A 56,381-nucleotide genomic window follows, 5' to 3' on the forward strand; every position below is an offset into this window, starting at 1 on the left:
ACCGCGCGAGACCCCCGCCAAGCTCCCAAGCCGTCAGCAGACGGCGTCAAACCATGGGTAGCGGGCATTCGGCAACAGGCTCTAAACCAGAGTGCTTTGTCCACCGGTGTCATCGGCGGCGGTCTCCCCGTCGTGCCGGCCCATCGGCTCATCGGTCCCGGGCCCGCCGATCGCGGCGGCCCGCCGGCTGCGATGATGGCCGGATCACCCGCGATGGTGTTTGATCGCGCTTGCCGCTGCCGCCCGGATCCGGGCGTTCCTCAAGACTGGCGCAATGGTGCAACCGGCGACGCGTTTGCCTTCAGGAAGGCTGCATAGCCTTGCGGGGTCAGTGTTCCGGCAGCCAGGGTCATCACGGCGTTGGCCGCATCTTCCTGACGTGCGGTGAAGGTGATGCCGTTCAGTTCAAGGAAAAGCACGCCCAGCAAGAACCCGGTGCGCTTGTTGCCATCGATGAAGGGGTGGTTCTGGACGATGCCTGCCGTATAGAGCGCCGCAAGCTGCACAATATCTGTCGCGTTTCCATAGGCGGCATATTGCCGTGGCCGCGCGAGTGCGGATCTCAGGAGCCCTTCATCCCGGACACCGGGTGCACCTCCATGGAGCACGAGCAACCTTCCGTGCAGGATCAATACCTCCTGTTCTTCTATCCAGACCGGCTCCATCATTTTGCGAGAATATGCAGGGTGTCACGGTAGCGGTGCATGATGTCTTCTGCCTTGGCCATCTTTTTCTCGAACGCAGGATCATAGGGCACAAGATGATAGCCGCCGTCTGGTGCTTCAGTCAGATAGAGAGGTGCGCCCTCCTGCGTGTTCAGGCGCGCGATAACCTCTTTGGGCAGCACGACTCCAAGGGAGTTGCCAAATTTGCGGACCTTCAATTCGACCATGAGAGCCTCCTGTATGTTATAATAAATGTAATAACACCTTCAGCTTCAGGCAAGCGTCCGCAGGATGTCCATCGGGGAGACGGCAGATGACGACCACCGGCGATCCCTTCGATCTGGCCCGCTTCAAGGCTGCGCAGGCCGGGGTCTTCGACGAGGCGCTGGCGGAGTTGCGCTGCGGGCGCAAGCGCCGGCACTGGATGTGGTTCATCTTCCCGCAGTTGCGGGTGCTGGGCCGATCGCCGACCGCTCGGCAATATGGGTTGAGCGGGCTGGGCGAGGCGCGCGCCTATCTGGCCGATCCGGTGCTGGGCCCGCGTCTGGTGGCGGCAACCCAGGCGGTGCTGGCGGCGGATGCGCCCTCGCTCCATGCCATCTTCGGCAGCCCCGATGATCTGAAGTTCCGGTCCTGCATGACGCTGTTCGCCCATGCCGGTGCAGTTGTCCATGCCGGCGGCCGGCCGGTGTTCCGGCATGCGCTGGATCGCTGGTGCGGCGGCGCGATGGACCCGTTGACCCTGGACGCGATCGGCGAGGGATGATCCTCTCCGACCGCTGTGCGGGAGAGCGGGGCCGCAGGTCAGGCGGTGCGGATGCCGGCAAGGAAGCGGTCGACCTGGGTGGTCAGCGCCTCAGCCTGGCGCGACAGGCCTTCCGACGCCTTAAGTAACTCGGTCGAGGCACTGCCGGTCTTTGCGGCCGCCTGACTGACACCGCCGATTTCCGACGACACCGCGCCGGTGCCGGCGGATGCCTGGCTGATGTTGCGGGTGATTTCCGACAGGGCGGCGTTCTGTTCCTCGACCGCGGCGGCGATGGCGGCGGCGATGTCGTTGACCTCGCGGATCGAGCGGGCAATCGCCTCGATGGCGTCGACCGCCTCGCGGGTGGTGGTCTGGATATCGCCGATCTGGCCGGCGATCTCGCCGGTGGCATGGGCGGTCTGGTCGGCGAGCGACTTCACCTCGCCGGCCACCACCGCAAAGCCGCGCCCGGCATCGCCGGCGCGGGCGGCCTCGATGGTGGCGTTCAGCGCCAGAAGATTGGTCTGGGCGGCGATGGTGGAAATCAGCTTCACGACATCACCGATGCGATCGGCCTTCTGCAGCAGTCCATCGACGATGACATTGGTGCCGTCGGCCTGATCGGCGGCCCGGCGCGCCTTGGTGGCGCTTTCGTCGATCCGCTGGCCGATCTCGGCGCTGGAGGCCGCGAGCTGGTTGGTCGCGGCGGCGACGGTCTCGACATTGCCGGTCGCCTGATCGGCGGCCTGGACCACCACACCCGCCCGGCGTTCGGTATCGGTCGCCGTGGTGCTGAGCGTCTGGGCGGAGGCGCGAACCTCGGTGGCCGATCTGGCAAGGCCGTTGATGACGCCGCGGACCTGGTCTTCGAATGTCTGGGCCAGCGCCGCCATGTCGCGGCGCTTCGCGGCCTGGGCCTCGCGCTCCGCCGCGGCCTGTGCCGTCCGGAAGCCTGCCGCGTCCACCGCATTGGCCTTGAACACCTCGACCGCGCCGGTGATGGCGCCGATCTCGTCGCGGCTGGCCACGGCCGGCACGGTGACGGTCAGGTCGCCCTGGCTCAACGCCAGAACCGCACGGGTCAGGCGCCGGAGCGGCCGCAGAGCGGCCATGCACCACGCCCCGAAGATCAGCCCCAGAAGCACGGCCAGAGCGCCCGCGGTCAGCATCAGCGACTGAAAGCCACGTGCGGCATCGCCGGCGCGCTGGCCCTCGACCTGGTTCTTGGTTTCCTGAAGATCGATGAACTGGTTGATCCGGGTCAGCCACTCGACGAAGCCGGGGCGGGCCTGTTCGATCAGCAACTGGCGGGCGGTGTCGACATCGCCGCCGCGTCGCGTGGCGATGATCCTGGTCGCCACCGGCATGACCCGGGCCTCGACCGCCTTGATCGCCGCCAGCATCTGCCGGTCTTCGGGCGTGACGCCGGTGCTGGTGGCGATCATCTGGTCCAGCTTGCGCGCCGCATCGGCATAAAAGGTTTCGAGTCGGCGGATGTCCTGTTCAACGGCACGCAGCGCCGTATCATCAGTCAGCAGCACCAGATCGCGGACGGCAATCGCCCGGTCATGGACGCTGCCACGAAAATCGATGGCGTGGCGTTGCTTGACGCTGTTCTGGGTGTTGATCCGGTTCAGCGTCTCGTCGATCGCATTGACCTGGACGATACTGAAGGCGGTCAGTGCCATCAGCAGAACAAGAACCGCACAAAAGCCCAGGATCAATCGGACGCGCAGGCTGGTGGCGGCAAAAACAGTCATGGGTGCCTTCTTCGGGTCATGCGGAGCGCGATGGAAAATACCAAGATCCGGAGCAAATCGCTGTTGACCATGGATTGTCAATCGCAACCTTGGTGCGACATGAAATAGCGGCCGCTTGCCCAGGGATGGAATAGAACAGGGTTAAGGAATCAATAATAAGCCCGGCTATAACTTGAGCGGAGATATATTCCGCATGGCGGATGTGCGTTCCACAAATTTGACCATCGCACCACCCGCCCTCTATCGTCTTCGGCGATGAAGCCGGTCCGTGGCGATGAAGTCGGGGGCAGGCCGCCCCCCTCCGCCTGCGGGCGACGCGGCCGGTCATCGGCGTCATCGACCACAGGATCGCCCCCGGCCTGGACCGGGCCGGATTGTCACCCCCGCTTGAGGACACGCCCGCATGGTCGCCCAAACCCCCGGCCTCGACCCCGAGACCCTGGACCAGCTGATCGGCACGGTGCGCCGTTTCGTGCGCGAGCGGCTGGTGCCGCTGGAACAGCAGGTCGCCGATGACGATGAGATCCCGCCGTCGGTTGTGGCCGAGATGCGGGAGCTGGGCCTGTTCGGGCTGTCGATTCCTGAGGATTTCGGCGGGTTGGGCCTCGCCATGTCGGAAGAGGTGCGGGTGGCCTTCGAACTGGGCTGGACCTCACCGGCCTTCCGGTCGCTGATCGGCACCAATAATGGCATCGGTGCCCAGGGGATCGTGATGGATGGCACGCCCGAACAGAAGGCGCAGTGGCTGCCGAAGCTGGCGGCGGGCGAGGTGATCGGCTCGTTCTGCCTGACCGAGCCCGAGGCCGGATCGGATGCGGGCAGCCTGCGCACCTCGGCGCGCCGCGACGGCGACAGCTATGTGCTGAACGGCACCAAGCGCTTCATCACCAATGCGCCGGAAGCCGGCATCTTCACGGTCATGGCGCGTACCAATCCTGAGATCCGTGGCGCCGGTGGGATTTCGGCGTTCATCGTCGAGCGGGGCACGCCGGGGCTGACGGTGGCGAAGACCGATCGCAAGATGGGCCAGCGCGGCGCCCATACCGCCGATGTCATCCTTGAAGACTGCCGCGTGCCGGCGGATGCGATCATCGGCGGGGTCGAGGGGGTTGGCTTCAAGACCGCGATGAAGGTGCTGGACCGCGGCCGGCTGCACATATCGGCCGTCTGCGTGGGGGTGGCCGAGCGGCTGATCCATGATGCGCTGGCCTATGCCATCGACCGCCGCCAGTTCGGTCAGCCGATCGCGGAATTCCAGCTCATCCAGGCGATGCTTGCCGACAGCCGCACCGAGGCCTATGCCGCGCGCTGCATGGTGGAGGACGCCGCACGCAGGCGCGATGCCGGCGAGGATGTGAACATGCTGGCATCCTGCGCCAAGCTGTTCGCATCGGAAATGGTCGGCCGGGTGGCGGACCGGGCGGTGCAGATCCTGGGTGGTGCCGGCTATATCGCCGATTATGGCGTCGAGCGGTTCTATCGCGATGTCCGGCTGTTCCGGCTGTATGAGGGCACCAGCCAGATCCAGCAGATCGTGATCGCCCGCAATATGATCCGGGAGGCGAAGGCGTGATGTCGACCACCGTCACGACGCCCCCACAGCCGCCGGCCTTCCAGGATCATGTCGGCGATATCACCCGCTATCGGCGTTTGCATGAGGTGATGGCGGCGGCGGCGGCGGCCCATCCCGACAAGCCCGCGATCGTGCATGATGACGGGCGTATCAGCTTCAGCGCCATGATGACCGGCAGCGCCGAGTTGGCGAAGCACTTCGATGCCTGGGGCATCCGCCCCGGCGACCGGCTGCTGATCGTGTGCGAGAACGCCCCGGCGCTGATCGGGGCGTTGCTGGCGGCCAGCCGGCGCGATGTCTGGGCGATCCCGCTGAACGCGAGGCTGACGGCGGCGGAAGTGGACCGGATTGCCGACCATGCCGGCGCCCGCCGCATCCTGTACACCACGGCGGTCTCGGCCGAGGCGCGGGCCCATGCCGATCGTGCCGGCGCCACCCCGGTTGATCTGGGCGTGTTCGGCATGGTGATGCTGTCGCCGCTGGCAGAGACTGTGACGCCCGAGCCGGTGGAGGACGACCCGGCGGCGCAGGTGGCGGCGCTGGTCTATACCACCGGCACCACCGGCGCGCCCAAGGGGGTGATGATCACCCATGCCAATCTGCTGCGGGTGGCCGAAACCTCGGGCCGGGGCCGGCACATCACCGCCGATGACGTGGTTTATGCGGTGCTGCCGATGTCGCATATCTTCGGCCTGTCGTCGGTGATGACCGGCTCGCTGATGCGGGCAGCCACCCTGCGTCTGGCGCCGCGTTTCGACACCGATGCCGTGTTCGCGGCCCTGGCCGATGAAGGCGTCACCATGTTTCAGGGCGTGCCGGCGATGTATCAGCGGATGCTGGCGGTGCTGAAATCGCGCGGCATCGACAGCATTGCCCGGCCACGGCTGCGCTATTGCTCGGCCGGCGGATCGCCGCTGGATCCTGCCGTGAAGGCGGCCGCCGAACGCCTGATGGGCACGGCCCTGCATAACGGCTATGGCCTGACCGAGACCACATCGGCCGTATCGCAGACCACGCCCCATGAACCGGCCACCGACGACACCGTCGGCCGGGCGCTGCCGGGCATGGCGGTGAAGGTGGTCGACGATCAGGACCGCGACCTGCCCGACGGCGCGGTCGGCCGGCTGTGGGTGCGCAGCGTGGGCGTGATGAAGGGCTATTACCGCGCCCCTGACCTGACCGCCGAGGTGATGCGGCCGGGCGGCTGGTTCGACACCGGCGATCTGGCGCGGATCGAGCGCGGGTTGATCTATATCGCCGGCCGGTCGAAGGAGCTGATCATCCGATCGGGGTTCAACGTCTATCCGCCCGAGGTCGAAGGCGTGTTGAATGCCCATCCGGATGTGGCGCAATCGGCCGTGGTCGGGCGCAGCGTGCCCGGCAATGAAGAAGTGGTGGCTTTCGTGCAGCCGGTGCCCGGCCGCCGGCTGACGGTGCCGGATCTGACGGCCTGGGTGACGGACCGGCTGGCGCCCTATAAGCGTCCGGCCGAGTTCGTGATCCTGGACATGCTGCCGGCCACGGCCACAGGCAAGGTGCTGAAGGCGCAGTTGAAGATGCAGGCTGTCCGGCATTGATGGTGGGGTTGATGGTGACCATCAACCCTGTACCATCAACCCTGTACCATCAACCCCTGGCCATCAACCCCGATGCCGCCGTGCCTCGATGGCGCGGCGGCGTTCCAGCCACAGACAGGCGGCGACGATCAGGGCCGCGCCGGCCAGCGAGGTCACCTGTGGCGTCACCCGCCAGACCAGCCAGTCATAGGCAAGCGCCCAGGCGAAGGCGGTGTATTCCAGCGGTGCCACGCGGTGGACCTCCACCCGCGACAGAGCCCAGGAAATCAGCCCGATTCCGGCAACGCTGAGCCCTGAGACCAGCAGATAGCCGCCGGTCTGAACGGGCGAGAGCGGCGACCAGTCGATCAGGGCGAAGGGCAGGGCCACCAGCCCCGCCACCAGATTGGCGCTGAGGGACAATGCCCCAAGCCCTTCCGACGGTGCCAGGGTGCGGGTGGTGACCACCATGCCGGCATAGCCGATCGTGCCGATGGCGGCGGAGAGATAGCCCAGCGCCGGGCCGTCAAGCCCCTGGACCATCAACCCCGGCGCCGCCACCACCAGCACCCCGGCGAAGCCCGCCGCCAGGGCGATGCCGGTGCCGCGCCCCGGCCGCTCGCCCATCAGCCCCCAGGCCAGCAGTACCGCCGCGATCGGCGCCGTGAACAGGATCGCATAGGCTTCCGCCAGCGGCAGCAGGGTGAAGGCGTGGAAGAAGCCGAAGCCGGCGATGGCCAGCAAGACCCCGCGCAACAGGTGGATCGCGGGCCGGCGCACCCGCCATACGGCAGCCTGCGGCCTGACCAGCCACCAGACCGCGATCCAGGGCAGGGACGCCAGCGATTTCATCAGCACCATCTGGCCGACGCCATGGCTGCCGCTCAGCAGCTTCATCACCACGTCCATCGACGACAGCATCGCCACCGCCAGCAGCATCGCCGCGACGGCGCGTTGATCGCGCACTGTTCCGGTGGGGCCGTCGGCAGCGGCGGTCATGACTGCCCTGCCGGAGAGAGCGGCAGGTCATACCGGTATTCCACCGACCGGCTGATATCGTCGAGCGCGCGGGTGCCGGGCGCCCGGATGAAGTCCCGCGCCTCATAGAAGGCATGGGCCTGGGTGAAGCGGGTATCCGTCCACAGCGTCAGGTGGGCGGCGCCGGCCGCGCGGGCCGTGGCGATAATCCGGTCGATCATGGCGGCGGCATGCCCCATACGCCGCGCGTCAGGCGACACATAGAGCTTGTGCACCTCGAAGGTCAGCGGTGGTTCGGCGGCGGCCGGCATGGTCGCGGCCATCGCCAGGATGCTGGCCGGGGTGGCTGGTCCGGCGGTATCGACGGCCACCCAGGCATTGCCGCCTCTGGCCGTGACATGAGAGGCATAGGCGCGAAGTTCGGGCAGTTCGCCGTCGACATCCAGGATGCAGCCCGGATAGGCCTGCCAGCAGCGATCGATCAGATCGATCAGCGCCGGGGCATCGGCGTCGATCAACGGCCGGATGAGGCTCGCGTTGCCATGGCGGGCAGGCGCCGGAGGGTCGGGCCGGGTGGTGGTATGGGGCCGGGGGGCGGTATCGGGCATGGGAGCGGGGTCCGGGCAGGTCTGGCGGGGCACGCTGTCAGCCTCGCCGATCCGCCGCCGCCGGTCCATCCAGGATTTCTGGGGGTAAGACGCAGCCGGGCCGGGGGGGCTGATGTGCATCGAAACCGCCGCGCTACTGTCATCCGCGCGTCACCGCCCGTGTGATAGAGCGGACACATGGATGGGGCGTGGAGGTCGACATGGCTGGACGGGGCATAATCAAATCGCTGCGGGTGCGGATTCTGGTTCTGGGCGGCGGGATCCTGATCGCCGGCTTCGGCATCGCGGCCGGCTATGTGCTGCGCACAGAAGAGGCCGCGGCGGAGCGCAGCGCCGGGCGTATCCTGGCCGAGACCGCCGCCCGGCAGGCGGCGGTGATTGCGGGCGAGATCGGCCGGGCGGTCGCCCTGGCCGAGACCATGGCCGCCGGCCAGACCGGGATGGTCGCCGCCGACATCACCGATCGCACGGCCCTGGCCGCGGCCCTGCATGGCGTGATCGCCGCGGAAGCCGGCGTCGTCGGCGGCGGCCTGGGCTGGCAGCCGGGCCTGCCCGATGGCCGCGATGCCGAATTCCGGGGCACCCCGCTTGGCGATGCCGATGGCCGGTTCGTGCCCTATATGTCGCGCACCGTCGAAGGCGGGGTCGCGGTCGAACCGCTGATCATGGACGAGGCCGCCGATGCCTGGTACGGCGCGCCGATGCGGGCCGGGCGCAGCCTTGTGACCGAGCCCTATCTCTATCCGGTGGCCGGGCGCACGGTGCTGATGACCACCGCCGCGGCGCCGGTGTTCAAGGATGGCCGGGCGGTGGGCGTGGCCACGATCGATCTGGGCCTGGACGACCTTCAGGCGCGGATCGGCGCGGCGCGGCCCTTCGGTGCCGGGCAGGTGACGCTTCTGTCTGCCGATGGCCTCTGGGTGGTGCATCCCGATGACGCGCGCCGGGGCAGCCCGGCCACGGAACCCGCGCTTCGCGAGATCTTGAAGGCCGCGAGCGACGGGCCGGTCGAGCGCCGGCTGGATGGTGCGGCGGTCGCCGGGCCCGCCGGGCCAGTGATGGTTCGGGCACTGCCCGTTGATCTGGGTGAGCATGATCAGGGTAGGGGGGCCGCGCGTTGGACGGTGCTGGTGACCGTGCCCGAGGCCGCCGTGTTCGCCGAGGCCCGGGTGGTGGAGCAACGGCTTCTGATCGGCCTGATGGCGATCGTGGCCGCGGCCGGGCTGGCGCTGTTCTGGATGGGCCATGCGGTGGCACGGCCGATCCGGGGCCTGACCGGGGTGATGGGCCGGCTGGCCGATGGCGACCGGCGGGTCGAGGTTCCGGCGACCGCGCGCGGCGACGAGATTGGTGCCATGGCCCGGGCCGTGGTGGTGTTCCGCGACGGGCTGGCGCGGGCCGACGAGATGGATGCCGAGGCAGAGCGTCGCCATGCGCAGCACGAGGCGGAGCTGGCCGCCGAGCGCCAGCGCATCGCCGATGCCTTCGAACGCGATACCGGCCGGATGCTGCGGGATCTGGTGGCCGCGGCCGGCCGCATGCGCGATACCTCGGGCGAGATGGGCCAGATGTCGGCCAGTTCGATCGATGGCGCCCGGGCGGTGGACCGCGAATCCCGCGCCGCCGCCGCCAATGTCCAGACCGTGTCGGCGGCAGCCGAGCAACTGACGGCCTCGATCGGCGAGATCGGCATCCAGGTTGGCCGGGCGCGCGGTGCCGCCGACCGGGCGGTGGATGAAGCCGCCACCGCCGATGGTCAGGCGAAGCGGCTGGCCGAGACCGGGCGGGTGATCGGTCAGGTGGTGTCGCTGATCGGCGATATTGCCGGCCAGACCAATCTTCTGGCCCTGAACGCCACCATCGAGGCGGCGCGCGCCGGCGAGGCCGGCAAGGGCTTTGCGGTGGTTGCCTCTGAGGTGAAGGCGCTGGCCGACCAGACCGCGCGGGCGACCGCGAATATCTCTGGCCAGTTGGGGGAGATCGAGGGGGCTGCCGCCGATATGGGGTCGGCCATCGACCGGGTGACCGTCAGCATCCGCGAAATGCACGAGATCGCCCTGACCATCGCCTCGGCGATCGAGCAGCAGAGTGCTGCCACCGCCGAGATCGCCCGTAATGTCCAGGAGGCAGCCACCGCGACAGACCGGGTCTCGGAGCGGGCGAGCGAGGTCGGTCGCGCCGCCGACCGCACCGGCGATGCCGCCGATGCGGTGCTGGGCGGCACGGATGACCTGACCAGCACCATCGACCAGCTCGACCGGGTGGTGCAGGACGTCCTGGCCGGAATCCGCGCCCGCTGACCGGAGGCGGGATCAAAACTGTTGACGGGCAAGCCCGCCATCCCGCAGGCTTGCCCGGTTCGTTTCATCGCGCGACATCCGGTCGATGCGCGCCATCAGGGAGAAGGAGGGCCGTCATGATCATCGATATCCGCACCGCCTTCCGCGCCCGGATGCCGTCTCGCCCCGATCTGACCGCCCGCGTATCGGTATCGGTATCGGTATCGATTGCCCGAATTTGCCGCCCGGTCTCTGCGGAGGCCGGGACCGGCGCGCCCGTTTTGCGCCGGCAAAGTCTGACAGGCACCGCCTGACCATCCGGTTTCCCGGCCGCGGCTGATCGCCGCAGTCGCGCCGCCCGGATGGGGCGGCACGATCCGGAAGACCGATGATGACCGATACCGTCGATACTGCCCTCGATACCACTCTCGACAATCATGCCGCCAGCCATGGCACCGATCATGGCGCGGCCGCGCCGGTGCTGCTGCCCGAAACCGCGTTTTCCGCCCGCCGTGATCCCGCGACCGAGACCATGCTGGCGGCCGACTGGCAGACCGGGGCGCTGCATCGCCGGGTGCATGATGCCTGCGCCGGCCGCCCACGCTGGGTGTTGCATGACGGGCCGCCCTATGCCAATGGCGACATCCATATGGGCCATGCGGTCGACAAGCTGTTCAAGGACATGCTTGTCCGCGCCCGGCGGATGGCCGGCTATGATGCGGTGCTGGTGCCGGGCTGGGACTGCCATGGCCTGCCGATCGAATGGGCGGTGGAAGAGGAGATGCGTGGCCAGGGTCGCCAGCGCCGCGACATCGACCCGGCGACGTTCCGTGCCGCCTGCCGCGCCCGCGCCGAACACTGGGTGGCGCGCCAGGCGGATGGCTTCCGCCGCCTGGGGGGTGCTGGCCGACTGGGATCATCCCTATCTGACGATGAGCGCCGAGGCCGAGGCGGCGACGGTGGCCGAGCTGCACCGGCTGCTGGCCGATGGCCGGGTGTTCCGGGCAAGGCGCCCGGTGCTGTGGTCGGTGCCTGAGGCAACCGCGCTGGCCGATGCCGAGGTGGTGTACAAGCAGGCCGCATACCGGTCGCTGACCTTCCGGATGGCGGTGGAGGCCCATGACGGCTGCCCCGAACTGGCGGGCGCCGACCTGCTGGTCTGGACCACGACCCCCTGGACCCTGCCTGCCAATCGGGCCGTGGCCGCGGCGGCCGATGCCGATTACCACCTGCTGCCGCTGTCCGACGGCTCGCGGGTGCTGATCGCGGCGGCGGTTGCAGATGCGGTGGTGGCGCAGACCGGGCTTGCGGCCGGCGCGCCGCTGATGACACTGACCGGTGCGGCCCTGGCCGGCGCGGTGCTGCGCCACCCGCTGGCGGCGCTGGGCTATGGCCCGACCGTGCCGCTGCTGACCGCCGGCTTCGTCGAGACCACCACCGGCACCGGATTCGTGCATGTGGCGCCGGGGCTGGGGCCGGATGATCACCGGCTGGGCCTGGCCCATGACCTGCCCGTGGACGTGATCATGGAGGCCGACGGGCGCTATTGCGCCGGGTTGCCGGGCTTCGGCGGCGCGGTGGTGATCGACGAGCGGGGCCTGCCGGGCGATGCCGATGACCGGGTGATCCGGGCCCTGGCCGATCTGGGCCGGGTGGCGCATCTGGGCCAGGACGTGCACGACGCCGCCCATAGCTGGCGGTCGGGCGCGCCGCTGGTCTGGCGGGCGACCGACCAGTGGTATCTGTCGATCGACGACGATCTGCGTGCCCGTGCCCGCGCGGCCCTGGAGCGGGTCGCCTTCCTGCCGCCTGAGGCCCGCAACCGGATGCTGGCGATGCTGGATGGCCGCCCCGACTGGTGCATCAGCCGCCAGCGTGCCTGGGGCGCGCCGATCGCCCTGTTCGTGCACCGCCGGACCGGCGCGGTTCTGGATGACCCGGCGGTGCTGGCCCGCAGCCGCGATCTGATCGCGGCGGGCGGCGCCGATGCATGGTTCTCGGGTGATCCGGCCGAGGTGCTGGGCGCGGATCTGCCGAAGGGAGGCCATGATCCCGCCGACTGGCTGCGGGTGGATGACGTGCTGGATGTGTGGTTCGAAAGCGGCTGCACCCATGGCTGGGTGGTCGAGGGCCGTTTCGGGCTGGGCACCATCGCCGATCTGTGCTCGGAAGGCTCCGACCAGCATCGCGGCTGGTTTCAGTCGTCGCTGATCGAGGCGGTGGCCACGCGCGGCCACGCGCCGTTCCGTGCCCTGCGCACCCATGGCTTCGTGCTGGACGATGCCGGGCGCAAGATGTCGAAATCGGCCGGCAACGGCGTGTCGCCGCTGGATGCGGCCGATGCCTGGGGCGCCGATGTGCTGCGGCTGTGGGTGGCCGCATCGGATACCGCGCGCGATGTGCGCTTCGCCCCTGAAACCATGCGGCTGCATGCCGAAACCCTGCGCCGCATCCGCAACACCCTGCGCTGGATGCTGGGCAATCTGGCAGCCGCCCCGGCAGGGCTTGTGCCGCCGGCGGACCGGCTGGAACGGCCTGAGAGGCTGCTGTTGTCGCGGCTGGCCGAAATCGACGGGGCCTTGCGCGACGATCTGGACGCGACCGATCCGGCGGCGATGCTGGACCGGCTGGTGCGGTTCTGCACCGACGACCTCTCGGCCGGCTGGTTCGCGGTGCGCAAGGACGTGTTGTATTGCGACGCCGCGACCAGCCCGCGCCGGCGGGCGGTGGCGGCGGTGCTGGCGCGGGTGTTCAACCATCTGGTCGCCTGGATCGCGCCGATCCTGCCCTTTGCCGCCGAGGAGGCATGGCGTGCCCGCTGGGGGGATGGCGCCGGCAGCGTCCATGAACGGATGTGGCCGGCTGTGGACCCGCTGTGGCTCGACCCAGGCTCGATCCTGGCCAATCGTCATCTCGACGGCTTGCGCGCCACCGTCAGGGCCGCGGCGGAACCAGCCCGCCGTGCCGGGCTGATCGGCCGGCTGGACCATGCGGCGCTGACCCTGCAGCTGCCCGGGGCGATGGCGGCCGATCTGACCACGGACGAGCTGCGGCTGTTGCTGGGGGTGGCGACCCTGACCGTGCGCCGCGACGCGGGGGAGGGGCAGCCGCGGGTGGTGGGTCTGGAGCGGTCGGCCCGCCCGGTCTGCCAACGCTGTCGTCAGCCGGTGGCGGTTCTGGTGGCGCCGCGCGATCTGTGCCCGCGCTGCGATGCCGTCCGCTGACCCGGCAAGGCCGGGGGCGCGGCTGGACCCCGCCCCCTCGGCCGCTTAAGCTTGGGCCATGTCCGAGCGCCTGATCGATCCGCTGCCCGATGAGCCCGACCCCGCCGGCGCCCGCCACGACCTGTCGGGGCTGGAGGTGGCGCGTGCGCGCACCATCGCGCGCCTGCCGCTGAACGCTTTGCGGGCATTCTCGGCGGCGGCACGCACCGGCGGCATGGCGGCGGCGGCGAACGAGCTTGGCCTGACGCCCGGCGCCGTCAGCCAGCAGGTGAAGACCCTGGAAGACCGGCTGGGCCTGAAACTGTTCGACCGGTCGGCCCGCGCCGTGCGGCTGACCCCCGTCGGCGCCGATCTGGCCGAGGCGGCACAACAGGCGCTGGACCGGCTGGCCCATGCCTATGAACGCGCGCTGGCGCGAACGGCACCCGACGTGCTGACCGTGGGTGTGCCGCCGAGCTTCGCCAGCCTGTGGCTGGCACCAAGGATCGGCGGCTTTCTGAAGGCGCGGCCGGATGTGGCGGTGCGGCTGGATTCCCAGCGTCACCACGTCGATCTGGCGCGGGGCGAGGCCGATATCGCGCTCCGCTGGGGGCGCGGTGTCTGGCGTGGGCTGGTGGCGGCGCCGGCGATGGCGGCGCGGCTGCATGCCCGTCCCGATCTGGCGCCGGCCGATCTTCTGGATGAAATCCGGCTGCATTTCGCCGAGCTGGATGACTGGGGCTGCTGGCTGCGCGCGGCCGGTGTGCCCATGACCTGTGTGCCCATGACCTGCGTGGCGGCGGCGGCCATGGATGCCCGCCCGGTGGCCGGGCCGGTGTTCAGTGAAAGCACCGCGGTGATCGAGGCGGCGGAGGCCGGCCAGGGCATCGCCATCGGCCGGCCGTTCCTGGTGGCGGATGCGGTCGCGGCCGGGCGGCTGGTGCCGCTGTTTCCGGCGATCGAGGCCGATGATGGCTGGGGCTATTATCTGGTCGCCACCGAAACCGCCCTGCGCCGGCCGGTGGTGGCGGCGTTCCGCGACTGGCTTCTGGCCGAGGTGGCCCGCACGCCGGACATGGCCCGTACGCCGGACATGGCCCGCACGCCGGACATGGCGCGCACGCCCACGGCGACAGGCAGCGCCTGATATGGCGGCATCATGCGCCGCCGGTCCAGTGCCGCCAGACCGGCCAGGCCTCGACCAGACCGGCGAAGCGGCCATAGCCGGCGGCATCGGGATGGGCGCCATCACCCGCGGCAACCTCGGCCATCCACACCGGATCGGCGGCCAGCGCCTCGAACACCGGCAGCCAGGGCACGTCCAGATGATGGCAGACCGGCGCCAGCGCATCCGACAGCGTGCGGATGCGCAGATTGGTTTCGGGCTCGGTTGCGGCGATCGGCGGCGGGCCGATCATCAGCACCGGGCGCCGGGCACTGGCCACCCTGAGGATCGCCTCGGCATTGGCGAGGCTTTCGGCCATGGCGATACGGGTGCCGGACGGTGTGGCGGCGGCGGTGCGGTCGTTGACCCCGAACGAGAACACCAGCCGGCCGTCGATGCCATCAGGCAGCCGGGTGCGGGACTCGGCGATCCAGCGTTCGGCGATGTCGCGGGTGGTGTCGCGGCGCACCCCCAGATTATAGGCGGTGAGGTCAAGCCCCCGGCCGCGGGCGGCGGTGGCGACCCGCCCCACCCAGCCCATGCAGGCGCTGTCGCCGGCACCGGCCACGAAACTGTCGCCGATGAAGCAGATCCGCATCTGGTGCGGCTGTCCGGCACCGGCCGGTCCACTGTTCATGCCACGGGCCATCGTCGTCATGCGCGTGCGATCCTGGTCAGCGCGGCACGGTCGGTGAGGGTGATCCGGCCATAGGCGCGGATGATCAACCCGTCACGCGCCCAGGTGCCGAGCAGGCGGTTGATGGTCTGGCGCGAGGCGCCGAGCATGTGGCCCAGTTCTTCCTGCGGCAGATGCAGGGCGATGCGGGTGGCGGTGCCGTCGGGCTCGCCATAGGCATCGGCCAGGGCCAGCAGCCGCTTGGCCAGCCGCCGGTCCAGCGGCAGGAAGGCTTCGTCCTCCAGCGCCGAAAAGGTCATCCGCAACCGCCGGCACAGCAGCACCAGAAGCTGATACGACAGCGTGGCATGGTCGGCCAGCAGTCGGTGGAAGGCCGGCTTGGGCACCACCAGCAACTCGGTCTCGCCCAGGGTGACGGCATCATGGGTGCGGCGGCCACCGTCGATCAGGGCGATCTCGCCGAACCACTCACCCGGTTCAAGCACCGCAATGATCAGTTCGCGACCGTCATTGCCGGCCGATGCGATGCGCACGGCGCCGGACACGATTCCGAACAGGGCGTCGGCCTCGTCGCCCTTGGCATGGATCAGCTGGCCGTCGCCCAGACGACGCCTGATCCCGGCCGCCGCCAGCAGCCGTGCGGCGTCTTCGGGCAGCCCGGTCAGCTGAATGCCGGCATCGACGGGTGCCTGATCGGACGGTGGCGGCGCGGGCATGACAAACTCGACGGGATCAAGAAGCGGGGGGATCAAGGGGCGGGGGGGGGGGATCAAGGGGCGGCGGAGGTGACTGTCGCATCGAAGACAGACCGTCCATCGGCCTGACAGTACCATGTTTGTCCCGGAACCGGCTTCCGGGCAAGGCACCGAATGTGTTGCCGGGCGAGAATGACGAACGCGACCGCCCCGTGGGGGTGGCGCCGCCGCACCCGAGGGAGGACGATTTCTGCGATGAACGCGATCCGAGGACATGACGATCCGGCCGCCCGCGCCGGCTTCAGCCGTATGCAGGAGGGCACCGCCGAGGACTGGGCCAGGATCGCCACCAGCTTCCGCGCCTATGCCCGCGCTCTGCCCGACCGGGTGATGGCGCATCTGAAGCTGCTGGACGGCGATTTCGGCGGCTTCCCCATCGACCGCCTGCATCATTCGCTGCTGACCGCGACCCTGGCCCATCAGGCGGGCGAGGACGAGGAATACGTGGTCTGCGCCCTGCTGCACGACATCGGCGATACGCTGGGCAGCTATAACCATCCGGATGTGGCGGCGGCGATCGTGAAGCCGTTCGTGTCGCCCGACAATCACTGGATGGTCGAGAAGCACGGGCTGTTCCAGGGCTATTATTTCTTCCACCATATCGGCCTGGACCGCGATATCCGGGAACAGTTCCGGGGCCATCCGAATTTCGACCGCACGGCCCGGTTCTGCGAGGTCTATGACGCGCCGGCCTTCGACGCGGCGGCAGACTGCATGCCGCTGGAGGCGTTCGAGCCGATGCTGCGCCGGGTGTTCGCAGCACCCAAGCAGTCGGTCTACAAGGCCGCGATGGAGAAGGTTGCGTGATGACCGTTCAGCAGACACCGGCCATGGCGCCGGCGAGCGAGGCCAGACGCCCGGCCACAGAGCCCGCACCGATGAGCGGCGCCGCCGCGCGCTATGGCAACCTGCCGCGCGCGCCGCGCTTCGAACGGGTGGAGGATGCCCGCCTGCATGCCAAGCAGCGGCTTGCGGCAGGCTTCCGGATCTTTTCCCGCTTCAATCTGGATGAAGGGGTCGCCGGCCATATCACCGTGCGCGATCCCGAACATCCGACCACCTTCTGGACCAACCCGTTCGGGGTGCATTTCAGCCAGATCAAGGTGTCGAACCTGATCCGGGTGGATGAAGACGGCAACGTCGTGGATGGCGACGCGATCTGCAATGCGGCAGCTTTCGCCATCCATTCGCGCATCCACAAGGCGCGCCCCGACGTGATGGCTGCCGCCCACAGCCATGGCGTCTATGGCCGGGCGTGGTCGACACTGGGCCGGCCGCTGGATGCGATCACCCAGGACAGCTGCGCGTTCTGGAACGATCACGCCCTGTTCGACGATTTCGGCGGCGTGGTGGTGGAACTGGATGAAGGCGACCGTATCGCCAACGCCCTTGGCAGCAACAAGGCCGCGATCCTGCAGAATCATGGTCTGCTGACCGTGGGCGGCAGCGTCGACGAGGCGGTGTGGTGGTATGTCGCCATGGAGCGCTGCTGTCAGGTGCAGTTGATGGCGGAGGCCGCCGGCACGCCCAAGGTGATTTCCGACGACTCCGCGCGGCAGTCTTATTCCGTGGTCGGCTCCGCCCAGGCCGGCTGGTTCCAGTTCCAGCCGCTCTATGCCCGGATCGTGAAGGAGCAGCCCGACCTGCTGGACTGAACGGCTTGATCTGCATGGGTTGAGGACATTGGCTCGTCTGCGTGCATGCACCGTTTCGCCATCGGCGATGGTTGCAGCCGCAGGCGCGCCCATCTGGCTTAGGGAGCGAGCGGCGATGGCCGCCGGTCGCATCCCGAACCGGAGGCCTTGAAAGATGACTGATCACGAGAAGGATCTGGCAAGCCTGGTGCCGCCTGTGACCGTCACCCGGCGCGGCTTCACCCTGGGATCGCTGGCTGTGGGTGGCGCCATGGGCATGGGGTTCGCCGTGGCGGCTCTGCCGGTGCGGGCGGAAACCCGCGTCACCACCGACGCGACCGGGCTGGATGAAGGCCGCTTCACGCTGCCGGTCGCCGGTTTCGACGTGCCCTGCTATTCGGCCCGGCCGGCCGGTGGCACCATGTTGCCGACGGTGCTGGTGGCGCCCGAGATCTTCGGCCTGCATGAACACATCGCCGATGTCTGCCGGCGGCTGGCCCATCAGGGCCTCCTGGCGGTGAGCTTCGATCCCTTCGCCCGTCAGGGCGACGTGGCGACGCTGCCGGACGTTCAGACGATCATCTCCACCGTGGTGTCGAAGGTGCCTGATGCCCAGGTGATGGCCGACCTGGACGCGATCGCGGCCCATGCCGGATCGACGCTTGGCGGCGATCCGGCGAAGCTGGGCATCACCGGCTTCTGCTGGGGCGGGCGCATCACCTGGCTGTATACCGCCCATAACGATGCGGTGAAGGCCGGGGTGGCCTGGTATGGCCGGCTGATCGGTGCGGCATCCGATCTGACCCCGCGCCAGCCTGTGGATGTGGCGGGCGACCTGTCGGGGCCGGTGCTGGGCCTGTATGGTGGTGCCGATAGCGGAATTCCGGTCGAGACGGTGGACCAGATGCGTCAGGCTCTGGCCGCCGCCGGCACACCCGCCGCCGCGGCATCGGAGATCGTGGTCTATCCCGACACCCCCCATGCCTTCAATGCCGATTACCGGCCGAGCTTCCGGCCCGAGGCCGCGGCCGATGGCTGGACGCGCTGTCTGGCGTGGTTCCGCGACCACGGCGTCGCCTGACGCCGCGCCGCCGTCATCCTGCCGGCGGCGCGGCAGGGACATGAAGGCTGCTCCGCCGGCTGGCGATGAAGTCCAGGAAGGCGCGCATGGCCAGGGGCATCTGCCGCCGGCTGGGATAATACAGATACCATTCCGGAATGCGGGGCGACCAGTCGTCGAGCACCTGCACGACCGTGCCCGCCTCCAGAGAGGGCTGCGCGTAACCGTCGAGCACCCAGCCGAGGCCGATCCCGTCCTGCGCCGCCCGCATCACATGGTGTGCGCTGCTCACCGTCAGCCGGCCCTCGGGCGCTATGGCGACGGCGCGCCCCGCCTTCTCGAACCGCCAGTGGAACATCGTTCCGCCAGGGAAGCGCTGGCGGATGCAGTTGTAGCCGGTCAGGTCGTCGGGCGTGGCGGGCGTGCCGTTCACGCGCAGATAGTCGGGCGCGCCCACCACCACATACCGCAAGGGGGGGCCCAGCGGGATGGCGATCATGTCGCGCGCCAGTTCCTCGCCGAACCGCACGCCGGCATCGAAGCCGCTGTCGACGATATCGACCTTCGCGGCGTCGCTGATCAGTTCCAGTGCCACATCCGGACAGGCATCGAGAAAGGCTTTGGCCAAAGGTTGCAGGACAAAGTCGATCGCAGGCATCGGCGCGTTGATGCGGATGGTGCCGGCCGGCCGGCGCCGGAAGCCTTCGATGTCGTCGACGGCCTCCGCGACGTCGCGCAGCGCCACGCGCAGCCGGCGCAGAAGCTGTTCGCCGGCATCCGTCGGCGCCACGCTGCGGGTGGTGCGGTTCAGAAGACGCACGCCAAGCCGTTCCTCAAGGTTCCGGATCGCCTGACTGAGCGCCGAGGCCGAGACGCCCCGCTCCGCCGCGGCCTTGCGGAAGCTCCGCGCATCCGCGACAGCGGCGAAGACCTCCAGTTCGGCAAGGTTGGGACGCTTCATTGTAAACCTGCTCTAATCAGATCGATAAGAACTGGACATATTATCGAACAATCTCAACCGTTCCATCATGTCTCAGGGAAAACGTCTGGTCCGGCGCCGGCGCATGGCCGGCGCCGTCTGACCGCATAACCCTGAGGACTGATCAATGGCTGGCCTGACCGTCAATGGACACATCGTCGACATCGATGCCGACCCGCAGACGCCTCTGCTCTGGGTTCTGAGGGAACATCTGGGCCTGACCGGCACCAAATACGGTTGCGGCGCGGGTCTCTGCGGGGCCTGCACGGTTCACCTCGACGGCGAGGCGGCCTTTGCCTGCCAGGTGCCGCTGGACGCGGCCACAGGCCGTGCCGTGACCACGATCGAGGGCCTGTCGCCCACGGGCGAGCATGCGCTGCAACGCGCCTGGGTCGCCGAACAGGTGCCGCAATGCGGCTATTGCCAGTCCGGCCAGATCATGCAGGCGGCAGCTCTGCTCAGCGCCAATCCGCGGCCGGCGCGTGCGGACATCGTCGACACGATGTCCGCCAATCTGTGCCGGTGCGGCACCTATCTGCGGATCGTGAAAGCCATCGAACGCGCGGCAGAGGAGGGCTGAGCCCATGACCATCACCGCCAGCATGACGCGCCGTGGCTTCCTTCGCGGCACCGGCGCGCTGACCTTCGCCGTTCTGGCCGATGGCGCGATCCGGGTGTTCCGACATGACGCGCAGGTGCAGGCGCAGGGCCCGACCGCTACCCCGGCGCCGGTCAATGCCTGGGTCAGCATCGCGCCGGATGACGCGGTCACGATCCGTTTCGCCGCGACCGAAATGGGGCAGGGGGTCATGACATCGCTGCCGATGATCCTGGCCGAGGAACTCGATGCCGACTGGTCCCGGGTCAGCGTGGCACAGGTCGATCAGGGCGATCCGGCGATCTATGGCAATCCCAAGACCGGGGGCATCCTGTTCACGGCAGGCAGTTCCTCGGTCGAGGGATATTTCGACGTCATGCGGCGTGCCGGCGCCGGCGCGCGGCGGATCCTGATCCATTCCGCCGCGGCGGCCTGGGATCTGCCGCCGGCCGAACTGGCCACCGAGGCCGGCGCGGTCGTGTACCGGCCCGGTAATCGTCGCCTCAGCTTCGGGCAGATCGCGGCTCTGCCGCGCCTTGTCACCGAGGTGCCCCCGATCACCGATGCCGATCTGAAACCGCGTGCCGCCTATCGCCTGATCGGCACCGATCCGGGCCGCCGCGATATCCCGGCCAAGACCCGGGGGGAGACGGTCTATTCGATCGATGTCCGCCTGCCCGACATGGCCTATGCCGTTCTGCTGCATGCGCCGGTGGAGGGGGAGGCGCCGGCGACGGTCGACGACGCTGCCGCGCGGCGTGTGCCGGGGGTGATCGACATCATGACGCTGCCCGGCGCGGTGGCGGTGGTCGCGACACGCTGGGAGACAGCCCTTCAGGCCCGCGATCTGCTCGACGCGACATGGACGACGACATCCCCGTTCCGCGATGCCGACAGCGTGGCCGATCTGGCGGCGGAGGTCGCGGCCGTTCGCGATCCCGCGCGGCCCGGCACCGCCTGGGAAACCCGCGGCGACGTGGTGGCCGGCTTAAGTGCCGAGGGCGTGCGGGTGGTCGAGGCGGTCTACACGACCGAGCATGTCTATCACGCGCAGATGGAACCGCTGGCCGCGGTTGCCGCGGTCGATCCCGATGGCCGGGGCGCCGAGGTGTGGCTTGGCACCCAGAGCCAGACGCTGTCCATCGCCGCCGCCGCCCAGACATTGGCGACGACGCCCGATCGCATCCGCTTTCACGCCATGCAGATGGGCGGCGGATTCGGACGCCGGACATTCTTTGCCCGCGATGTTCTGCGCGACGCGCTGTTGCTGTCCAAGGCGGTCAAACGGCCGGTCAAGCTGATGTGGACGCGCGAGGATGACGTGAAGAACGGCTGGTTGCGGCCGGCGACCGCCCACAAGCTTGAGGCGGCGCTTGATGGCGACGGGCGGGTCGTGGCCCTGCGCCATCGCGTCGCCAGCCCCTCGATCCTGGCCTTCGCGGCGCCGCCGCGTTGGGCGTCGGCCAATAACCGCGATCTCCTGGTGATGGAAGGCACCGAGAGTCACGACTATGACATCCCGGATTTTCTGGCCGAACATATCATATCCGAGCGGCGCGCGCGGGTGTCGGCCTGGCGGGGCATCGGTTGGGGCGCGAACTGTTTCGTCCGCGAAGCCTTCATCGACGAACTGGCCGAGGCCGCCGGGGAGGGCCCGGTCGCGTTCCGCCAGCGGCTTCTGGCCGGCAGCCCGCGCGGACGCGCGGTTCTCGATGCGGTCGTGGCCATGTCCGGTTTCGGTCGGGCGCCGCAGGGCCGCGCCCACGGGCTGGCCTTCGCCGGCTACAAGACCACGCTGGGGGCCGGTGTCGCCGAGATTTCGCTCGACCGTTCCTCCGGCCGCATCCGCGTGCACCGCTTCTGGGCAGCGGTCGACCCCGGCCTTGCGATCCACCCGAAGAATCTTGAGGCGCAGACCGAAGGCGGCATCGTGTTCGGCTTGTCGGGCCTGCTGAAGGAACGCATCACCATCGCCGGCGGTGAAATCGACCAGAACAATTTCTACGATTACGAACCGATCCGCATGAACGAGGTGCCCGAGATCGCCATCCGGATCGTTCCGTCGGACGCGGCCCCCTCAGGGGCGGGCGAGATCGGGGTGCCGATGACGGGTGCCGCCGTCGCCAACGCCGTCTTTCGGCTGACCGGCAAGCGGATCCGCGACATGCCGTTCACGCCTGAGCGGGTGACGGCATTGATGCAGGCATAGGCCGGGGCAGGCCGGCGGCGAGTCATGAGATTCAGGCCGGCGGCGCCGTGCAGGCGGTTGCCGGCCCCAACTGCCCCACGCGCCGGGCGATGGTGTTGGCGCGACCCTGGATATAGCGGGTGGGCTCGCCCGCCGACCAGCGGCGCGGATTGGGCAGCACGGCGGCCAGCAGGGCCGCCTCTCGGGATGTGAGGGCTGCGGCGGGCTTGTCGAAATGGGTCTGGGCCGCTGCCTCCGCGCCGTAAAGGCCCGGCCCCCATTCGGCCACGTTCACATAAAGCTCGACGATTCGCCATTTCGGCCAGGCCAGTTCGATCGCATAGGCCAGCGGCACTTCAAGTGCCTTGCGCAGAAATCCGCCGCCCGGCCACAGGAACAGGTTTCGGGCGGTCTGCATGCTGATCGTGCTGGCGCCGCGCAGGGCCTTGCCGCCGCGCCAGTCGTCGATCGCCACCTGCACCGCCGGCCAGTCGACCGCGCTGTGGTTGCAGAAATTATTGTCCTCGGCAGCGATGGCCGATTGCGGCAGGCTGCGCGCAATCTCGTCCAGCCCGCGCGGGCGATAATCGATCCGACCTTCATCGATCAGGCGGATCAGCATCAGCGGGGTGGCCGGCGGATCAACCCAGCGATAGGCGACCAGCATCGCCGCCCATACCGCCAGCACGGTCAGCAGAACCGCGCGCAGAATCCGCCACAGGCGGTGAAGCACGGGGTGCAACTGGCGGCGCAGCCATGTTGCCAGCGGCTTCGGCGCAGGGTCGGACATCTTCCTCCAGATCGGCAGCAGGAACCGCAGAGACGGAAATCGTGGCCCAGAATGCCGCAGCCGGGCGCCGGCGTCGAGCCCCGGGCAGAGCGCGCGCATGCCCGCGACCGGATCTGCCGTAAGTCTTGCGTAAACCCGGGTTGATCTGTGCATGATTGGTGACTTCCGGTTCTGGTTGCCACGGGTCATGGTCGGGCCTGTCTCCACGACCGGCCCCCGCGCACCGGGTGTGTCGGAGTGTCCCCGCAGACCAAGGAAACATCCAGATGCAGCGTTTCAGAACCCGTGCCACCACCGATGGTGCCGCTGTGGCGCGTCTGACCGCCCTGCATCGCCGGCTGCTCGCCGGTGCCGCCGCGACGGTGATGGTATGGGCGGCAGCACCGGCAGAACGGCCGGCCCATGCGGCCGAGGTGCCGGCCGATGGCGGCGACACCACCCTGCGCCTGGAACGTCTGTCGGATCTGCCGACCACCGTGCGTCTGGCCGTGGGCAAGGCCCGGCTGGTCGAAACCGGCGGGCCGGGCGTGCGCAGCCGCAGCCAGGGCTGGACCTTCGCGAATGACGGCCTGGTCCTGTCGGAAGGCGATGGCGTGCGGATGGCTGGCGACAGGGTGGAGAACAGCGCCGGCGCGGTGATCCTGGGCCGTCGGGGCGTGGTGCTGGGCAGTGTCGATGCCATGGGCATGCTGTCGGTGGACAATGCCGGCACCATCCTTGGCGCCGGTGGCCCGGGTGTGCGGATCACCGGAGAGGCCGCGCGGCTGGTCAATCACCAGGATGCGCTGATCGGTGGCATCGACGGCCGGGCAGCCATGCTGCGCGGTGGCGGAGCCCGTGTGGACAATCAGGGATACATCACCTCGTCCAGCCATGTCGGCCTGAAGATGACCGCCGATGATGATGCGTTGCTGGAGAATGGCCAGACCGGCCTCATCGTCGGCACCGGTCGCGGTGCGGTTGTGGATGGCCATGCCGTCACGGTGGTCAATGACGGCGCCATTGCCGGCGCCCGGCCGGATGACGATCAGGATGGTGCTGCGCGCGACGCGCTTGGACTGCTGGCGCGCGGCGATCAGGTGGTGGTCGTGAACAGGGCGACCGGGCTGATCGTCGGCGACGATCAGGGGCTGCGTGCCCTGTCGGATCGGGGCGTGCTGATCGATAATGCCGGCGTCATCCGTGGGCTGGATGGGGATGGCGGCGACGGCACCATCCGTCTGGTCAATCGCGACACCGGGGTGGTGACGGGCGGCAACGGCACTGTCCTGACGGGGGCCGCGGTCGAGATCGACAATGCCGGCGCGTTCCTGGCTCCGGACAGTATTTCACAGCCGGTGCTGTCGGTTTTCGACAGCGACGAGACCCGGATCATCAATCGTCTCGGCGGGGCGATCGACGGGAGCGGCGTCGGCATCGACGTGACCGGCGGCGATGTCGAACTGATCAATGACGGCTTTATCAGATCCGGCATCCCGGATGACAACGGGCTTGGCGGCCTGGACATCGCGGTGCTGATCACCGATGCCGAGGACGTGCTGATCGAGAATGACGGCCGGATCGAAGGTGCCGGCGGGATCGCGGTCTTTACCGCCGACGAGGTCGAGATCACCAATGACAGCGCCGGTGAGATCCATGCCGGATATGGCAATGCGGTCACGGTCGAGGCAGATATCGTCCGGATCGGCAATGAGGGCCTGATCCGGAGCGTGTTCGAGACGGGTGTGGAGGTGGTCGCCGGCGCGTCGGGGCTGGTCGAGAACACCGGCGTGATCCTTGGTGGGGAAACCGGCGTCTTCGGTGCCGCCGATGAGATGATCATCCGCAATCAGGGCGTCATCACCGCCGGCATCGAGAATGACGACGACCGGGATCCGGTGGCCGTGGATCTGACCGGCGGCACCGTGACACTGGTGAACGACGATGGCGGCGTGGTGTCGGGCGACACCGGCGCGCTGCTCTATGGCGCCGACCGTGCCGCGATCGACAATGCCGGGCTGATCACCGGCGCCGATGTCTTCAGCGACGGGATGGTGTCGGTGACCAATCGGGCCGGCGGCACGATCGCGGGCGACAGCCCGGGCCTGCTGGCGACGGCGCCGGTGGTCGAGGTCACCAATGGCGGCACGATCGCAAGTGCCGATACGGCGGCGATCGATATCGACGCGCCGGACCGGGCCATGGTGCACAATACCGCCACCGGCCTCGTGTCGGCTGCCGCCGCGCCGGCGGTGCAGATCCGTGCCGGCAGTACCCGCGTGGTCAACGACGGGCGGGTCACCGGCGCCAGCGGCTTCCTGATCGATGGCGACGCGATGCTGACCAACACCGCCAGCGGCACGATCGAGACCGTCGACACCGCCGTCTTCGTGACCGGTGCGGCCACGGTGGTCAATGCCGGGCGGATCATCACCGGGGCCGGCGTGGTTCCGGCCGATGTGCCGGATGCAGCCGTGGCGGTGGGCAGCGGCGGCAGCATCACCAATCTGGAGGGTGGCGTGATCCTGAACCGGCATTGGGCCGGTGTTTCGGTGACTGACGGGACGGGCGTGGACGATCCGGCGGATCGCGAGACCGTGATCGGGAATGCCGGTCTGATCGGGTCGGAAGGGCCGGGGATCGGGCTTAGGGTTCAGGTCGCGGGCGGGGTGACATTGTCCAATGCCCGGAGCGGCACGATTGCCGCGGCGCGCGCGCGCGGGGTTGCGGTCCGGGCCGACAGGATCGCCGTCGAGAATGCCGGCACGATCGTCGGCGAGGGTGGTGAGGGCGTTCTCCTGGTCGCCGCAGACGAGGCCATGCTCGACAATGCCGGCACCATCATCGGCGGCGTGTTCGACACCGCAGAGCAGTTGCAGTCGGGCGTCTCTGCCGAGGGCGGCAATCTCAATGTCGTCAACCGTGAGGGCGGCGTCATCGCCGGCGAGACGATCGGTATCGGCCTGCTGGCCCGCGAGGTCGCCGCGATCGAGAATGCCGGCTTTACCAACGGCATCTTCGTGCAGGGTGGTGATGTTGCCCTGCTGACCAATGCCGCGTCGGGCGTCGTGGCGGCGGATGACTTCAATAGTCTGGTCGGGGACGAAGTCGCCGTCGACAATGCCGGCATCATCAGTGGCGGCGAGATGGGCCTGATCATTCAGGGCGGGACGGCCGGGATCGTCAATACCGGCCGGATCGATGGCGCGGCCGGCGCGGGCATCGTGAGTGCGGCGACAGACACCACAAGCATTGTAAACGCCGGCACCATCACCGGGGCCCTGGTTGGCGTTGCTGTCGACGGCATGGTCGCCATCGACAATGCCGGCACCATCTCGGCCGGCGGTACGGCCATCTCTGCCGCTGGCGGCACGGTGATCAACCGCGCGGACGGAGAGATTGCCGGCCTCGTTGCGATCTCGGCCAGTGGTGACGATGTCGGCATCGTCAATGTCGGCGGTTTGATCGAGGGCGAAGCGGTCGCCATTGCCGTCGAGGGCGACGGCACGTTCGTGGATAATCGTGCCGGGGCCGAGATCACCGCCGAAGGCGATACGATCTATCTGATGGGGGACGCGCTGATCGTCAATGCCGGGTCCATCCGGTCGACCGGCGCGGTCGCGGTCATCGTCGAAGGCGACGCCGTGGTCGACAATGCAGAGGGCGGCGTCATCGAAGCCGCGGGGCCGGCGATGATCCTGGCGGGGGTGACCTCGCTGACCAATGCCGGGCGGATTTCCTCGATCGATCCCACATCTGATGGTGACGACGACGACGGGGTGGCGGTCCTGGCCGGCAGTGGCGGACTGATCGTCAATACCGGGGTGATCGAGAGCGGCGCCGGTGCGGTGTTGATCGGTGACGTCGACACCGTAACCGACCCGGCGGAGCTGGAGACGGCCATCGCCAATGACGGCCTGATCCGGGCTCATGGCGAGGGCACCGCGCTCGGCGCCGATGTCGAGGGCGCGGTCGCGGTTGCCAATTCGAACACGATCGCGGCGGAAGACGGACCGGCGATCGACCTCGTGGCGGCCGATATCCTGCTCGGCAATGGCGGCACGATCGCAAGCGAAGGCGGCACCGGCGCCAGCCTCGCGGCCGATATCGTGTCGGTGTCGAACGCCGCCGGGGCGCTGATCGGCGGTGGCGATATCGGTCTCGCCATTCAGGGCGGGCGCGTCGATGTCGCCAATGGCGGTGTGATCGCTGGTGCCGGTGCCGGGCTGGCGGTTATCGGTGATGTGGTGACGGTCGACAACCAGGGCGAGATATCGGGCGAGACCGGTGTGGTGCTGCGCGGGGCCCCGGATGGCGAAGGGGATGGCGCAGCGTCAGAGCTGACCCTGGTCAATCGCGGCACGATCGATGGCGGCGTGGTCTTCCAGGGCGGGGATGTCAATTCTGCCGATATCGGCGGCAGGGTGGCGGCGGACGAGGCTGGCAGGGCCGTGGTCTTCGCAGATGGCGCCAGCACGCGCGATCTGATCGTGGAGACCGGCGCCGTGATCGGCGGCGATATCCTGGCCGGCACCGATAACACGCTGGAACAGGCGCGGCTGCGACAGGACAGCGTGGCCGTGTTCAGTGGCGCCGGCCGGTTCGAACACGATCTTCAGGGCTTCGGCCTGATCGACAAGACCGGCGCCGGCACCTGGCGTCTCGATGGCGATCTGCTGGCGGCGGCCTTTGATATCACCGGCGGCGGTGTGGCGCTGAATGGCCAGTATACCGGTGACCGGTTGAGCGTTGGCGGCGCCGGCACGCTGTCGGGCACTGGTCGGATCACCGGCGATCTGATCAATGCCGGGACGGTGGCACCGGGCAATTCGATCGGCACGCTGACGGTTGCCGGCGATTATACCCAGACCAGCGCCGGCACATTGGCGATGGAATACGCCGATGACGGCGCCGGCGGCGCGTTGACCGATCAACTGGTGGTGAGTGGTGCCGCCGATATCCAGGGCGGCACCCTGGCGCTGACCTCGTTCGACGGATCGACCCCGCGCTATGCCAGCGCCACGCTGCTGACCGCCGCGGGCGGCGTGACCGGCGGTTTCGACCGGGTGGAGACCGATCGTGCCGGCCTGTTGGGCGGGGTGCTGATCGAGGGTGACGTGATCTCGCTCCGGCTGGTCGATTCCGCCAATGGCTTCCGGGCGCTGGCCGAAACCGAGACCGCCCGTGGCGTTGCCGGCGTGCTTGAGGCCCAGGCCCTGACGGCGACCGGCGACCGCGATGTGCTGCTGACCCGGCTTGCCGCTCTGGATGATGCCGGTGCCGCGGCCGCGCTGGGCGATCTGGCCGGCACCGAATATGCCGGCCATTGGCGGTATCTGCGCAGCACCGGCCGGGCCTTTGTCGATGGCGCGACGCATGCGGGCGCCGCCGGCCATCGGGGGCCCTGGATCACCGGTTTCGGCAATGCCGGCCGCACCAGCGGCGAGGATGCGGTGGGCGATGTCCGCTGGCGCAGCGCCGGCACCGCCGTCGGCATCGACTTCGCGGTGGGCGAGGATGCCCGTCTGGGGCTTGCGGCGGGTGTTACCGACGGCCGGATGTCGGCCCGCGACCGTGATACCGGCATCGACACCACCGGCTGGCATGTCGGCGCCTATGGCGCGGTGCCGGCGGGGCCGGTGATGCTGGATGCGGCGGTGGCCTTCACCCGCGCCAGTTCCGACGCCAGACGCAGCATCGGCGGCATCGGCCGGACGGCATCCGGCAGCTTCGACACCGACCAGATCACCGCCAGCGTCGGGGTGTCGACCGATATCGTCGTACCTGGGGCAAAGCCCGGCACGCCGGAGGCTGCGGCCGGCGCGCCGGCCTGGACGGTGACGCCGATGCTGCGGCTGACCTTCGATCATCAGCGCAGCGATGACGTGACCGAGGCCGGCGCGGGTGCCGCCTCGCTGCGGGTGGAGGGTGCGACGGTGCAGGGGCTGGAAGCCTTTGCCGGGCTGCGCTTCGGCGCCAGCTTCGGCGATGCCGCTGCCGGTGACGTCGTGGTCCGGCCCAGCTTCACCCTGGGCATCGGCCAGGAACTGCTCGACCGCGACAACAGCCTGATGGCCGGTTTCGCCGGTGATCCGGCAAACCGGTTCAAGGTGAACGGCGTGTCGCAGGGCCGCACCACCGGCCGCTTCGGCGCCGAGGTGGCGGTGGACGTGGTGGCCGGGGTGACGATCGGTGCCGCCTATGCCGGCAGCATCGACCAGACCGGCGACGATCACCGCCTGACGGCGGGCCTGCGTCTGTCCTGGTGAGGCACCGGTTGACCGGGTGAGGGGCTGGTCGATCGGGTGAGGGAACCGGTCAGTCCGCCGCGGCCTTGGCGGCCGCGGCGGCGCGGCGCGCCAGCGGGAAGATCGCGCAGGTGGTGGTGGCATGGGCATAGAGCTTGCCCGCCGCATCGGTCAGGGTCGCCTCGGCGGTGGCGAAGCTGCGGCCGACATGGATCACCTTGCCCTCGGCGCGCATGCGGCCGGTCTGGGCGGTGACCGCGCGCAGATAGTTCACCTTGATCTCGACCGTGGTATAGGCGCTGCCGGCGGCGAGCGTGCTGTGCACGGCGCAGCCCAGCGCGCTGTCGAGCATGGCGGCGATCCAGCCGCCATGAACCGTGCCGATCGGGTTGTAATGGTCGACCAGCGGCGTGCCCGCGAACACCGCGCGGCCATGTTCGACCGCTTCCGGATCGAAATTCAGCGTCGCGCCGATCGGGGGCCGGGGCAGGGCGCCTGAAATCAGGCGCTGAAGCATCTCAAGCCCGCTCAATCCCTCGATCTGCTCGATGCTGGCGACGCCGACATTGCGGCTGTCGGTGGTGTCGGCGGCGGCGGCGGCGATTTCGGTGGTCATGGCGGGGCGGGCTCCACTGGCAGCTTGTCGGTCGTTATAGGTGTATATACACTGAAAATCACGATATCGCAGTGCGGTATGCCCGGCAAGCACCCACAGGACAGGCATCGATGCCCACGCCACCATCCGATCGGGCGGCATCCTCCCTCGGCACCAGCCACCCGGGGACGCCCGCCCACCGCACCTCGCGCCTGATGCCCTGCACATGCCAGAGCCTGCGCAAGGCGGCCCGGCAGGTGACGCGGCTCTATGACGGCATGTTGCAGCCATCCGGATTGCGGCTGACCCAGTTCTCGGTGCTGGCGGCACTGCGCCTGGACGGCGCGATGCCGTTGACCCGACTGGCCGATCTGCTGGTGGTGGAGCGCACCACCTTGACCCGTAACCTGAAGCCGCTGGAGCGCGCCGGGCTGATCGAGACCCGCCCCGACGACAATGATGGCCGCCGCCGGGTGCTGGCGATCACCACGGACGGCCGGGCCGCGTTCCGGTCGGCCCTGCCGTTGTGGCAGGCGGCTCAGGATGCGGTCGCGGGCCGGCTCGGCGCGGACTTGCAGGCGCGGATGATGGCGGATCTGGCGGTGGTGATCAGGGCCTGCGATCGGCCTGCGTGACCATATTGGCGTGAGTACGAATTTTATATGCATAATTTAGCACTTAATGTAACCATGACCATGGGATGGCTGAACCGGGGAAGGTTGCGATGGTGTGGAACCGGGTTGCGATGGTGGCCGCGTTGTGGGCGATGGCGGGCTGCGCCGGCGGCCCGGACAAAGGGGCCGACGTCCCGGCGCCGATGACCGCGCGCGAGGCGTTCATGCTGGATGGCGCGATCAGGCCCGACCTGATCTATCCGGAGCCCGTGCCCCTGTCGCCAGCGGCTTTTCCGCAGGGCCGGGTGCCGGTGAAGGCGATATTCGACCAGGCTGCCGATCTGGCGCGATGCGAGCCCGGTCGCCTGAAGCCGGCCGAGCGACAGCAGGTGCTGGACCAGTTGAACCATGTTCGTGCCCTGCATCGGCTACCGCCGGTGCGCTATGAACCGGCCGATGACCGGCTGACCACCGCTGCCGCTCTGATCATGGCGGCCAACGACACGTTAACCCATACGCCCACACCCGCCATGCTGTGCTGGACAGTTGAGGGTGCTGAGGGCGCTGACGTGAGCAATCTGGGCAAGGAGCGGGACTGGACCGATATGGGCGACGCCGTCCCCAATGTCCGGCCATCTGGCGTGGCAAACTGGCTGGTCGATCAAGATGTGACGATCCTTGGCCATCGGCGCTGGTTGCTGATGCCGGCGCTGGACAGCGTGTCCTATGGCCGGACGATCGGCAATCCACCCGGCCCGCCGACCAACCGGCAGGTTTCGGCCGAGGCCATCCGCGTCACCGGCCGCCGTCAGGACATCAGCCGTCTGGGCACCGAGGTGATCGCCTATCCGATTGGCGATTATCCGCGACAGTTGTTTCCCTCGGATGATGTGGCGCTGTCGGTGAGCATCCTGGCTGATCGCAGCCCGCATGGCGGCAATGGCCGTGGCGTGGTCGATTTCGACCGGGCGTTGATCCGGGTGATGGGGCCGGATGGTGTGGCGCTGCCGGTGCGTGATGTCGGCCAGGATTATGAGCCGTTCGGCCTCGCCAATGTTCTGTACTGGAAGCTCAGCGGTGTGCAGCCAGGGGTTCGGTATCAGGTGGAGATCCGCGACATCCGGGTGCATGGCGTGTCGCGGGCGGTGGCCTATCCGTTCCGGCTGATCGCGACCGGGGCGCCGGTGTCCGGGGGATGACGGCCCCGCCATCCCAGACAGGCTGATGGCCGGTCAGATGCGACCCATGCCGGCGAAGGCGTGACGCATGCCGGCTTCCAGGGCATCGAAGGCGGCGCCGCGCGCCCGGCTTGCACGGTGCAGATGCAGCCCGTGGGCAGGCAGGGGCGGCAGGCGCCAATCGGCGCCGATCTCGCGCAGGCTGGGGGTCAGGCGGCGGCGATCGATCACCCCCACCGCCAGACCGGCTTCGATGCAGGCATCGACCGCGGCATTTGACGGGCTGATCAGCACCGGCCGCCAGGGCCGGCCCATGGCGGCCAGCGCCTGCGCCGCGGCCTGCCGGTACGGGCAGCCGGCGTCATAGAGGGCCAACGGCAACGGGGTGGCATCCCGGCCGGCCTGGGCCGCATCATCGGGCGGCGTCGGCGGCAGGTGGCGGGCGCCGGCCCAAACCGGATCGATCCGGGCATTGGCGCCGTCCCCCGCCACAAGCGGGGCCACCATCACCGCCATGTCCAGCCGGCCGGCGGCAAAGATCTCGGCCAGCCGGCCGCTGGGTGCGGTCTCGACCGTGAGTTCAATACCTGGATGGTCGGCGGTCACCATCGCCAGCGCATCGCCGATGATCCGGGCGGCATATTCGTCGGGCAGCCCCAGGCGGATCAGCGGCCCCTGGCCGCTGCCGCGATCCAGCCGGCGCAGGATACGGTCGTTCAGCGCCAGCAGCGCCTCGGCATCGGCCAGCAGCGCATCGCCCGCCGGCGTCAGCGCCACATGGCGGTTGTCGCGATCCAGCAGTCGCGCGCCCACCAGATCTTCCAGCCGTCGGACCTGCATGCTGACCGATGCCGGGCTGCGGCCCAGATGATCGGCGGCCGCCTTGAACCGGCCCAGCCTGGCGACGCTGCGGAAACACCGCAGCAATTCCGGGTCGATGGTGGGGGTCATCTTCAAAAATCCTGAATAATAGATCCATATCATGATGGGTTTACTGAAGCATGGCAACCCGCGAGGCTGGGGCATCATCGATGTCCATCCCCTCGTGAAAGCCTCGTTCATGCCTGTCCACCCCAATCTGACCGCGATCTCGGGACTGGCGGCGATGTCCGGAGCCCTGGCGCTTGAAGCCGGGCTGGTGATCGCCTGGAGTTCGGGATTCGTCGGCGCCCGGCTGTCGACAGATCTGGCGGTGCCGGTGTTCGTCATCCAGACATGGCGCCTCGTGATCGCCAGCCTGTTGCTGGCCATGCTGCCGCAGGTGCGGCGGGCCTTGCGCGGCAGCGGCTTACGGCAACTGGGCCGTCATGCGCTGACCGGGCTGCTGGCGATCGCTGGATATCTGGCGGGGATCGTGGGCGCGATCGCGGCCGGGATGCCGGCCGGGACCGTGGCCCTGATCGCGGCCCTGCAACCTCTGGTCATCGCCGGCCTGACGGCCATCCGCGCACGGCACCTGCCGTCGCCGCGGCTGATGATCGGGCTGGGGCTGGGGATGGCCGGGGTGGCGGTGACATTGGGCGGCGATGTCGTGTCGGCTGCCGGTCTGTCGGGTGGTCAGCCGGTTCTGGGCGGTGCGCTGGCGGTCGGCGGCATGCTGTCGCTGGTGGTGGCGACGCTCAGATCCACGGGCAGAGACAGCATGCCGGCCATGGCGTCGCTGGCCGTGCAGTCGGCCGCGGCGGCCGTGGCCTTCGCGGTGGTGGTGGTGATCGGTGACGGCGCGGCGGCCCTGTTCCCGCGCCCCACCCCTGGCATTCTGGTCAGCGTCGCCTGGTTGGTGGTGATCTCCACCTTTGGCGGCTATGGCCTGTACTGGGTGTGTCTTGCCCGCAGTTCGGCGCTCAGGATCAGTTGCCTGTTGTGGCTGACCCCGCCGGTGACCAGCCTGTGGGCCTGGGCGATGTTCGGCGAGGTGCCGGGGATACAGGCCGTGGCGGGGCTGGCCTTGTGTCTCGCCGGCATGGCACTTACCGCTCCTCGATCTCGATCCACTTGTGTTCCACCTTCGGCTTGTAGGCGGCGAAGCGCTCGATAAGCCGGGCAGGGTCGGTGTCGACCAGAAGCATGTCCAGATGCTGCGGCTTCATGAAGCCGCGTTGGGCGACATGGTGCAGAAAGGTCAGCAGCGGCTGATAGAAACCGTCGACGTCGAGCAGGCCCACGGGCTTGGCATGGCTGCCCAACTGCGCCCATGTCCAGACCTCGAACAACTCCTCGAAGGTGCCGATGCCGCCGGGCAGGGCGATGAAGCCGTCGGACAGATCGGCCATCATCGCCTTGCGTTCATGCATCGACCCCACCACCCGAAGCTCGGTGAGGCCGCGATGACCGACCTCGCGGTCTTCCAGCGCTTGCGGGATCACCCCGATCGCGGTGCCGCCCGCGCTCATCACCGCATCGGCCACCTGGCCCATCAGGCCGACGCGGCCGCCGCCATAGATCAGCCCCAGATCGCGGGCGACCAGTTCACGGCCAAGCCGCCGTGCGCCTTCGGTGAAGGCCGGATTATCGCCGGGGTTGGAGCCGCAGAAGACGCAAAGCCGGTTCATAGTCTCTCCTCAATATGCCGAAGGCTGCGGAAAGCGGCCTCCAGGGGCCCCGGTGCTGCGCATATTGTGCCGGTATGCGAAACAAAAGGGCTAAAATCGGGTCCGTCGACCGTCCGGGCCGATTTTCCGCTCAGGTTGATGGCGCCAGACGTGCTACATCGAGCATGTGGGGATGATAACATCTCATCATCAAGGCGTCGTGACAGCCGGGCCGCCAAGCCTTGGCTGACGGTGGGAACCCGGCGGGGGCACGACCGGGGAATGCGTTGCGGGCCGGTTGGCTCCACATGCCTTGACGACACCCATGATCAGGTTTTAGGGGAGGAACCGATCCATGCGTATCTTCGCGTCGCTCGCCATCGTCGCGGGCATCTTTACGGCTGGCGCCGCCATGGCCGCCGATCCGGTGGTGATCAAGTTCAGCCACGTGGTGGCGGACGCGACCCCCAAGGGTCAGGGCGCGCTGATGTTCCAGAAGCTCGTGGCGGAACGCCTGGGCGACAAGGTGAAGGTCGAGGTCTATCCGAACTCGCAGCTGTTCGGGGACGGCAAGGAAATGGAGGCGCTGGCGCTGGGCGACGTTCAGCTGATCGCGCCGTCGCTGTCTAAGTTCGACCGCTACACCAAGAAGCTCCAGGTCTTCGACCTGCCGTTCCTGTTTGATGACATCGCCGCCGTCGACCGGTTCCAGGCGACCGACATCGGCCGCGGGCTGCTGCGGTCGATGGAGGACAAGGGCTTCATCGGTCTCGGCTACTGGCATAACGGCATGAAGCAGATGTCGGCCAACAAGCCGCTGCGCATGCCCGAAGACGCCAAGGGCCTGAAGTTCCGCATTCAGGCCTCGGACGTGCTGCTGGCGCAGTTCGAAGTGCTGGGTGCGAACCCGCAGAAGATGGCCTTCGCCGAGGTCTATCAGGCGCTGCAGACCGGTGCCATCGACGGCGCCGAGAACCCGTATTCGAACCTGTACAGCCAGAAGTTCTTCGAGGTTCAGAAGTACATCACCGAGAGCAATCACGGTGTGCTCGACTATATGGTCGTCACCAATGCCGATTTCTGGAACGGTCTGCCCGGTGATGTCCGCGGCCAGCTTGAGACGATCATGGACGAGGTGACGGTCGCCGTGAACAAAATGGCGAACGACATCAACGAGCGTGACAAGAAGCGGATCGCCGACAGCGGCTCGTCGGAAATCCTCACCCTTACCCGCGACGAGGTCTCGGCCTGGCGCACCGCGATGAAGCCGGTCTGGGCCAAGTTCGAGGGCGATATCGGCCGCGACGTGATCGATGCGGCCCAGGCCGCCAATCCGGCGAGCTGACCGGCCGGATCGCGGAAACCCTGTAACGGATGATGGCCATGATCAGCCGCATCTGGGGCCGGCTGGAGGAGGGCGTGATCGCCTCCCTCCTGGCCGCAATGACGCTGCTCACCTTCGCTCAGGTGGTGCTGCGCTATGTGTTCAACAGCGGGATGGTCTGGGCGCTGGAGGCGACCTTCTATCTCTTCGCCTGGCTGATCATGGTCGGCATCGCGTATTGCGTGCGGGTGCATGCCCATATCGGCATCGATCTGATCGTGAAGATGCTGCCGGCGGTGCCGCGGCGCACGGTCGGGCTGATCGCGATCGCGCTCTCGATCCTGTATGCCGTGCTGATGGCCTGGGGATCGTGGAACTATACCGAACGCATGATGATGCTGGGCATCGAGGCCGAGGATATCCCGGTCGAGCGCTGGATGCTGTCGATCATCCTGCCGATCGGCTTCGCGCTGCTGGGTGTGCGGCTGCTTGAACAGGGCTGGCTGGTCGCGACCGGCCGGGCCGAAGGCTTCCAGCTTGCCGATGAGGTGGCCGAGGCCATGGTGCTGGACGCGCGCGGCAAGACACCCGGCACCGAGGACACCGGACCCGGCAGGGGAGGCCATGGCCGATGACCACAGCCTTCCTGTTCGTGGTGCTGTTCGCCTTTCTGATCATCGGCATGCCGATCGCCATATCGCTGGGGCTGGCCAGCATTCTGACGATCATGCTGTTCGCCAATGACAGCCTGGCGTCGCTGGCGCTGAAATTCTTCCAGACCGCCGAACTCTACACCCTGCTGGCCATACCGTTCTTCGTGCTGGCCGGCGCCTTCATGACCACCGGTGGCGTCGCCCGGCGGATGATCGATTTCGCGGTGGCCTGTACCGGCCATATGTATGGCGGTCTGGCGATCGCGTCGGTTTTCGCCTGCATGCTGTTCGCGGCCGTCTCGGGGTCGTCGCCGGCAACCGTGGTGGCGGTGGGGTCCATCGTCATCGCCGGCATGGTCAAGGCCGGCTATACCCAGAGCTTCGCCGCCGGCGTGGTCTGCAATGCCGGCACGCTGGGCATTCTGATCCCGCCATCGCTGGTGATGGTGGTCTATGCGGCCGCCACCGAAAGCTCGGTCGGCCGGCTGTTCATGGCCGGCGTCATCCCCGGCATTCTGCTGGGCGCGATGCTGGCGACCGCGATCTATATCTCTGCCCGTATCCGCAAGATCCCCCGCCAGCCGCGTGCGCCGATGCATGAAGTGCTGCGCACCGGGCGCGAGGCGCTGTGGGGCCTGCTGCTGATCGTGATCATCATGGGCGGCATCTATGGCGGCATCTTCACCCCCACCGAGGCGGCGGCGGTGTCGGCGGTCTATGCGGCGGGGGTGGCGCTGTTCATCTATCGCGACCTGCGGTTCACCGACGTGCCGAGGGTGCTGGTCGATGCGTCGAAGGTGACGGTGATGCTGCTGTTCATCATCGCCAACGCTTTCCTGTTCGCCCATGTGCTGACCACCGAGCAGATCCCGCAATCCATCGCCCGCGGCATCACCGAGGCCGGCCTGCAGCCCTGGCAGTTCCTGCTGGTGGTGAACATCATCCTGCTGGTTGCCGGCAACTTCATGGAACCGTCTGCGATCATCCTGATCCTGGCGCCGATCCTGTTCCCGATCGCCGTGGGGCTGGGCATCGATCCGGTCCATTTCGGCATCATCATGGTGGTGAACATGGAAATCGGCATGGTGACGCCACCGGTGGGGCTGAACCTGTTCGTGACATCGGGCATCACCGGCATGCCGGTGATGAGCGTGGTGCGGGCGGCATGGCCGTGGCTGATGATCCTGATCGCCTTCCTGATCATCATCACCTATATCCCCGCGGTGTCGCTGTGGCTGCCGAACACCCTGTTCGGAAACGCCGCGGTCGGCTGATCGCGCCGGCAGGCTGCACACAAAGCCCGCACGTCGCACACAGAAGAATGGCCGTCGCCCGGTGATCGGGCGGCGGCCATTCTTCTGTGGAGGCAGCGCCGGCCTATGCGGAGGCGGCGCGGGCAATCAGGCGCGCCAGAACGGCTTCGCCACCTCTTGCGCCGCATCGACCGGGTCGATGCCAAGGTCATGGAGCAGGTGGGCATCCAGATCGGCCAGGGCGCGGCGCTGCTGCGCGCGCGCGATCCAGGTGCCGATCAGGCGGATCAGAGCGGACATCCGATCGTCGGGCGCCTTTACGGTGGCGCCGGCGCGGACGGGGGGCATAACGGCTCCCGCGCAGACAGGGGCGCGGTGCCGCAGGGTCACGACGGTCATCTTCGTCATCTCCGGCTGGGGCTTTTTGGGGGGAGAGGGCCGGGGGAAGGCAGGCTGCCCTCCGACAACGGGCCGGCTGGCAAGGCTGATCATCGCGGCCGGGCGGATTGCGCGCAAACGAGGCTTTCTCGTACACTCCCTTAGGAAATCTATTCGTGGGTCACGGGACGGGAGAGCGGCACACAGAGGCCCCCCGTCCCCGTTGAATGTCGTATGCATGTCCCGGAAGCTGCCGCCCCTGAACGGCCTGCGCGCCTTTGAAGCCGCGGCGCGTTATTCAAGCTTCGCGCGCGCCGCCGAAGAGCTGAACGTGACACCGGCCGCCGTCAGCCATCAGATCAAGGGGCTGGAGGCGCATCTGGGCGTGACGCTGTTCCGGCGGCTGCCCAACGGCCTGCTGCTGACCGCCGCCGGCCATGCCTATCTGCCCGGGCTGACCGAGGGCTTCGACCGTATCGCCCGCTCCACCACAGAATTGCGTGGCCGGGGGCTGGCCGGCCGGCTGACGGTGAGCGTGCTGTCATCATTCGCCGGCCTGTGGCTGGCGCCCAGGCTGGCCCGGTTCCGTGATGCCTATCCCGATATCGAACTGTTCCTCAGAAGCGAAACCCGGATCGTCGACTTTGCGCGTGAGGCGGTGGATCTGGCGATCCGCTATGTGCCGGAGGTGTTGCCGCCGCTGGTCGGCGAGCGCCTGCTGGACGAGACCTTGAGCCCGGTGCTGAGCCCGGTTCTGCTGGAACGCGCAGGCCCCGTCGCCGATGCCGCCGCCCTGCTGGCGATGCCGTTGATCCATGATGCCGACGTGACCGGCGCGGATGTGTCGAATTCGTGGCGACGGTTCTTCGAGGTGGCAAAGGTCGTGATGCCGGCCGATCTGGAACAGGGACTGTTGATCAACGATACCGGGGTGGCGGTGGCCGCCGCCGTTGCCGGCCAGGGCGTGGTGCTGGGGCGCAGCGTTCTGGTCGCCGATCATCTGGCGGCGGGGCGGCTGGTGCGGCCGCTTTCGGTTCAGATGACGGCGGCCCAGGCCTATCATGTCGTGACCACCGAGGCCGGGCGCGCCGATCCACGGATCGCCGCCTTCATCGACTGGCTGCGCGAGGAAGCGATGATCGGGCTGGTGTCGCGTCGCGATTGATGCCGGATATCCGCACGCCCGGCACCTCATGCTTTTCCGGAGACCACCTGTCATGGCCAAGAGCAGATCCATTGCCGGTGCGTGGCGCCGCCACGCCGCAGCCCTGCTGATGCTGGCCCCGCTGCTGGCGATCACCGCATCGCCGGCGGCGGCGGCTGACGCTGCGGTCGACGGAAGGCCGGCCGATCTGGACCCGGCCACGGTGCATCCGGCCTGTTTCGACGATCTGGTGTCGCAGGCCTATAGCGGCGAGGCCAGCGTCGAGCGGGTGCTGTTGACCAACTGCCCGGGCGGCGATGCCCCGACCCGCAGCTATCGCGACCGGCGGATCTATGAACGGCCGCGCGACACCAGCCAGGGCGAGAGCTTTGCCACCGGCTGGGTGGCCAGCCGGTTCGTCGGCACCTTCGATGGCGGCCGGCTGGTCTATGAGCTGATCGACAATGGTGGCGGCACCGGCGCCTTTTCCATGCTGCTGTCGGGCCGGCTCAAGACCGGCGCCGAGGGACCGATGCTGGTCGATCTGGTGCTGGCACCGGCGGGCGATCGCTGCACCGGCGGCATCGATACTGCCGTGGCCGTCGACGACCGGTTGATGGACGTCGCCCAGTGGGTGACGCCGTTCGACGTGGTGTCGCTGATCCTGGATCTGGAACCCGAACAGGCACCGGATGGCGTGACCGCGGCGCTTGGTGACGAGGCCGCACAGGCGGTGCCGGGATGTGCTGCCTGCTGTGTCGGCACGGTGGTGCTGCGCCTCGACGCCGCCAGCCTGAAGCCCCATGCCGGCGCCCAGACCGATCTGCCGGTGGCGGGCGAAAGCCTGCACATGACCTATGACGGTATCGGCGAGTATGACGACGGGGCGAGTGTCTGTCTGGCGAAGGTTGTTGGCGCCAGGGCGGCAGATGGTCCTGATCCGTCAGCGGATCCCGGGCGCGCGTCGAATGCCGGCACCGGCGCCGGCCTGGTGGGTGGCAGCATGGCCGATGACAATCCGGATGCCCGGGACGATATCAGAATTCCCCTGGAAGATCTGGCGGCGCTGCGCGAGCCCCTGCTCGCCTGCATCCGGGACAAAGAACACAAAAAATAAGGAATACATGGCATGCATGTGAGACATGTGCGTATGGCCATGTGAAATACATTGACACCTGCCGGCTCATGCGGAGAATTGGCATCGTGGTGGCAAAAGGACACGCACGATGATCGAGATCAAAGGCCTGACCAAGCGTTTCAGCGGCTATGACGCGCTGGTCGATATCGACCTGAACGTCCGTGACGGCGAGCTTGTGGCCCTGCTCGGACCATCGGGGTCGGGTAAGACCACGCTGTTGCGGATCATCGCGGGGCTGGAAACGGCCGACCGGGGTACGATCCGGTTCGGCGGCGAGGATGCCGGCCGGCTGGGCGCGCGGGAGCGCAAGGTCGGTTTCGTGTTCCAGCATTACGCGCTGTTCCGGCATATGTCGGTGTTCGACAATGTCGCCTTCGGGCTGACCGTGCGCCCGCGCCGCGACCGTCCGGGCCGGGCCGAGATCGCCGAGCGGGTGTCGGCGCTGCTGCGCATGGTGCAGTTGGAAAGCCTGGCCGACCGCTTCCCCAACCAGTTGTCGGGCGGCCAGCGCCAGCGCGTGGCATTGGCGCGGGCGTTGGCGATCGAGCCCCGGGTACTGCTGCTGGATGAGCCCTTCGGCGCTCTGGATGCCAAGGTGCGCAAGGATCTGCGCCGCTGGCTGCGCCGGCTGCACGACGATCTGGGCCTGACCGGCGTGTTCGTGACCCATGACCAGGAAGAGGCGCTGGAGGTCGCCGACCGGGTGGTGGTGATGTCACAGGGCCGGATCGAGCAGATCGGCACCCCGGCCGAGGTTTATGATCGCCCGGCGACCGCCTTCGTCTATCAGTTCTTCGGCAACGTCAACACGCTGCCGGTGACGGTGGCCGGCGGGCGGCTCAGGATTGCCGGCAGCCAGGGCGCTGCGGCATCGTTGCCTTTGCCGCTGGGGCTTGAGGCGACCCGCGCCGAGGACGGCACGCTGTATGTTCGCCCTCATGATCTGGCGATCCTGCCCGCCGGCACCGGTGATGCGATGCCCGCCACCGTCCGCCATCTGGTCGCTTTCGGCCCGTCGGTGCGGGTGGAACTGGACGTGGCCGGGCTGGACGTGATCGAGGCGGAACTGCCGCGCGACGAGGCCGACGCCCTGGCCCTTGCCCCCGGCCAGCCGGTGGCGCTTCAGATCCGCCGGGGGCGGTTGTTTTTCGACAACGACACCGGCTGGGATGTCGGCGTGACCGAACCGGTTGCGGCTTGAGAAGCGAGTCGGCCGGCCGATCCGGATCATAGCCATGGACAAAGCCCCTGCCAGTCTGCGGGGGGCTTTCGCTCAGGCTCTGACTGATTCTGACTGAAGGGCTCGGGCCATCAGTCGTTTTGATCCGGGGCGTGAGGCGTTCGGTCCGGCTTATGAGCGCGCCCGTGAACCACCGCCGGTATAACGGATGCGATCGTTGCGCCGGCGAGGATCGTGGCAAGGGTCGTATGGCCGGCATCGGCGGCGAAAAGCGCCGCGATCACAAAGAAGACGCTGAGGGCAATGCCGCCATAGAGCCCGGCCCGTGCATAAATGATATCCGCGCGGAGGCCGTCGCTATCGATCGCGTGGCGGTGAGCCTGCTCCTTTTCGGCCCAGGAAACGATCCTTGCGGCAGCACCGGGAACAATGTCTTCGTACTGCGCCAGAATGTCCGGCGGCGGCAGCGGCCCGGATATGGCGACATGCTGTTCATGCTGTGCAATGACCAGACGCAGTTCGCCGCTGTCGGCGACCGATCTGGGTACACGGACGCTGACGGCATCGCCATCATCTCCCGGGCTGACCACGGAATCCTGCTGGTTGCCGACCTGAGACGCCGCAATCGGGGCTGACGCATTGTCGTCAGGACACGTCATGTCAGCGACGACGCTTTTCTGCGCGGATCGCAGACCACAGATCGCCGCCGATCCGGTGCCAATCGCCTGTCAATGCCTGCTGATCGCTTAGACGGCGGCGGGAACGTGCCGGTCTGCCGAGCGCTGCTGAAAAGACAAAGGACGGTGAGGCAAGGCCGTCCAGCAGGCCATGCAGAAAGTGACCACCGGCCCGTGCGCCGCGCTTGATAGCTGTTGCCATTGTCGCATCGATCCTGCATGGGGGCTCTCGCCCCGGGTGGTACGCGACGGTTCAACGTCAGGCCCCCACTGAGCGTCCGTCTCGTAGGATATATCAGGTGCCTGCGCCCACAATCAAACCCGCTTTTGCAGCCAGGCTTCCGCGCCGCGGCCCAGGTTGAGGGCGGCGATGTCGCCCTTCAGCTCGGTGACCAGCAGGCGGTCGACCTCGTCGTCGAGATATTGCGACAGCCAGCCGCGGACCATTTCGGCCGTGGCCTCAAGGTCCAGCAGCCAGGCGTTTTCCATGGCATGGGCATGGGCCACCGATGCCAGCGCCTTGTGCAGCCGGTCATAGCTCTGGCCCTCGGCCCTGAGATCGTATGTCACCAGATAGACGGCCATCGGCGGTGCGATCCCCTGTCATGGCGGTCATCCATCGCGCGGGCAGGTTTTGCCGGCCGGTGCCGCATTCTCTCTTAAGATGACGTTCAGGGGTCACATGTCAAAGGGCAAACCCCCGGCTGCGGGCTGCCGCCGGTGTCTGTCGCCATGATCCCCGGTCACCGTGGCTCGCTGCGGTCCTCGATCCGGTCCTCGATCGCGCGGCCCGACAGCAGCCAGCCGCGCCGGAGATCGTCGATATGCCGGGCCATCCAGCGTGACGCCTCGTCGGGATCATGCGCGCTCAGGGCGGCGAAGATCGCGCGATGCGCTTCCAGATTGCGGCGGGGCGCCTGCTTCACCTGCTGGCCCAGCGCGACATAGGGCCGGAACAGAAGCTGGCCGATCGGCTCACGCGACAGCATCAGGGCCCGGTTTCCGGAAAAGGCGGCCAGCATGGTGTGGAAGGCGGTGTCGAGGCCGTCGCCGGGTTCCTCGGCATCGACCGCCTGGGCCATCTCGGCGATATTGGCCTCCAGCGCCACGAGCTGGGCATCGGTGATGTGAACAGCGGCAAGCGATGCCGCCAACGGTTCCAGCGCCCGCGCCACCTCCCACAATTCCTTGAACTTGACGTCGTGCATCAACAGCGCACGTTCCATGCGCGGTGAGATGTCGGCCTCGCCCGGAATCGCGATCAGCAGGCGCTTGCGGCCCTCGCGGCGTAGCAGGCCCTCGCTTTCAAGCTGACGGATGCCCTCGCGGACGGTCGAGCGGTTGACGCCGAAGCGCGATGCCAGATCGGTCTCGCTCGGAAGCTGCTCGCCCGGCTTCAACAGACCGTCGACGATCAGGCGCTGAAGCTCTTTCGACACGACCTGATAGGCGGGGGGGATCTTCAGTTTGGCGATTTCCAGCATGGGGACGTCCAGCTTCCGGAATGAAACGCGCCGCATCGGCACGACAGGCCATTTATGCACAAACCGGCGGCCCGCTCCACGAAGCACATGTGAAGCGGGCCGCCGGCAAGGGACGTGGTGACGTGGTCTGGATGGTCAGGGCATGGCCGGGGTGAGCCGGGCGCTAATCGGCGCCGGTGGCCGTCTCACCATGAACCTGTGGCACGGCGCGCCCAGCCGCGAAATGGTGGATGTGACGGCCGATCTGCCAGATCATCTCGATCGCCATCAGCCCGAAGGCGACGGGAACCATGGCGATGAACGGCCAGACGGGGAAGAAGCCTGAGCCAAGCTGCATGGCCCGATCCGACCGCCAGCCGGCCAGCGCATACTGTGTGACATACCACAGGATGAACAGGAATACCGCCAGTTCCACCAGCAGCATCAGGATGGCGATCATCGTTCCCAGCCGGCGCGACAGCAGCGCCGAGACGAGTTCCAGCCGGGGAAAGATGCCGTCGCGATGGGCCAGCGGCAGCGCCCAGAACACCATCAGCGGAAACAGCATCCGTTCGATGATGTTATAGCCGCCGGGGATCAGGTCGACCAGCAGCACATAGCGGCCGAAAACGCTGAGCACGGTGATGATCATGATCGTGAACAGGCAGAGCCCGGCCCCGACCGAGGCCAGCCCCCATTCGAATTGTCCAAGACGGTCGTGAAGTTTCTTCATGGCCTCACCTGATGTGGCGTGGCAGCCAGGTCACGATTTCGGGGAACAGGATCGTGGCGCCGATGACGATCACGGCGGCGGCGACCGCGAATTTGGTCGCCGGCCTGAAGACCTCGGCCACCGGATGGCGCCGTGCCGCCGCCGCCGCATAGGCCGACAGGCCGACCGGCGGGGTCAGCAGGCCAAGCGCGATCATGAAGCTGGCCAGAACCCCGAACCACAGCAGGTCGATGTTCGCGGCTTGCAGGATCGGCAACACGATCGGCACGATCAGCAGGATCACCGCGGCACTTTCCAGGATCATGCCGGCCACGAACAGGGTTGCCATCAGCACCGCGACCAGCAGGCCCGGCTGATCGACCAGCGGCTCCGCCAGCGCCAGCAGGTCGCGCGGCAGGCGCGAGAAGGCCAGGAACCGCGCGAAGATCTGGGCGCCGATCACGATCAGCATCAGCATGGCCGAGATCTTGGCGCTGTCGGCCAATGCCCGCCCCAGATCGCGCCAGCCGATGCGGCGCATGAGGGTGAGCCCGACCAGGGCGGTGAAGGCGCCGATCGCGCCGGCCTCGCCCACGGTGATGATGCCACTGTAGATGCCGCCGAACACCACCAGCATCAGGGCGATCATGAACAGCGAGGCGCCAAGTGCGCCACGCTCCAGCTCTTCGGGCTGATCGGGGCGGTCGGGCGTGCCGTCATGACCGGGGCGCAGCTCCTCGAACACCGCGAGGCAGCCGATATAGACCAGCATGCACAACAGGCCCGGCCCAAGCAGCCCGATGAACAGCGCGCCGATCGGCACCGAGGTGATGGCGCCATAGATGATCACGATCAGGCTGGGCGGAATCACCGCCGACAACGAGCCCGCGACCGCCGACAGGCCGATGGCGAAGCGCCGGCTGTAGCCGACCCGTTCCAATTCCGGCGCCGACAAGGTGGCAAGGGACGCAGCCGACGCGGCGCCGGACCCCGAGACGGCGCCGAGCAGCCCGCCGATGACCAGCGTCGCCACGCCGAGCGGGAACCGCCGATACCCCGCCAGCCGGTGCCCGACCCGGAACAGGTCGAGCACCAGGCCGCCGCGCAGCAGCAACTGGGCCATCAGCAGGTAAAGCGGGATGATCGACAGCGAATAGTTCGAGGCGGTGTAGAAGATGTCCTGCCCCAGCACGCCGTTGAGCACCCGGGGGCCGGTCCAGAGCAGAATGCCGACGATGCCGGTGCCGAACAGCACGGTCGCCACATGCTGGCCCAGCAGCAGGAAGACGCCGAACCAGCCGGCGACGATCAGGAGGATGACGTCATGAGACATGATCTTGCATTTCGCGAGGGATCGGGAGCCATCGGCGGGGTCGATCCGGAGCCCCCGGCGGGCGACAGGCGCTGAACCCGCCGCTCTCCGGAGGATGACCGGTCAGTCGGCGCTCGCGAGATAGGTCTCGACACCGTCAGGCAGGGCGCCGCCCTGTTCCTTGACCAGCGTGGCCCACAACTTTGCCGTGGCCATGCCGGGATGGCCGGCGGCCTCGGTTTGTTCGACCCAGCGCTTCCAGGTGGCGACCGACGCCCGCTCGATCGTCGCCTTCAGATCGGGGGCCAGGGTCGAGAGATCGGCGAAGGTGCCGCCATTGGCCTTCGATTCCTCCAGCACCTCGGTATCCTGGGCCTGGATGAGTTCGGCGTTGCGGATCGCGATCTGCCGCGCGGTCTCGGTCCAGGTGGCGCGCTCGTTCTCGGACAGCCGGGTCCAGGCCGCGTCCGAGATCGCGAGATAACTGCCCCAGTGGCCGACCGCGACCCCGGTGATGGTATAGGTCAGCACATCCTGCAGGGAATAGGAGCGCCAGTCGGCGACCGACAGGATGGTGCCTTCGACCGTGCCGCGCGACAGCGCCTCATACGAGGCCGATGACGGCATGCTGACTGGCGTGGCGCCAAGCTCGCTGAGGAAGATGGTGTGCAGCGCCGAGCCGGCGCGCAGCGGCATGCCCTTCAGATCGGCGGCGGATTTGGGCACGACGCCGGCGAAGCTGATGGCATAGGCCGCGGTGGTGGCGACCGGCCAGGCATGGATCTGCTTTGCCGCGATTTCATAATCGTGGAAGGTTTTGCCATCGACCAGCGCGACATCGCTGTCCATCAGTGCCTGGAACGCCCTGGTCTGCGACACGGCATCGGTGCCGACCGTCGGCAACTGGGTGACGTCCGACAGCGGGAAGGCGCCTTCGTGATAGGGCGCCAGCAGCGGGGCCGCGACATCGATGGCACCACCCTGGAGCGCGTCGAGTTCACGGCCGACGGCGGTGAGTTCGCCGGCATAGAAGCGGGTGAACGACACCTCGCCTTTGGTGCGCTCTTCCATCGCGTCGGCGAACAGGTCCATATGTTTGCCGACCCAGAAATGCACCTGGGGCAGCGACGAGGCCATGATCAGGTCGGTCTCGGCATGGGCGCTGACCGCGACCATGGAGAGATAGCCCGCAAGGGCGGTTTTCGCGAGATGGTTCATGATGTCCTCCCTGTCCGGATCTTCGTCCGTTATCCCGCCCGTGCCGGGCGGTGATGATGGTTGCGATGGCGTGTATCAGGCGTTGGCGATGAGGTCGGCTGCCCGTGCGGCGAGCGCCGGCGCCAGGCGGCCGACCTCGGTGGCGTCGTCGGATGCGGCATTGCCCTGGCGGGCCCGCGCGGCGATCCCCTCGAAGATCACCGCGTTCCGGAACAGCGCCAGGACCAGATAGAACCGGGTCAATGGGCCGGTCTGGCCCGAGGCGTCGAAATATCGCCGGGTGAAGCTGTCCATGTCGGGCAGGCCCACAGCCGCGACATCGACATCCGAAAGCCCGCGGCCATATTCATCCGGCCGCATCATCCAGGTGTAGATGCAGCTATGGGCCAGATCGGCCAGTGGGTGGCCGAGCGTCGACAGCTCCCAGTCGAGCACCGCGACGATCCGGGGTTCGGTCGGGTGGAACATGACGTTGCCGAGGCGGAAATCGCCATGGACCAGGGTCGTCTGGTCGTCGTCGGGCAGGTTACGCGGCAGCCAGTCGATCAGCCGGTCCATCGCGGCGTTGTCGGCGGTGCGCGACAACTGCCATTGCCGGGTCCAGCGGGCGATCTGGCGGGCGGCGAAGCCACCGCTGCGGCCATAATCGCCAAGCCCGACGCCGGAGACGTCGACCTGATGGATCCGGGCGAGCATCAGTGCCAGCGCGTCGAAATAGGACCGTCGCTCCGGCGTCGGAATCCCTGGCAGGGCGTTGTCGTGCAGCACACGGCCCTCGACCCGTTCCATCACATAGAACTGGGTGCCGACGATCCGCTCATCGGTGCAGAAATGGACCATCTCCGGCACGGCCACCCCGGTGTCGCGCAGGGCCGCCTGCACCCGGTATTCCCGGTCGATGGCATGGGCCGAGGGCAGCAGCGTGCCGGCCGGGCGTTTGCGCAGCACCAGCCGCCGCTCGCCGCTGTCGAGGAAATAGGTCGGGTTCGACTGTCCGCCGCCCAACCGGGTCAGGGTCAGCGCGCGGCCGATGCCGTCCAGCGTCGCCGCCAGATAAGCGGTCAGGGCCGGGACATCGAGGTCGTCGGGGGCACGGGTTGCGGCGGTCATCGGGTGTGCTGGATCTTCTGCTCATCTGCCGGACGGACGAACCGGCGTGGCCATGCAGTGCCGGGCGGCTCATCCAGGGGCGCGGCGGCAGCCGCGACACCGGGCTGCATCCGGCGGCTCGTGTTGTGGTTGGACAATAGCTAGAGGCAGGGCTATCGTTCTGTCAATCCGATTGTCGGACAAATGGACCAGCACATGCTTCGGCGCGAATGCCGGTCCGGGAGGAGAGCCTGCCCATGACGACCAATGCCCCTATGACCTTTGATGACATTTCCTACGAGGTGGCGGATGCCATCGCGACGATCACCTTCCAGCGCCCGGAGGTGATGAACGCGGCCCGCAACCAGACCCAGGACGAGTTGGTGGCGGCGCTGGATGCCGCCGATGCCGATGATGCCGTCCGGGCGGTGATCGTGACCGGCGCGGGGCGGGCCTTCTGTGCCGGCACCGATATCTCCAACGGCTTCGAGCTGCCGGCCGGTGGTGATCCGGCAACCGGCGAGGGCGTGCCGGCCGATGTCGGCGGGGTCACGGTGCTGCGGCTGTTCCGGATGCGCAAACCGGTCATCGGCGCGATCAACGGCCCGGCGGCCGGTTTTGGCGCCACCTTCACCCTGGCGATGGACATGCGGCTTGCCGCCGATACGGCGAAGTTCGCCTTTCCCTTCACCCGGCGCGGCATCGCGGTCGAGTCGTGCTCAAGCTGGTTCCTGCCCCGGCTGGTGGGAATGCAGACCGCTCAGGACTGGATGCTGACCGGGCGGACCTTTCCGGCCACGGAGGCCCTGGCCCGCGGGTTGGTGCATGAATTGCTGCCCGCCGATGCGCTGCTGCCCCGGGCCCGGGCGATTGCCCGCGACATCGCCGAAAACTGCGCGCCGGCTTCGGTGGCGATCAACCGGCAACTGCTGTGGCGGATGCTGGGGGCCGATCACCCGCGGGTCGCGCATGCCCTGGAAAGCCGGGCGGTTGCGGCGCGCCTGGCCAGCGACGATGTCCGCGAGGGCGTCGACAGCTTCAAGGAGCGGCGCCAGCCGCGCTTCACCGGCACGCTGGCCGAGGCGGATTACATGTCGGCATGGTGGCCTGAAGCCTGAAGCCAGGGGGCGGGCCGGCCGGGCGGGCGGTGGTCAAAATGAAAGGGGGCCGCGAAAGCGACCCCCTCTTATGCCTGCCGAGCGTCGCTGAACGCGACGGTCAGAACCAGCTGGCCTGCCGGCGGCGCGACGGCGCGGTCGCGGCGGCACCCAGTGTGGCGGGACCGAACAACTGGCTGAACGGCCGCGTGTAACGCGGTCCCTTGGCGTTGCCCCGCATACGGCTCTGGGCCGTCTCGGTGCGGGCGACGGGCTGCGCGCTGAGCGCGTGGCCATCGAACCCGCCGGGCAGGGCAAACAGATGTGCAAGACGCACGAGGTCACCTGTTGGTGGTTGATGATGGATTATATATAGCGCAGATCGGCGGTGCTGTGCAGGGGGGCTGTGAAAATACAACCACTTGGCAGGCGCGGGGCAGCCCTGCATCCACCGCTCGCCAAGGTTCAGCCCTCGCTTGCCGCCCGCGAGGCATTGGCGGAGCGGCGCATCAGCCACGCCGCCAGCACCACCGCGACCGTCACCAGCAGCACCAGAATAGTGGCCAGCGCGTTGATCTTGGGGCTGACGCCCAGCCGGACGCTTGAGAAGATCACCATCGGCAGGGTGCTGGAGGCTGGCCCCGACACGAAGCTCGCGATCACCAGATCGTCGAGCGACAGGGTGAACGACAGCAGCCAGCCCGCGACCAGGGCGGGTGCTATGATCGGCAGGGTGATGACGAAGAACACCTTGGCCGGATGGGCGCCCAAGTCCAGCGCCGCTTCTTCCAGGCTCATGTCGAAGCTGGCCAGACGCGCCTGGACGATCACCGCCACATAGGCGGTGCAGAAGGTGACATGGGCGATGATGATGGTCATCACCCCGCGCCCGGCCGGCCAGCCGATCATCTGTTCCAGGGTGACGAACAGCAGCAGCAGCGACAGCCCGGTGATGACTTCCGGCATCACCAGCGGCGCGCTGATCATGCCCGAGAACAGGGTACGGCTGCGGAAGCGGCCGAAGCGCACCAGCACCAGCGCCGCCATCGTGCCCAGCACCAGGGCCAGGGTGGCCGAGATGGCGGCGATCCGGAAACTGACCCAGGCCGCGTTCATGATGGCGCTGTCCGCCAGCAGCTCGCCATACCATTTCGGCGAGAAGCCGGCCCAGACCGTCACCAGCCGCGAGGCGTTGAAGGAATAGATGATCAGCAGCAGGATCGGCACATACAGGAACAGGAAGCCGGTCAGCAGCGACAGCAGGCGGAACCAGGGGAAGCGTGAGGCCATGACGTCAGCGCCCCTCAACCACGTTCGGCGCTGCGCGCCTGGACATTCTGGAAGATCATGATCGGCACCACCAGCAGCAGCAGCATCGCGATCGCCACCGCCGATGCCACCGGCCAGTCGCGGTTCTGGAAGAATTCATTCCACAGCACCCGGCCGATCATCACCGTGTCGGGACCACCCAGCAGGTCGGGAATGACGAATTCGCCCATCGCCGGGATGAACACCAGCATCGCGCCGGCGATCACCCCCGGCATCGACAGCGGCAGGGTGATGGTGAAGAACGCCTTCACCGGCCGGCAGCCCAGATCGGCGGCGGCTTCCAGCAGGCTCATATCCATCTTCTCAAGCGTGGCGTAGAGCGGCAGCACCATGAACGGCAGGTAGCTGTAGACGATGCCGATCACCACCGCGAAATTGTTGTTGATCAGCGGCAGCGGTTCCGAGATCACGCCTGCCCACATCAACGCGTTGTTGATCAGCCCGTTGCTCTGCAACAGCCCGATCCAGGCATAGACCCGGATCAGGAACGAGGTCCAGAACGGCAGCACGATCAGCAGCAGCAGCAGCGGCCGGACCTTCTGGTCGCTGCGGGCGATCGCATAGGCCAGCGGATAGCCCAGCAGCAGGGCCACGGCGGTTGAAATCGCCGCCAGTTCCATGCTGTTCAGATAGGCGTTCAGATAGAGCGCGTCTTCAAACAGGAAGGCGAAGTTGCCGAAATTGAGGTTGATCGCCAGCGACAGGTCGTCGACCCATTCCAGCAGCGGCGTATAGGGCGGCTGGCCGATCACCGCCTGCGACAGGCTGATCTTCAGGATGATGACGAAGGGCAGCAGAAAGAACAGCAGCAGCCAGACGTACGGCACCGCCACCACCAGCCCGCGTCCCGGACGGGGCAGACGAAACCGGCGCCGGGCACCGTCGGGTTCGGCGGCTGGGTCGATCGGCGTTTCGAGGTCGGCCATGCGGTCGGTCCCCTCAAGATCTGAGACGGTGCGCCAGGGCGTGGCGGTGGAGGCATGCGCGCGGATGCAGCCCTCAGGCGATCAGCACCACGGCGTTGCCCGGATGCCAGGACAGATAAACCTCGTCGTCCCACGATATCTCGGGCTCGGCCAGCCGGAGCATGTTGTGGGTGGTGGCCAGCACCATCTTTCCGCTGGGCAGCCGGACATGATAGGTGGAAACGTCGCCCAGATAGACGATGTCCTGCACCACGCCCCGGAAGACGTTGGGGGTATCGGTGGGCGCGGTCAGCGACAGACGGATCTTCTCGGGCCGGATCGCCACCCACAGGGTCTGGTTCTCGGTGGCCGACACGCCATGGGCGACATGGATCGGGCCGCCGGTCTCCTCGCTGTCGATCACCGTGCCGTCGACATGCTCATGGGCCAGATAGCCTTCGAACATGGTGACCGAGCCGATGAAATCGGCGACATAGCGGCTGGTCGGATATTCATAGATCTCGTTGGGCGTGCCGATCTGGTCCAGGCGGCCCGAGCGCATCACCCCGATGCGGCTGGACATGGTCATCGCCTCTTCCTGATCATGTGTGACCATGACGAAGGTGACGCCGACGCTTTCCTGAATGTTGACCAGTTCAAGCTGGGTGCGTTCCCGCAGCTTCTTGTCCAGCGCGCCCAGCGGTTCATCCAGCAGCAGCAGCTTGGGCCGCTTGACCAGACTGCGGGCCAGGGCCACGCGCTGACGCTGCCCGCCCGACAACTGGTCGGGCTTGCGGCGCATGAAATCCTGCATCTGCACCAGGGTCAGCACCTCGGCGACCCGGTCGCGGATTTCAGCCCTGGGCAGGCCTTCCTGCTTCAACCCGAAAGCGACGTTCTGTTCCACCGACATATGCGGAAACAGCGCATAGGACTGGAACATCATGTTGACCGGCCGCTGATAGGGCGGCACCCGCGCCACATCGACGCCGTCGATCAGGATCTGCCCGGCGGTCGGGGTCTCGAAGCCGGCCAGCATGCGCAACAGGGTGGTCTTGCCGCAGCCCGACCCGCCGAGCAGCGAGAACAGCTCGCCGCGATAGATATCGAGCGACAGGTTGTCGACCGCGATGAAATCGCCGAACCGCTTGGTCACGTCGACGATCTGAAGATAGGGCTTGGCGTCGGGCGCAGCCCAAGGCTGAACCGGTGCCGGTCGCGCTGCCCGCACGCGGTCGGGCTGTTCAATGCTCATCGCGCGCCATTCCCCCACACAGAGACCCGATCAAGGCTGCACGCGATGCGTTGCAGCCGGACGATGCTGACGGTGTTTTTCTATCGGCGTGGACCTGATCGGCCTGGCCGGACCCGGGTCTGGACCCGGCGGCCATCCCGGGAAGAGATGGCCGCCGGATGTCCTCAGCCTTCGGTGCCGCTGCGGATCCGCGTCCAGGCGCGGCTGCGGGCCCGTTCATATTTCAGGTCGTGGGGGGTGACGACCCACAGCCGGTCCATGGTCTCGGCCGTGGGATAGATGCCGGGGTCGTTGCGCACGTCTTCCGACACCAGCTCGGTCGCCTTGGCATTGGCGTTGGCATAGGCGACGTAGTCGGAAATCGCCGCCGTCACCTTGGGCTCAAGGACATAGTTGATGAAAGCATGGGCGTTCTCGGGATGCGGGGCATCCACCGGGATCGCCAGCATGTCGAACCACAGCTGCGCGCCCTCGGCCGGGATCAGATAGGCGATCTCGTGGCCATTCTCGGCCTCGGCGGCACGATCGCGGGCCTGGAGCACGTCGCCGGAATAGCCCATGGCGACGCAGACCTCGCCATTGGCCAGATCGTTGATGTACTGGCTGTTGTGGAACTTGCGGATGAAGGGCCGCACTTTCATGTAGCCCTCGGCCACCTTGTCGACCTCATCCACCTTATGGCCGTCGGGATCGAGGCCCAGATAGTTCAGCATCGCCGGGAAGGTCTCGTCGGGGCTGTCCATCACCGACACGCCGCAATCGGCGAGCTTGGCCACGACCTCAGGGTCGAACAGCAGGCGCCAGCTGTCGAGCGGCCCGTCTTCGCCCAGCCGTTCCTTGACCATCTTCACGTTATAGCCGATGCCGGTGGTGCCCCACATATAGGGCACCAGATGCGCGTTGTCCTTGTCGTATTTCGCCACCCGCTCCATCAGCTTGGGGTCGAGATTGGCGAGATTGGGGATCTTCGACGGATCGAGCTTCTGGTAGATGCCGGCCGCGAGCTGGCGCGCGGCATAGGGCGCCAGCGTCGGCCCCACGATGTCATAGCCCGATCGGCCGGCCAGAAGCTTGGATTCAAGCACATCCTGGCTGTCATAGACGTCGTAATTGACCTTGATGCCCGACTGCTGTTCGAAATTCGAGATCGTGTCCTCGGCCACATAATCGGACCAGTTGTACACGTTCAGAACCTTTTCCTCGGCCGCGGTCGCAGCCGTGGTGCCGAGGGCCAGGGTCAGCAGACCGGCGGCAAAGGCGCCGGCGGTCTGGCGCGGTGTGCGTCGTCGGGTGGTCATGGGCGGCGCCTCATCTCATCACGCGCGGTCTTGAAAGCGGTTTCCGCGCTCGGTTCCGTTTCCGCCGGTCGGGACCGGCCATTCGGGGCGAGCCGGAGCGGATGTGACCCATCGGGGTTCCCCCTCGACAGGATCGCACCGTTCCGACCGGCATTCTTCGACAAGGCGGGTACCGCGGTCAACCGCGGCCGGGGGAGGTTCGACGCCGCTCGTCCGGTTTCGTGCACAGATCGGCCGGGATCGCGGGCCGGGCCTCGATGTCTCGACACCCGGCCCCAAATCTCAGACGTTGAGAAGCAGGCACTCCCGCTCCCACGACGAGATCACGCTGGAATAGGCATCATACTCGGCTTCCTTGACCGCGATCAGCACCTTCACGAACCGCTCGCCCAGCAGTTCCACCAGCGGATCGCAATCGGCCAGCCGGGTCAGTGCCTCGGGCAGATGCCGGGGCAGGCCATGGGCACGGACATAGGCCGATCCGCGCAACGGCTCGCCCGGGGTCAGCCCCTCGACCATGCCCAGATAGCCGCAGGCAAGGCTGGCCGCGATCGCGAGATAGGGGTTGGCGTCGGCGCCGGGCACCCGGTTCTCGATCCGCCGTGCCTCGGGCTCGGAATGGGGCACGCGCAGGCCGCAGGTGCGGTTCTCATAGCCCCACTCGACATTGATCGGCGCATCGGAATAGCGGATCAACCGGCGATAGCTGTTCACGTTGGGTGCGATCAGCGGCATCACGGCCGGCAGATATTTCTGCAGGCCGGCGATGAAGCCATACAGCAGTTCGGTGCTGGCGCCGCCCTGGCCGACGAACAGGTTGGCCCCGGTCTCGGCATCGGTCAGCGACTGATGGATATGCATGGCACTGCCCGGCTCGCGCTGCATCGGCTTGGCCATGAAGGTCGCATAGACTTTGTGACGGATCGCCGCCTCGCGCACCGTGCGCTTGAACAGGAAGGCCTGATCGGCCAGTTCCAGCGCGCCGCCATGGTTGAAGTTGATCTCCATCTGTGCGGCCCCGGCCTCGTGGGTCAGGGTGTCGATGTCGATCTCCTGGGCTTCGCAGAAGTCGTACATCTCTTCGAACAGCGGATCGAATTCGTTGACGGCGTCGATGCCGAAGGCCTGGCGGCCGGTTTCGGGGCGGCCGCTGCGGCCGACCGGCGGCTCAAGCGGATAGTCGGGATCGTGGTTGATCTTGACCAGGAAGAATTCCAGCTCCGGCGCCACCACCGGCGCCCAGCCCTTGTCGGCGAAGCGTTGCAGCACGCGGCGCAGAACGTAACGCGGCGCGATATCGCAGGGCCGGCCGTCCAGGTAATAGCAGTCGCACAGCACCTGGGCGGTGGCATCCACATACCACGGCACCTTGCGGACGGTATTTTCATCGGGCTTCATCCAGACGTCGGGCATCGCCTCGTCGGTGATGTCCTCGTCGGGATATTCGCCGGTCACGGTCTGCGTGAACACCGGCTCGGGCAGCCTGAGCCCGTGACTTTCCAGGCTGCGGACGAATTTATCGGCCGGAAGGATCTTGCCGCGGGCAACGCCGCTCAGATCCGGCACAAGGCATTCAATCTCGGTAATCGCATTGGCCTTGAGCCATTCGGCAAGGGTATCCATAAACCACCAGGATATGAGGGAACCCCGCACCGACAAGCGGCCACGCGCCCCGGACGGGCAGGGCAGCCGTTGCCCGCCATTGCGTGGCGGCGTCAGCCGGAGCCACGAGAGTTCGAGCCATGACAGCCGGGGCCGAACCACCACGGGGACGGGCGGGCAAGCGATGCGAGGGGCCGTACCGCCGGGTGCGGGGGGCATTCTGACAGGATCGACGCTGGACCTGGCGGGCCGACACGTTACCGATCAAGGATACGTCGGCGTTTGAGACGATTGCAAGCAGGCCGCGCCGAACGCATGGCTGCCGTGGCGCCGGCCGCGCTTGACCCGCCCCGGCGGCGGGCCGGATACTCGGCGCGGTCTGTCGTGATGGCGGTTCCGGGTGCCGGTTCTGCCCCTGAAATCGCGCCCCAAAGGTCGAAGGAGACCACGTCCGATGACCGCCGCCGATCCGAAAGCCCCCATCCCGATGTCCAGCGTGCCGCCCCTGCCGCCGGAACCGCATGCCCGCTCGCGCTATGCCGCCGCCAATCTGGGCCGCATGCGGCGACGGTCGCCGCTGGATGGTGACCTGGTGGTGGATCTGTGCGTGATCGGCGGCGGGCTGACCGGCCTGTCGGCGGCGCTGGACGCGGCGGAGCGCGGCATGCGGGTGGCGCTGATCGAGGCGCGGCGCGTGGGCTGGGGGGCATCGGGCCGCAATGGCGGGCAGGTGTTGAGCGGCTTCTCGTCGGGCACCGACCGGCTGATCGCCAAGGTCGGCGAGGATACGGCCCGCGAGATGTGGCAGATGACCGTCGAGGCGCTGGATCTGGTCCGCGCCCGCATCGCCGCGCACGGCATCGACTGCGATCTGGCCGACGGCGTGCTGACGGCGGCGGTGAAGCCGCGACACCTGCGCGATCTGGAGGCCGAGATGGCGCGCGAGCGCCGCTGGGGCTATGACCGTTCGGAACTGATCCCGGCTGGCCGGATCCGCGATCATGTCGGCAGCGCACGCTATGTCGGCGGCATG

52 protein-coding genes (1 of these 52 running past the window's edge) are annotated in these 56,381 nt (G+C 67.8%); 25 read left to right on the forward strand and 27 right to left on the reverse strand.

Features of this window, described 5'->3' with window-relative positions; genetic code table 11:
* Positions 1 to 260: 260 nt before the first annotated feature.
* Entirely contained in the window at positions 261 to 668 is a 408-nt protein-coding gene (locus IEW15_RS09450; protein ID WP_188577171.1) for a type II toxin-antitoxin system death-on-curing family toxin, read from the reverse strand.
* Positions 665 to 892, reverse strand: coding sequence for an AbrB/MazE/SpoVT family DNA-binding domain-containing protein (locus IEW15_RS09455; protein WP_188577173.1), 228 nt, complete (start codon positions 890 to 892; stop codon positions 665 to 667). The genes IEW15_RS09450 and IEW15_RS09455 overlap by 4 nt, the downstream gene beginning before the upstream one ends.
* An 86-nt stretch (positions 893 to 978) precedes the next feature.
* On the opposite strand from IEW15_RS09455, the gene IEW15_RS09460 reads away from it, so the two are divergent.
* Complete coding sequence (locus tag IEW15_RS09460; protein WP_188577175.1) at positions 979 to 1,431, forward strand: DUF1810 domain-containing protein; 453 nt, start codon at positions 979 to 981, stop codon at positions 1,429 to 1,431.
* A 38-nt stretch (positions 1,432 to 1,469) separates the two neighbouring features.
* Here IEW15_RS09460 and IEW15_RS09465 read toward each other — a convergent pair whose 3' ends face one another.
* Positions 1,470 to 3,173 (reverse strand): methyl-accepting chemotaxis protein, encoded by a 1,704-nt coding sequence (locus IEW15_RS09465; protein ID WP_188577177.1) that lies wholly within the window; start codon positions 3,171 to 3,173, stop codon positions 1,470 to 1,472.
* A gap of 403 nt (positions 3,174 to 3,576) precedes the next feature.
* Between IEW15_RS09465 and IEW15_RS09470 the strand changes: the two genes are divergently transcribed.
* Positions 3,577 to 4,746 (forward strand): acyl-CoA dehydrogenase family protein, encoded by a 1,170-nt coding sequence (locus IEW15_RS09470; RefSeq protein WP_188577179.1) that lies wholly within the window; start codon positions 3,577 to 3,579, stop codon positions 4,744 to 4,746.
* Complete coding sequence (locus tag IEW15_RS09475; RefSeq protein ID WP_188577181.1) at positions 4,746 to 6,323, forward strand: class I adenylate-forming enzyme family protein; 1,578 nt, start codon at positions 4,746 to 4,748, stop codon at positions 6,321 to 6,323. The genes IEW15_RS09470 and IEW15_RS09475 overlap by 1 nt, the downstream gene beginning before the upstream one ends.
* Positions 6,324 to 6,386: 63 nt before the next feature.
* Here the strand turns inward: IEW15_RS09475 and IEW15_RS09480 are convergent, their stop codons facing one another.
* Positions 6,387 to 7,301, reverse strand: coding sequence for a DMT family transporter (locus IEW15_RS09480; protein ID WP_188577183.1), 915 nt, complete (start codon positions 7,299 to 7,301; stop codon positions 6,387 to 6,389).
* Positions 7,298 to 7,888, reverse strand: coding sequence for a GNAT family N-acetyltransferase (locus IEW15_RS09485; RefSeq protein WP_188577185.1), 591 nt, complete (start codon positions 7,886 to 7,888; stop codon positions 7,298 to 7,300). The genes IEW15_RS09480 and IEW15_RS09485 overlap by 4 nt, the downstream gene beginning before the upstream one ends.
* 200 nt (positions 7,889 to 8,088) lie before the next feature.
* Between IEW15_RS09485 and IEW15_RS09490 the strand changes: the two genes are divergently transcribed.
* From IEW15_RS09490 to IEW15_RS09505, 5 genes are all read left to right on the forward strand, one after another.
* Positions 8,089 to 10,188 (forward strand): methyl-accepting chemotaxis protein, encoded by a 2,100-nt coding sequence (locus IEW15_RS09490; protein ID WP_188577187.1) that lies wholly within the window; start codon positions 8,089 to 8,091, stop codon positions 10,186 to 10,188.
* Positions 10,189 to 10,304: 116 nt separating this feature from the next.
* Complete coding sequence (locus IEW15_RS09495) at positions 10,305 to 10,481, forward strand: hypothetical protein (RefSeq protein WP_188577189.1); 177 nt, start codon at positions 10,305 to 10,307, stop codon at positions 10,479 to 10,481.
* A gap of 77 nt (positions 10,482 to 10,558) precedes the next feature.
* Complete coding sequence (locus IEW15_RS25865) at positions 10,559 to 11,203, forward strand: class I tRNA ligase family protein (RefSeq protein WP_229707964.1); 645 nt, start codon at positions 10,559 to 10,561, stop codon at positions 11,201 to 11,203.
* A complete protein-coding gene (locus IEW15_RS26330) occupies positions 11,100 to 13,391 on the forward strand; it encodes a class I tRNA ligase family protein (RefSeq protein ID WP_268237153.1) in 2,292 nt (763 codons plus the stop codon). The genes IEW15_RS25865 and IEW15_RS26330 overlap by 104 nt, the downstream gene beginning before the upstream one ends.
* Before the next feature lie 58 nt (positions 13,392 to 13,449).
* Positions 13,450 to 14,517 carry a LysR substrate-binding domain-containing protein gene (locus tag IEW15_RS09505; RefSeq protein WP_188577193.1) on the forward strand — a complete coding sequence of 356 codons (1,068 nt, stop codon included), beginning with the start codon at positions 13,450 to 13,452 and terminating at the stop codon, positions 14,515 to 14,517.
* A gap of 10 nt (positions 14,518 to 14,527) precedes the next feature.
* Here the strand turns inward: IEW15_RS09505 and IEW15_RS09510 are convergent, their stop codons facing one another.
* Both IEW15_RS09510 and IEW15_RS09515 read right to left on the reverse strand, forming a co-directional pair.
* Entirely contained in the window at positions 14,528 to 15,193 is a 666-nt protein-coding gene (locus IEW15_RS09510) for a GDSL-type esterase/lipase family protein (RefSeq protein WP_229707965.1), read from the reverse strand.
* Positions 15,190 to 15,888, reverse strand: a complete 699-nt coding sequence (locus IEW15_RS09515; protein WP_188577194.1) for a Crp/Fnr family transcriptional regulator — start codon at positions 15,886 to 15,888, stop codon at positions 15,190 to 15,192. Before IEW15_RS09515 ends, IEW15_RS09510 begins: the two co-directional genes overlap by 4 nt.
* A 234-nt stretch (positions 15,889 to 16,122) precedes the next feature.
* On the opposite strand from IEW15_RS09515, the gene IEW15_RS09520 reads away from it, so the two are divergent.
* The 3 genes from IEW15_RS09520 (at position 16,123) to IEW15_RS09530 (ending at position 18,642) form a co-directional block, all read left to right on the forward strand.
* A complete protein-coding gene (locus IEW15_RS09520; protein WP_188577196.1) occupies positions 16,123 to 16,734 on the forward strand; it encodes an HD domain-containing protein in 612 nt (203 codons plus the stop codon).
* 71 nt (positions 16,735 to 16,805) lie between these two features.
* A complete protein-coding gene (locus IEW15_RS09525; protein ID WP_188577279.1) occupies positions 16,806 to 17,582 on the forward strand; it encodes a class II aldolase/adducin family protein in 777 nt (258 codons plus the stop codon).
* 154 nt (positions 17,583 to 17,736) lie between these two features.
* Positions 17,737 to 18,642: a dienelactone hydrolase family protein gene (locus tag IEW15_RS09530; RefSeq protein WP_188577198.1), complete on the forward strand. Its 906-nt coding sequence runs from the start codon at positions 17,737 to 17,739 to the stop codon at positions 18,640 to 18,642.
* A gap of 13 nt (positions 18,643 to 18,655) precedes the next feature.
* Here IEW15_RS09530 and IEW15_RS09535 read toward each other — a convergent pair whose 3' ends face one another.
* Positions 18,656 to 19,582 carry a LysR family transcriptional regulator gene (locus tag IEW15_RS09535; protein WP_188577200.1) on the reverse strand — a complete coding sequence of 309 codons (927 nt, stop codon included), beginning with the start codon at positions 19,580 to 19,582 and terminating at the stop codon, positions 18,656 to 18,658.
* 145 nt (positions 19,583 to 19,727) lie between these two features.
* Between IEW15_RS09535 and IEW15_RS09540 the strand changes: the two genes are divergently transcribed.
* Both IEW15_RS09540 and IEW15_RS09545 read left to right on the forward strand, forming a co-directional pair.
* Entirely contained in the window at positions 19,728 to 20,180 is a 453-nt protein-coding gene (locus IEW15_RS09540) for a (2Fe-2S)-binding protein (RefSeq protein WP_188577202.1), read from the forward strand.
* 4 nt (positions 20,181 to 20,184) lie between these two features.
* A complete protein-coding gene (locus IEW15_RS09545) occupies positions 20,185 to 22,407 on the forward strand; it encodes a xanthine dehydrogenase family protein molybdopterin-binding subunit (protein ID WP_188577204.1) in 2,223 nt (740 codons plus the stop codon).
* A 31-nt stretch (positions 22,408 to 22,438) separates the two neighbouring features.
* Here the strand turns inward: IEW15_RS09545 and mtgA are convergent, their stop codons facing one another.
* Positions 22,439 to 23,176 (reverse strand): monofunctional biosynthetic peptidoglycan transglycosylase, encoded by a 738-nt coding sequence (gene mtgA / locus IEW15_RS09550; protein ID WP_188577206.1) that lies wholly within the window; start codon positions 23,174 to 23,176, stop codon positions 22,439 to 22,441.
* Between the two features lie 266 nt (positions 23,177 to 23,442).
* Here mtgA and IEW15_RS09555 point away from each other — a divergent pair, with 266 nt between their 5' ends.
* On the forward strand, positions 23,443 to 29,424 hold the full coding sequence (locus IEW15_RS09555) for an autotransporter domain-containing protein (protein ID WP_188577208.1): 5,982 nt from the start codon (positions 23,443 to 23,445) through the stop codon (positions 29,422 to 29,424).
* A 49-nt stretch (positions 29,425 to 29,473) separates the two neighbouring features.
* Here the strand turns inward: IEW15_RS09555 and IEW15_RS09560 are convergent, their stop codons facing one another.
* Positions 29,474 to 30,019, reverse strand: coding sequence for a PaaI family thioesterase (locus IEW15_RS09560; protein WP_188577209.1), 546 nt, complete (start codon positions 30,017 to 30,019; stop codon positions 29,474 to 29,476).
* A 110-nt stretch (positions 30,020 to 30,129) separates the two neighbouring features.
* Between IEW15_RS09560 and IEW15_RS09565 the strand changes: the two genes are divergently transcribed.
* Positions 30,130 to 30,633: a MarR family winged helix-turn-helix transcriptional regulator gene (locus IEW15_RS09565; RefSeq protein WP_229707967.1), complete on the forward strand. Its 504-nt coding sequence runs from the start codon at positions 30,130 to 30,132 to the stop codon at positions 30,631 to 30,633.
* Between the two features lie 65 nt (positions 30,634 to 30,698).
* Entirely contained in the window at positions 30,699 to 31,811 is a 1,113-nt protein-coding gene (locus IEW15_RS09570) for a CAP domain-containing protein (RefSeq protein ID WP_188577211.1), read from the forward strand.
* Positions 31,812 to 31,844: 33 nt separating this feature from the next.
* On the opposite strand, the gene IEW15_RS09575 is transcribed toward IEW15_RS09570, so the two are convergent.
* A complete protein-coding gene (locus IEW15_RS09575) occupies positions 31,845 to 32,741 on the reverse strand; it encodes a LysR family transcriptional regulator (protein WP_188577213.1) in 897 nt (298 codons plus the stop codon).
* 31 nt (positions 32,742 to 32,772) lie between these two features.
* On the opposite strand from IEW15_RS09575, the gene IEW15_RS09580 reads away from it, so the two are divergent.
* A complete protein-coding gene (locus IEW15_RS09580; RefSeq protein ID WP_188577215.1) occupies positions 32,773 to 33,828 on the forward strand; it encodes a DMT family transporter in 1,056 nt (351 codons plus the stop codon).
* Here the strand turns inward: IEW15_RS09580 and IEW15_RS09585 are convergent.
* Positions 33,761 to 34,342 (reverse strand): LOG family protein, encoded by a 582-nt coding sequence (locus tag IEW15_RS09585; protein ID WP_188577217.1) that lies wholly within the window; start codon positions 34,340 to 34,342, stop codon positions 33,761 to 33,763. The two genes, IEW15_RS09580 and IEW15_RS09585, sit on opposite strands and share 68 nt — an antisense overlap.
* A gap of 334 nt (positions 34,343 to 34,676) precedes the next feature.
* On the opposite strand from IEW15_RS09585, the gene IEW15_RS09590 reads away from it, so the two are divergent.
* From IEW15_RS09590 to IEW15_RS09600, 3 genes are read left to right on the forward strand one after another with little or no spacing between them, the layout of a single operon-like run.
* Positions 34,677 to 35,666 carry a TRAP transporter substrate-binding protein gene (locus tag IEW15_RS09590; RefSeq protein WP_188577219.1) on the forward strand — a complete coding sequence of 330 codons (990 nt, stop codon included), beginning with the start codon at positions 34,677 to 34,679 and terminating at the stop codon, positions 35,664 to 35,666.
* Between the two features lie 29 nt (positions 35,667 to 35,695).
* The gene (locus IEW15_RS09595; RefSeq protein ID WP_229707968.1) at positions 35,696 to 36,280 is read left to right on the forward strand and encodes a TRAP transporter small permease; all 585 of its coding nucleotides are present in this window, start codon (positions 35,696 to 35,698) and stop codon (positions 36,278 to 36,280) included.
* Entirely contained in the window at positions 36,277 to 37,572 is a 1,296-nt protein-coding gene (locus tag IEW15_RS09600; protein ID WP_188577221.1) for a TRAP transporter large permease, read from the forward strand. Before IEW15_RS09595 ends, IEW15_RS09600 begins: the two co-directional genes overlap by 4 nt.
* Before the next feature lie 126 nt (positions 37,573 to 37,698).
* On the opposite strand, the gene IEW15_RS09605 is transcribed toward IEW15_RS09600, so the two are convergent.
* Complete coding sequence (locus IEW15_RS09605; RefSeq protein ID WP_229707969.1) at positions 37,699 to 37,950, reverse strand: DUF1127 domain-containing protein; 252 nt, start codon at positions 37,948 to 37,950, stop codon at positions 37,699 to 37,701.
* Positions 37,951 to 38,167: 217 nt separating this feature from the next.
* Between IEW15_RS09605 and gcvA the strand changes: the two genes are divergently transcribed.
* The 3 genes from gcvA to IEW15_RS09620 all read left to right on the forward strand — a co-directional run bounded on the left by gcvA (position 38,168) and on the right by IEW15_RS09620 (position 41,412).
* Positions 38,168 to 39,094 (forward strand): transcriptional regulator GcvA, encoded by a 927-nt coding sequence (gene gcvA, locus IEW15_RS09610; RefSeq protein ID WP_188577223.1) that lies wholly within the window; start codon positions 38,168 to 38,170, stop codon positions 39,092 to 39,094.
* A 52-nt stretch (positions 39,095 to 39,146) separates the two neighbouring features.
* Positions 39,147 to 40,190: a hypothetical protein gene (locus tag IEW15_RS09615; protein ID WP_188577225.1), complete on the forward strand. Its 1,044-nt coding sequence runs from the start codon at positions 39,147 to 39,149 to the stop codon at positions 40,188 to 40,190.
* A gap of 109 nt (positions 40,191 to 40,299) precedes the next feature.
* Positions 40,300 to 41,412, forward strand: coding sequence for a sulfate/molybdate ABC transporter ATP-binding protein (locus tag IEW15_RS09620; protein ID WP_188577227.1), 1,113 nt, complete (start codon positions 40,300 to 40,302; stop codon positions 41,410 to 41,412).
* Positions 41,413 to 41,522: 110 nt separating this feature from the next.
* On the opposite strand, the gene IEW15_RS09625 is transcribed toward IEW15_RS09620, so the two are convergent.
* The 8 genes from IEW15_RS09625 to IEW15_RS09660 all read right to left on the reverse strand — a co-directional run bounded on the left by IEW15_RS09625 (position 41,523) and on the right by IEW15_RS09660 (position 47,883).
* Positions 41,523 to 42,050, reverse strand: coding sequence for a DUF2335 domain-containing protein (locus IEW15_RS09625; protein WP_188577229.1), 528 nt, complete (start codon positions 42,048 to 42,050; stop codon positions 41,523 to 41,525).
* A 1-nt stretch (position 42,051) separates the two neighbouring features.
* Positions 42,052 to 42,270, reverse strand: a complete 219-nt coding sequence (locus IEW15_RS09630) for a hypothetical protein (protein ID WP_188577230.1) — start codon at positions 42,268 to 42,270, stop codon at positions 42,052 to 42,054.
* A 113-nt stretch (positions 42,271 to 42,383) separates the two neighbouring features.
* Complete coding sequence (locus IEW15_RS09635; RefSeq protein ID WP_188577232.1) at positions 42,384 to 42,653, reverse strand: hypothetical protein; 270 nt, start codon at positions 42,651 to 42,653, stop codon at positions 42,384 to 42,386.
* A 158-nt stretch (positions 42,654 to 42,811) separates the two neighbouring features.
* Entirely contained in the window at positions 42,812 to 43,552 is a 741-nt protein-coding gene (locus tag IEW15_RS09640; protein WP_188577234.1) for a FadR/GntR family transcriptional regulator, read from the reverse strand.
* Positions 43,553 to 43,715: 163 nt separating this feature from the next.
* Positions 43,716 to 44,264: a TRAP transporter small permease gene (locus IEW15_RS09645; RefSeq protein WP_188577236.1), complete on the reverse strand. Its 549-nt coding sequence runs from the start codon at positions 44,262 to 44,264 to the stop codon at positions 43,716 to 43,718.
* Positions 44,265 to 44,268: 4 nt separating this feature from the next.
* Positions 44,269 to 45,576 (reverse strand): TRAP transporter large permease, encoded by a 1,308-nt coding sequence (locus tag IEW15_RS09650; RefSeq protein WP_188577238.1) that lies wholly within the window; start codon positions 45,574 to 45,576, stop codon positions 44,269 to 44,271.
* A 102-nt stretch (positions 45,577 to 45,678) separates the two neighbouring features.
* The gene (gene dctP / locus IEW15_RS09655; protein ID WP_188577240.1) at positions 45,679 to 46,773 is read right to left on the reverse strand and encodes a TRAP transporter substrate-binding protein DctP; all 1,095 of its coding nucleotides are present in this window, start codon (positions 46,771 to 46,773) and stop codon (positions 45,679 to 45,681) included.
* A 75-nt stretch (positions 46,774 to 46,848) separates the two neighbouring features.
* Entirely contained in the window at positions 46,849 to 47,883 is a 1,035-nt protein-coding gene (locus IEW15_RS09660) for a phosphotransferase family protein (protein WP_188577242.1), read from the reverse strand.
* A gap of 254 nt (positions 47,884 to 48,137) precedes the next feature.
* Between IEW15_RS09660 and IEW15_RS09665 the strand changes: the two genes are divergently transcribed.
* On the forward strand, positions 48,138 to 48,980 hold the full coding sequence (locus IEW15_RS09665; protein ID WP_188577286.1) for an enoyl-CoA hydratase-related protein: 843 nt from the start codon (positions 48,138 to 48,140) through the stop codon (positions 48,978 to 48,980).
* A 100-nt stretch (positions 48,981 to 49,080) separates the two neighbouring features.
* Here IEW15_RS09665 and IEW15_RS09670 read toward each other — a convergent pair whose 3' ends face one another.
* The 6 genes from IEW15_RS09670 to IEW15_RS09695 all read right to left on the reverse strand — a co-directional run bounded on the left by IEW15_RS09670 (position 49,081) and on the right by IEW15_RS09695 (position 55,369).
* Entirely contained in the window at positions 49,081 to 49,296 is a 216-nt protein-coding gene (locus IEW15_RS09670) for a hypothetical protein (RefSeq protein ID WP_188577244.1), read from the reverse strand.
* A gap of 128 nt (positions 49,297 to 49,424) precedes the next feature.
* Complete coding sequence (locus tag IEW15_RS09675; RefSeq protein ID WP_188577246.1) at positions 49,425 to 50,249, reverse strand: ABC transporter permease subunit; 825 nt, start codon at positions 50,247 to 50,249, stop codon at positions 49,425 to 49,427.
* Between the two features lie 14 nt (positions 50,250 to 50,263).
* Positions 50,264 to 51,214 carry an ABC transporter permease subunit gene (locus tag IEW15_RS09680; RefSeq protein ID WP_188577248.1) on the reverse strand — a complete coding sequence of 317 codons (951 nt, stop codon included), beginning with the start codon at positions 51,212 to 51,214 and terminating at the stop codon, positions 50,264 to 50,266.
* A 73-nt stretch (positions 51,215 to 51,287) separates the two neighbouring features.
* On the reverse strand, positions 51,288 to 52,448 hold the full coding sequence (locus tag IEW15_RS09685) for an ABC transporter ATP-binding protein (RefSeq protein ID WP_188577250.1): 1,161 nt from the start codon (positions 52,446 to 52,448) through the stop codon (positions 51,288 to 51,290).
* 164 nt (positions 52,449 to 52,612) lie between these two features.
* Positions 52,613 to 53,746: a polyamine ABC transporter substrate-binding protein gene (locus IEW15_RS09690; protein ID WP_188577252.1), complete on the reverse strand. Its 1,134-nt coding sequence runs from the start codon at positions 53,744 to 53,746 to the stop codon at positions 52,613 to 52,615.
* Positions 53,747 to 54,028: 282 nt separating this feature from the next.
* A complete protein-coding gene (locus IEW15_RS09695; protein WP_188577254.1) occupies positions 54,029 to 55,369 on the reverse strand; it encodes a glutamine synthetase family protein in 1,341 nt (446 codons plus the stop codon).
* A 433-nt stretch (positions 55,370 to 55,802) separates the two neighbouring features.
* Between IEW15_RS09695 and IEW15_RS09700 the strand changes: the two genes are divergently transcribed.
* A protein-coding gene (locus tag IEW15_RS09700; protein WP_306432603.1) for an NAD(P)/FAD-dependent oxidoreductase crosses the window boundary here: on the forward strand, positions 55,803 to 56,381 show its start. 777 nt of this gene lie beyond the right edge of the window; 579 of the gene's 1,356 nt are visible here — the first part of the coding sequence; it begins with the start codon at positions 55,803 to 55,805; its stop codon lies beyond the right edge, outside the window.

It is taken from the genome of Tistrella bauzanensis, from assembly GCF_014636235.1.
Classification (GTDB): Bacteria; Pseudomonadota; Alphaproteobacteria; order Tistrellales; family Tistrellaceae; genus Tistrella; species Tistrella bauzanensis.

Coding starts and splice junctions, on each gene's coding strand:
- IEW15_RS09650 (WP_188577238.1), bottom strand. CDS start 45,576: ATGTCTCATGACGTCATCCTCCTGATCGTCGCCGGCTGGTTCGGCGTC.
- IEW15_RS09605 (WP_229707969.1), bottom strand. CDS start 37,950: ATGACCGTCGTGACCCTGCGGCACCGCGCCCCTGTCTGCGCGGGAGCC.
- IEW15_RS09450 (WP_188577171.1), bottom strand. CDS start 668: ATGATGGAGCCGGTCTGGATAGAAGAACAGGAGGTATTGATCCTGCAC.
- IEW15_RS09455 (WP_188577173.1), bottom strand. CDS start 892: ATGGTCGAATTGAAGGTCCGCAAATTTGGCAACTCCCTTGGAGTCGTG.
- IEW15_RS09675 (WP_188577246.1), bottom strand. CDS start 50,249: ATGGCCTCACGCTTCCCCTGGTTCCGCCTGCTGTCGCTGCTGACCGGC.
- IEW15_RS09495 (WP_188577189.1), top strand. CDS start 10,305: ATGATCATCGATATCCGCACCGCCTTCCGCGCCCGGATGCCGTCTCGC.
- IEW15_RS09695 (WP_188577254.1), bottom strand. CDS start 55,369: ATGGATACCCTTGCCGAATGGCTCAAGGCCAATGCGATTACCGAGATT.
- IEW15_RS09540 (WP_188577202.1), top strand. CDS start 19,728: ATGGCTGGCCTGACCGTCAATGGACACATCGTCGACATCGATGCCGAC.
- IEW15_RS09570 (WP_188577211.1), top strand. CDS start 30,699: ATGGCTGAACCGGGGAAGGTTGCGATGGTGTGGAACCGGGTTGCGATG.
- IEW15_RS09585 (WP_188577217.1), bottom strand. CDS start 34,342: ATGAACCGGCTTTGCGTCTTCTGCGGCTCCAACCCCGGCGATAATCCG.
- IEW15_RS09485 (WP_188577185.1), bottom strand. CDS start 7,888: ATGCCCGATACCGCCCCCCGGCCCCATACCACCACCCGGCCCGACCCT.
- IEW15_RS09535 (WP_188577200.1), bottom strand. CDS start 19,582: ATGAAGCGTCCCAACCTTGCCGAACTGGAGGTCTTCGCCGCTGTCGCG.
- IEW15_RS09545 (WP_188577204.1), top strand. CDS start 20,185: ATGACCATCACCGCCAGCATGACGCGCCGTGGCTTCCTTCGCGGCACC.
- IEW15_RS09520 (WP_188577196.1), top strand. CDS start 16,123: ATGAACGCGATCCGAGGACATGACGATCCGGCCGCCCGCGCCGGCTTC.
- mtgA (WP_188577206.1), bottom strand. CDS start 23,176: ATGTCCGACCCTGCGCCGAAGCCGCTGGCAACATGGCTGCGCCGCCAG.
- IEW15_RS09510 (WP_229707965.1), bottom strand. CDS start 15,193: ATGACGACGATGGCCCGTGGCATGAACAGTGGACCGGCCGGTGCCGGA.
- IEW15_RS09530 (WP_188577198.1), top strand. CDS start 17,737: ATGACTGATCACGAGAAGGATCTGGCAAGCCTGGTGCCGCCTGTGACC.
- IEW15_RS09475 (WP_188577181.1), top strand. CDS start 4,746: ATGTCGACCACCGTCACGACGCCCCCACAGCCGCCGGCCTTCCAGGAT.
- IEW15_RS09555 (WP_188577208.1), top strand. CDS start 23,443: ATGCAGCGTTTCAGAACCCGTGCCACCACCGATGGTGCCGCTGTGGCG.
- IEW15_RS09660 (WP_188577242.1), bottom strand. CDS start 47,883: ATGACCGCCGCAACCCGTGCCCCCGACGACCTCGATGTCCCGGCCCTG.
- IEW15_RS09525 (WP_188577279.1), top strand. CDS start 16,806: ATGAGCGGCGCCGCCGCGCGCTATGGCAACCTGCCGCGCGCGCCGCGC.
- IEW15_RS09515 (WP_188577194.1), bottom strand. CDS start 15,888: ATGCCCGCGCCGCCACCGTCCGATCAGGCACCCGTCGATGCCGGCATT.
- IEW15_RS09640 (WP_188577234.1), bottom strand. CDS start 43,552: ATGCTGGAAATCGCCAAACTGAAGATCCCCCCCGCCTATCAGGTCGTG.
- IEW15_RS09620 (WP_188577227.1), top strand. CDS start 40,300: ATGATCGAGATCAAAGGCCTGACCAAGCGTTTCAGCGGCTATGACGCG.
- IEW15_RS09490 (WP_188577187.1), top strand. CDS start 8,089: ATGGCTGGACGGGGCATAATCAAATCGCTGCGGGTGCGGATTCTGGTT.
- IEW15_RS09465 (WP_188577177.1), bottom strand. CDS start 3,173: ATGACTGTTTTTGCCGCCACCAGCCTGCGCGTCCGATTGATCCTGGGC.
- IEW15_RS25865 (WP_229707964.1), top strand. CDS start 10,559: ATGACCGATACCGTCGATACTGCCCTCGATACCACTCTCGACAATCAT.
- IEW15_RS09575 (WP_188577213.1), bottom strand. CDS start 32,741: ATGACCCCCACCATCGACCCGGAATTGCTGCGGTGTTTCCGCAGCGTC.
- IEW15_RS09630 (WP_188577230.1), bottom strand. CDS start 42,270: ATGGCAACAGCTATCAAGCGCGGCGCACGGGCCGGTGGTCACTTTCTG.
- IEW15_RS09680 (WP_188577248.1), bottom strand. CDS start 51,214: ATGGCCGACCTCGAAACGCCGATCGACCCAGCCGCCGAACCCGACGGT.
- IEW15_RS09505 (WP_188577193.1), top strand. CDS start 13,450: ATGTCCGAGCGCCTGATCGATCCGCTGCCCGATGAGCCCGACCCCGCC.
- IEW15_RS09635 (WP_188577232.1), bottom strand. CDS start 42,653: ATGGCCGTCTATCTGGTGACATACGATCTCAGGGCCGAGGGCCAGAGC.
- IEW15_RS09600 (WP_188577221.1), top strand. CDS start 36,277: ATGACCACAGCCTTCCTGTTCGTGGTGCTGTTCGCCTTTCTGATCATC.
- IEW15_RS09460 (WP_188577175.1), top strand. CDS start 979: ATGACGACCACCGGCGATCCCTTCGATCTGGCCCGCTTCAAGGCTGCG.
- IEW15_RS26330 (WP_268237153.1), top strand. CDS start 11,100: ATGAGCGCCGAGGCCGAGGCGGCGACGGTGGCCGAGCTGCACCGGCTG.
- IEW15_RS09595 (WP_229707968.1), top strand. CDS start 35,696: ATGATGGCCATGATCAGCCGCATCTGGGGCCGGCTGGAGGAGGGCGTG.
- IEW15_RS09470 (WP_188577179.1), top strand. CDS start 3,577: ATGGTCGCCCAAACCCCCGGCCTCGACCCCGAGACCCTGGACCAGCTG.
- IEW15_RS09615 (WP_188577225.1), top strand. CDS start 39,147: ATGGCCAAGAGCAGATCCATTGCCGGTGCGTGGCGCCGCCACGCCGCA.
- gcvA (WP_188577223.1), top strand. CDS start 38,168: ATGTCCCGGAAGCTGCCGCCCCTGAACGGCCTGCGCGCCTTTGAAGCC.
- IEW15_RS09625 (WP_188577229.1), bottom strand. CDS start 42,050: ATGACGTGTCCTGACGACAATGCGTCAGCCCCGATTGCGGCGTCTCAG.
- IEW15_RS09645 (WP_188577236.1), bottom strand. CDS start 44,264: ATGAAGAAACTTCACGACCGTCTTGGACAATTCGAATGGGGGCTGGCC.
- IEW15_RS09565 (WP_229707967.1), top strand. CDS start 30,130: ATGCCCACGCCACCATCCGATCGGGCGGCATCCTCCCTCGGCACCAGC.
- IEW15_RS09685 (WP_188577250.1), bottom strand. CDS start 52,448: ATGAGCATTGAACAGCCCGACCGCGTGCGGGCAGCGCGACCGGCACCG.
- IEW15_RS09690 (WP_188577252.1), bottom strand. CDS start 53,746: ATGACCACCCGACGACGCACACCGCGCCAGACCGCCGGCGCCTTTGCC.
- IEW15_RS09580 (WP_188577215.1), top strand. CDS start 32,773: ATGATGGGTTTACTGAAGCATGGCAACCCGCGAGGCTGGGGCATCATC.
- dctP (WP_188577240.1), bottom strand. CDS start 46,773: ATGAACCATCTCGCGAAAACCGCCCTTGCGGGCTATCTCTCCATGGTC.
- IEW15_RS09665 (WP_188577286.1), top strand. CDS start 48,138: ATGACCTTTGATGACATTTCCTACGAGGTGGCGGATGCCATCGCGACG.
- IEW15_RS09590 (WP_188577219.1), top strand. CDS start 34,677: ATGCGTATCTTCGCGTCGCTCGCCATCGTCGCGGGCATCTTTACGGCT.
- IEW15_RS09560 (WP_188577209.1), bottom strand. CDS start 30,019: ATGACCACCGAAATCGCCGCCGCCGCCGCCGACACCACCGACAGCCGC.
- IEW15_RS09480 (WP_188577183.1), bottom strand. CDS start 7,301: ATGACCGCCGCTGCCGACGGCCCCACCGGAACAGTGCGCGATCAACGC.